Source organism: Erwinia rhapontici, assembly GCF_012271765.1.
Lineage (GTDB): Bacteria > Pseudomonadota > Gammaproteobacteria > Enterobacterales > Enterobacteriaceae > Erwinia > Erwinia rhapontici.
In genome coordinates, this window is sequence record NZ_VRKO01000013.1 from 283,902 (window position 1) to 341,385 (window position 57,484).

At 51.0% G+C, this 57,484-nt stretch carries 51 protein-coding genes, 1 tRNA gene and 1 pseudogene (2 of these 53 only partly in view); 22 read left to right on the forward strand and 31 right to left on the reverse strand.

The features are described 5' to 3' along the window. The 4 genes from FVB43_RS12380 to FVB43_RS12395 all read left to right on the forward strand — a co-directional run. On the forward strand, positions 1 to 39 hold the final stretch of the coding sequence (locus FVB43_RS12380) for a DMT family transporter (RefSeq protein WP_133845735.1). It extends 864 nt beyond the left edge of the window; 39 of the gene's 903 nt are visible here — the last part of the coding sequence; its start codon lies off the left edge, out of view; the stop codon is at positions 37 to 39. A gap of 93 nt (positions 40 to 132) precedes the next feature. Then, entirely contained in the window at positions 133 to 777 is a 645-nt protein-coding gene (gene adk / locus FVB43_RS12385) for an adenylate kinase (RefSeq protein ID WP_133845734.1), read from the forward strand. Positions 778 to 893: 116 nt separating this feature from the next. Further along, on the forward strand, positions 894 to 1,853 hold the full coding sequence (hemH, locus tag FVB43_RS12390) for a ferrochelatase (RefSeq protein WP_133845733.1): 960 nt from the start codon (positions 894 to 896) through the stop codon (positions 1,851 to 1,853). Positions 1,854 to 1,942: 89 nt separating this feature from the next. Continuing rightward, complete coding sequence (locus FVB43_RS12395) at positions 1,943 to 3,247, forward strand: inosine/guanosine kinase (protein WP_133845784.1); 1,305 nt, start codon at positions 1,943 to 1,945, stop codon at positions 3,245 to 3,247. Positions 3,248 to 3,381: 134 nt separating this feature from the next. Here the strand turns inward: FVB43_RS12395 and ybaL are convergent, their stop codons facing one another. After that, positions 3,382 to 5,064, reverse strand: a complete 1,683-nt coding sequence (gene ybaL / locus FVB43_RS12400) for a YbaL family putative K(+) efflux transporter (RefSeq protein WP_167864073.1) — start codon at positions 5,062 to 5,064, stop codon at positions 3,382 to 3,384. A gap of 335 nt (positions 5,065 to 5,399) precedes the next feature. Further along, complete coding sequence (locus tag FVB43_RS12405) at positions 5,400 to 6,599, reverse strand: MFS transporter (RefSeq protein ID WP_159337505.1); 1,200 nt, start codon at positions 6,597 to 6,599, stop codon at positions 5,400 to 5,402. 191 nt (positions 6,600 to 6,790) lie between these two features. On the opposite strand from FVB43_RS12405, the gene ushA reads away from it, so the two are divergent. Next, positions 6,791 to 8,542 (forward strand): bifunctional UDP-sugar hydrolase/5'-nucleotidase UshA, encoded by a 1,752-nt coding sequence (gene ushA / locus FVB43_RS12410; protein WP_422718029.1) that lies wholly within the window; start codon positions 6,791 to 6,793, stop codon positions 8,540 to 8,542. A 66-nt stretch (positions 8,543 to 8,608) separates the two neighbouring features. On the opposite strand, the gene FVB43_RS12415 is transcribed toward ushA, so the two are convergent. Further along, positions 8,609 to 9,058 (reverse strand): multidrug/biocide efflux PACE transporter, encoded by a 450-nt coding sequence (locus FVB43_RS12415; protein WP_133845729.1) that lies wholly within the window; start codon positions 9,056 to 9,058, stop codon positions 8,609 to 8,611. Positions 9,059 to 9,146: 88 nt separating this feature from the next. Here FVB43_RS12415 and FVB43_RS12420 point away from each other — a divergent pair, with 88 nt between their 5' ends. Then, complete coding sequence (locus FVB43_RS12420; RefSeq protein ID WP_159337502.1) at positions 9,147 to 10,013, forward strand: LysR family transcriptional regulator; 867 nt, start codon at positions 9,147 to 9,149, stop codon at positions 10,011 to 10,013. Positions 10,014 to 10,020: 7 nt separating this feature from the next. On the opposite strand, the gene ybaK is transcribed toward FVB43_RS12420, so the two are convergent. From ybaK to copA, 3 genes are all read right to left on the reverse strand, one after another. Further along, entirely contained in the window at positions 10,021 to 10,503 is a 483-nt protein-coding gene (ybaK, locus tag FVB43_RS12425) for a Cys-tRNA(Pro)/Cys-tRNA(Cys) deacylase YbaK (protein WP_167864159.1), read from the reverse strand. 178 nt (positions 10,504 to 10,681) lie between these two features. After that, positions 10,682 to 11,485, reverse strand: coding sequence for a TraB/GumN family protein (locus tag FVB43_RS12430; RefSeq protein WP_133845726.1), 804 nt, complete (start codon positions 11,483 to 11,485; stop codon positions 10,682 to 10,684). Between the two features lie 87 nt (positions 11,486 to 11,572). Beyond that, positions 11,573 to 14,095, reverse strand: coding sequence for a copper-exporting P-type ATPase CopA (copA, locus tag FVB43_RS12435; RefSeq protein ID WP_167864075.1), 2,523 nt, complete (start codon positions 14,093 to 14,095; stop codon positions 11,573 to 11,575). 219 nt (positions 14,096 to 14,314) lie between these two features. Between copA and FVB43_RS12440 the strand changes: the two genes are divergently transcribed. Next, positions 14,315 to 14,950: an OB-fold-containig protein gene (locus FVB43_RS12440; protein WP_167864076.1), complete on the forward strand. Its 636-nt coding sequence runs from the start codon at positions 14,315 to 14,317 to the stop codon at positions 14,948 to 14,950. A gap of 38 nt (positions 14,951 to 14,988) precedes the next feature. Continuing rightward, a complete protein-coding gene (locus tag FVB43_RS12445) occupies positions 14,989 to 16,767 on the forward strand; it encodes a flotillin family protein (RefSeq protein WP_159337500.1) in 1,779 nt (592 codons plus the stop codon). A gap of 34 nt (positions 16,768 to 16,801) precedes the next feature. On the opposite strand, the gene FVB43_RS12450 is transcribed toward FVB43_RS12445, so the two are convergent. After that, complete coding sequence (locus FVB43_RS12450) at positions 16,802 to 17,281, reverse strand: DUF2938 domain-containing protein (RefSeq protein ID WP_238337077.1); 480 nt, start codon at positions 17,279 to 17,281, stop codon at positions 16,802 to 16,804. Between the two features lie 186 nt (positions 17,282 to 17,467). Between FVB43_RS12450 and cueR the strand changes: the two genes are divergently transcribed. Further along, on the forward strand, positions 17,468 to 17,878 hold the full coding sequence (cueR, locus tag FVB43_RS12455; protein ID WP_133845721.1) for a Cu(I)-responsive transcriptional regulator: 411 nt from the start codon (positions 17,468 to 17,470) through the stop codon (positions 17,876 to 17,878). On the opposite strand, the gene FVB43_RS12460 is transcribed toward cueR, so the two are convergent. From FVB43_RS12460 to tesA, 9 genes are all read right to left on the reverse strand, one after another. Beyond that, a complete protein-coding gene (locus FVB43_RS12460) occupies positions 17,875 to 18,327 on the reverse strand; it encodes an NfeD family protein (protein ID WP_133845720.1) in 453 nt (150 codons plus the stop codon). The genes cueR and FVB43_RS12460 overlap by 4 nt on opposite strands. Then, complete coding sequence (locus tag FVB43_RS12465; protein ID WP_133845719.1) at positions 18,324 to 19,241, reverse strand: SPFH domain-containing protein; 918 nt, start codon at positions 19,239 to 19,241, stop codon at positions 18,324 to 18,326. The genes FVB43_RS12460 and FVB43_RS12465 overlap by 4 nt, the downstream gene beginning before the upstream one ends. 177 nt (positions 19,242 to 19,418) lie before the next feature. After that, positions 19,419 to 20,282 carry a hypothetical protein gene (locus FVB43_RS12470; RefSeq protein ID WP_133845718.1) on the reverse strand — a complete coding sequence of 288 codons (864 nt, stop codon included), beginning with the start codon at positions 20,280 to 20,282 and terminating at the stop codon, positions 19,419 to 19,421. A 122-nt stretch (positions 20,283 to 20,404) separates the two neighbouring features. Next, positions 20,405 to 20,650, reverse strand: a complete 246-nt coding sequence (locus FVB43_RS12475; protein ID WP_133845717.1) for a hypothetical protein — start codon at positions 20,648 to 20,650, stop codon at positions 20,405 to 20,407. Continuing rightward, positions 20,647 to 20,916 carry a hypothetical protein gene (locus FVB43_RS12480; protein ID WP_159337498.1) on the reverse strand — a complete coding sequence of 90 codons (270 nt, stop codon included), beginning with the start codon at positions 20,914 to 20,916 and terminating at the stop codon, positions 20,647 to 20,649. Before FVB43_RS12480 ends, FVB43_RS12475 begins: the two co-directional genes overlap by 4 nt. Before the next feature lie 73 nt (positions 20,917 to 20,989). Next, positions 20,990 to 21,664, reverse strand: a complete 675-nt coding sequence (locus FVB43_RS12485; protein ID WP_167864077.1) for a hypothetical protein — start codon at positions 21,662 to 21,664, stop codon at positions 20,990 to 20,992. A gap of 511 nt (positions 21,665 to 22,175) precedes the next feature. Further along, positions 22,176 to 23,033 carry a co-chaperone YbbN gene (locus FVB43_RS12490; RefSeq protein ID WP_167864078.1) on the reverse strand — a complete coding sequence of 286 codons (858 nt, stop codon included), beginning with the start codon at positions 23,031 to 23,033 and terminating at the stop codon, positions 22,176 to 22,178. A gap of 69 nt (positions 23,034 to 23,102) precedes the next feature. Next, a complete protein-coding gene (locus tag FVB43_RS12495) occupies positions 23,103 to 23,873 on the reverse strand; it encodes an SDR family oxidoreductase (protein WP_167864079.1) in 771 nt (256 codons plus the stop codon). Between the two features lie 31 nt (positions 23,874 to 23,904). Continuing rightward, positions 23,905 to 24,528: a multifunctional acyl-CoA thioesterase I/protease I/lysophospholipase L1 gene (gene tesA, locus FVB43_RS12500; protein ID WP_167864080.1), complete on the reverse strand. Its 624-nt coding sequence runs from the start codon at positions 24,526 to 24,528 to the stop codon at positions 23,905 to 23,907. Between tesA and ybbA the strand changes: the two genes are divergently transcribed. Together ybbA and ybbP are read left to right on the forward strand one after the other, a co-directional pair. Then, a complete protein-coding gene (gene ybbA, locus FVB43_RS12505; protein WP_133845711.1) occupies positions 24,499 to 25,185 on the forward strand; it encodes a putative ABC transporter ATP-binding protein YbbA in 687 nt (228 codons plus the stop codon). The genes tesA and ybbA overlap by 30 nt on opposite strands. Beyond that, positions 25,182 to 27,599, forward strand: coding sequence for a putative ABC transporter permease subunit YbbP (gene ybbP, locus FVB43_RS12510; RefSeq protein ID WP_167864081.1), 2,418 nt, complete (start codon positions 25,182 to 25,184; stop codon positions 27,597 to 27,599). Before ybbA ends, ybbP begins: the two co-directional genes overlap by 4 nt. A gap of 41 nt (positions 27,600 to 27,640) precedes the next feature. On the opposite strand, the gene FVB43_RS12515 is transcribed toward ybbP, so the two are convergent. The 5 genes from FVB43_RS12515 to ppiB all read right to left on the reverse strand — a co-directional run bounded on the left by FVB43_RS12515 (position 27,641) and on the right by ppiB (position 31,692). Then, on the reverse strand, positions 27,641 to 28,393 hold the full coding sequence (locus FVB43_RS12515) for a helix-turn-helix transcriptional regulator (protein ID WP_167864082.1): 753 nt from the start codon (positions 28,391 to 28,393) through the stop codon (positions 27,641 to 27,643). Between the two features lie 366 nt (positions 28,394 to 28,759). Next, entirely contained in the window at positions 28,760 to 29,827 is a 1,068-nt protein-coding gene (gene purK, locus FVB43_RS12520; protein ID WP_159337489.1) for a 5-(carboxyamino)imidazole ribonucleotide synthase, read from the reverse strand. Beyond that, entirely contained in the window at positions 29,824 to 30,333 is a 510-nt protein-coding gene (gene purE / locus FVB43_RS12525; protein ID WP_159337488.1) for a 5-(carboxyamino)imidazole ribonucleotide mutase, read from the reverse strand. Before purE ends, purK begins: the two co-directional genes overlap by 4 nt. Positions 30,334 to 30,481: 148 nt before the next feature. After that, on the reverse strand, positions 30,482 to 31,198 hold the full coding sequence (lpxH, locus tag FVB43_RS12530) for a UDP-2,3-diacylglucosamine diphosphatase (RefSeq protein WP_133845706.1): 717 nt from the start codon (positions 31,196 to 31,198) through the stop codon (positions 30,482 to 30,484). 2 nt (positions 31,199 to 31,200) lie between these two features. After that, on the reverse strand, positions 31,201 to 31,692 hold the full coding sequence (ppiB, locus tag FVB43_RS12535) for a peptidylprolyl isomerase B (protein ID WP_133845705.1): 492 nt from the start codon (positions 31,690 to 31,692) through the stop codon (positions 31,201 to 31,203). A gap of 343 nt (positions 31,693 to 32,035) precedes the next feature. Here ppiB and cysS point away from each other — a divergent pair, with 343 nt between their 5' ends. Further along, positions 32,036 to 33,424, forward strand: a complete 1,389-nt coding sequence (gene cysS / locus FVB43_RS12540) for a cysteine--tRNA ligase (RefSeq protein WP_167864083.1) — start codon at positions 32,036 to 32,038, stop codon at positions 33,422 to 33,424. A gap of 85 nt (positions 33,425 to 33,509) precedes the next feature. Here cysS and ybcJ read toward each other — a convergent pair whose 3' ends face one another. Further along, positions 33,510 to 33,722 carry a ribosome-associated protein YbcJ gene (ybcJ, locus tag FVB43_RS12545; protein ID WP_133845703.1) on the reverse strand — a complete coding sequence of 71 codons (213 nt, stop codon included), beginning with the start codon at positions 33,720 to 33,722 and terminating at the stop codon, positions 33,510 to 33,512. After that, the gene (gene folD / locus FVB43_RS12550) at positions 33,722 to 34,588 is read right to left on the reverse strand and encodes a bifunctional methylenetetrahydrofolate dehydrogenase/methenyltetrahydrofolate cyclohydrolase FolD (RefSeq protein ID WP_167864084.1); all 867 of its coding nucleotides are present in this window, start codon (positions 34,586 to 34,588) and stop codon (positions 33,722 to 33,724) included. Before folD ends, ybcJ begins: the two co-directional genes overlap by 1 nt. Before the next feature lie 244 nt (positions 34,589 to 34,832). On the opposite strand from folD, the gene FVB43_RS12555 reads away from it, so the two are divergent. The 7 genes from FVB43_RS12555 (at position 34,833) to FVB43_RS12585 (ending at position 41,590) form a co-directional block, all read left to right on the forward strand. Then, positions 34,833 to 35,150 (forward strand): hypothetical protein, encoded by a 318-nt coding sequence (locus FVB43_RS12555; RefSeq protein ID WP_133845700.1) that lies wholly within the window; start codon positions 34,833 to 34,835, stop codon positions 35,148 to 35,150. Positions 35,151 to 35,384: 234 nt separating this feature from the next. Next, positions 35,385 to 35,461: transfer RNA gene (locus tag FVB43_RS12560), tRNA-Arg, on the forward strand. A 195-nt stretch (positions 35,462 to 35,656) separates the two neighbouring features. Continuing rightward, the gene (locus FVB43_RS12565) at positions 35,657 to 36,862 is read left to right on the forward strand and encodes a tyrosine-type recombinase/integrase (protein ID WP_167864085.1); all 1,206 of its coding nucleotides are present in this window, start codon (positions 35,657 to 35,659) and stop codon (positions 36,860 to 36,862) included. A gap of 269 nt (positions 36,863 to 37,131) precedes the next feature. Beyond that, positions 37,132 to 38,240, forward strand: a protein-coding gene (locus FVB43_RS12570; protein ID WP_422718027.1) for an IS3 family transposase whose coding sequence is annotated in 2 segments (ribosomal slippage) — positions 37,132 to 37,384 and positions 37,384 to 38,240 — 1,110 coding nt in all. Because the reading frame shifts where the segments join, the coding sequence is not laid out codon by codon here. 553 nt (positions 38,241 to 38,793) lie between these two features. Further along, positions 38,794 to 39,405, forward strand: a complete 612-nt coding sequence (locus FVB43_RS12575; RefSeq protein ID WP_167864086.1) for a hypothetical protein — start codon at positions 38,794 to 38,796, stop codon at positions 39,403 to 39,405. Continuing rightward, entirely contained in the window at positions 39,402 to 40,544 is a 1,143-nt protein-coding gene (locus tag FVB43_RS12580) for a helix-turn-helix domain-containing protein (protein ID WP_167864087.1), read from the forward strand. The genes FVB43_RS12575 and FVB43_RS12580 overlap by 4 nt, the downstream gene beginning before the upstream one ends. Positions 40,545 to 40,639: 95 nt before the next feature. Beyond that, entirely contained in the window at positions 40,640 to 41,590 is a 951-nt protein-coding gene (locus FVB43_RS12585; protein WP_167864088.1) for a hypothetical protein, read from the forward strand. A 558-nt stretch (positions 41,591 to 42,148) separates the two neighbouring features. Here FVB43_RS12585 and FVB43_RS12590 read toward each other — a convergent pair. The 6 genes from FVB43_RS12590 to FVB43_RS12615 form a co-directional block, all read right to left on the reverse strand. Further along, positions 42,149 to 45,166 (reverse strand): reverse transcriptase domain-containing protein, encoded by a 3,018-nt coding sequence (locus FVB43_RS12590; protein ID WP_167864089.1) that lies wholly within the window; start codon positions 45,164 to 45,166, stop codon positions 42,149 to 42,151. 179 nt (positions 45,167 to 45,345) lie between these two features. Further along, a complete protein-coding gene (locus tag FVB43_RS12595) occupies positions 45,346 to 46,446 on the reverse strand; it encodes a PDDEXK family nuclease (protein WP_167864090.1) in 1,101 nt (366 codons plus the stop codon). A 10-nt stretch (positions 46,447 to 46,456) separates the two neighbouring features. Then, positions 46,457 to 48,220, reverse strand: a complete 1,764-nt coding sequence (locus FVB43_RS12600; protein ID WP_167864091.1) for a restriction endonuclease subunit S — start codon at positions 48,218 to 48,220, stop codon at positions 46,457 to 46,459. Next, on the reverse strand, positions 48,220 to 49,692 hold the full coding sequence (locus FVB43_RS12605; RefSeq protein WP_167864092.1) for an N-6 DNA methylase: 1,473 nt from the start codon (positions 49,690 to 49,692) through the stop codon (positions 48,220 to 48,222). Before FVB43_RS12605 ends, FVB43_RS12600 begins: the two co-directional genes overlap by 1 nt. A 73-nt stretch (positions 49,693 to 49,765) precedes the next feature. Continuing rightward, positions 49,766 to 52,201: an EcoAI/FtnUII family type I restriction enzme subunit R gene (gene hsdR / locus FVB43_RS12610; protein ID WP_167864093.1), complete on the reverse strand. Its 2,436-nt coding sequence runs from the start codon at positions 52,199 to 52,201 to the stop codon at positions 49,766 to 49,768. A 166-nt stretch (positions 52,202 to 52,367) separates the two neighbouring features. After that, on the reverse strand, positions 52,368 to 52,766 hold the full coding sequence (locus tag FVB43_RS12615; protein ID WP_167864094.1) for a DDE-type integrase/transposase/recombinase: 399 nt from the start codon (positions 52,764 to 52,766) through the stop codon (positions 52,368 to 52,370). Positions 52,767 to 52,974: 208 nt separating this feature from the next. Between FVB43_RS12615 and FVB43_RS12620 the strand changes: the two are divergent. Beyond that, a pseudogene (locus tag FVB43_RS12620) lies at positions 52,975 to 53,103 on the forward strand (IS110 family transposase); the annotation flags it as partial. Between the two features lie 702 nt (positions 53,104 to 53,805). Here the strand turns inward: FVB43_RS12620 and FVB43_RS12625 are convergent. After that, entirely contained in the window at positions 53,806 to 54,375 is a 570-nt protein-coding gene (locus FVB43_RS12625; RefSeq protein WP_167864095.1) for a YagK/YfjJ domain-containing protein, read from the reverse strand. Positions 54,376 to 54,743: 368 nt separating this feature from the next. Beyond that, complete coding sequence (locus FVB43_RS12630) at positions 54,744 to 54,944, reverse strand: helix-turn-helix transcriptional regulator (RefSeq protein ID WP_167864096.1); 201 nt, start codon at positions 54,942 to 54,944, stop codon at positions 54,744 to 54,746. Positions 54,945 to 55,241: 297 nt separating this feature from the next. Here FVB43_RS12630 and FVB43_RS12635 point away from each other — a divergent pair, with 297 nt between their 5' ends. Then, positions 55,242 to 56,234 carry a hypothetical protein gene (locus tag FVB43_RS12635; protein ID WP_167864097.1) on the forward strand — a complete coding sequence of 331 codons (993 nt, stop codon included), beginning with the start codon at positions 55,242 to 55,244 and terminating at the stop codon, positions 56,232 to 56,234. A gap of 617 nt (positions 56,235 to 56,851) precedes the next feature. Beyond that, positions 56,852 to 57,484: the 5' portion of a WYL domain-containing protein gene (locus FVB43_RS12640; RefSeq protein WP_167864098.1), read on the forward strand. 66 nt of this gene lie beyond the right edge of the window; only the first 633 of its 699 coding nucleotides appear in the window; it begins with the start codon at positions 56,852 to 56,854; the stop codon falls past the right edge of the window.

Genomic DNA, 57,484 nt, shown 5'->3' on the forward strand with positions numbered 1-57,484 from the left:
CGACAGGTATCGCTACAACGTTACGCGGATGCAGGATAACCGCGCCCTTCCTTGTGGATAGCGGGCCAAAATGGTATGTTCTTGCCCTCAGATAAAGTGATCAATTAAGCGATTCGCAAGGGGATTTACGCAATGCGTATTATTCTGCTCGGAGCTCCGGGTGCAGGTAAAGGGACTCAGGCTCAGTTCATTATGGAGAAATACGGTATTCCGCAGATCTCTACGGGTGACATGCTACGCGCCGCTGTTAAAGCGGGCTCGGAGTTGGGTCAGAAAGCCAAACAGATTATGGACGACGGTAAACTGGTGACTGACGAACTGGTTATCGCGCTGGTCAAAGAGCGTATTGCTCAGGAAGACTGCCGTAATGGTTTCCTGCTGGATGGCTTCCCACGCACCATTCCTCAGGCTGATGCCATGAAGGAAGCGGGCATTAAAGTTGACAACGTGCTGGAATTCGCCGTCCCTGACGAACTGATCGTTGATCGCATCGTCGGTCGCCGTGTCCATGCGCCGTCTGGTCGTGTCTACCACGTCACCTACAATCCGCCAAAAGTGGAAGGTAAAGACGATGTGACCGGTGAAGAACTGACCATCCGTAAAGATGACCAGGAAGCGACCGTACGTAAACGTCTGGTGGAATACCATGAGATGACGGCTCCGCTGATTGCTTACTACAGCAAAGAAGCGGCCGAAGGTAACACGGCTTACCACAAGATCGACGGCACCCGTAAAGTGGCTGAAGTTAGCGCAGAGCTGGCCAAAATCCTCGGTTAGTGCTTTTTGAGCCAGGGATAACCTGGCTCAATGACAGCAATTGGTTTATCCCCCGCTTTTTTCCGCTAGAATAAGTCTCGTTTTCATCTCCGACGATGCCGTAAAAAGGAATAACAATGAGGCAAGATAAGCCTGGCGTATTACTGGTTAACTTAGGCACACCTGATGCCCCAACGACACCTGCCGTAAAACGTTATCTTAAACAGTTCCTTAGCGATAGACGAGTGGTCGATACCCCGCGCTGGTTGTGGTGGCCGATCCTGAATATTGGCATTCTGCCGCTGCGCTCTCCGCGAGTAGCAAAACTGTATGCTTCCGTCTGGATGGACGAAGGTTCTCCGCTGATGGTTTACAGTCAGCGTCAGAAAGCAGCACTGGCCGCGCGGTTGGATATGCCGGTGGAGCTGGGGATGAGCTATGGCAATCCGAGCCTGAAAAGTGCTATCGATAGCCTGATGCAGCAAGGGGTGAATCGCCTTATTGTCCTTCCGCTCTATCCGCAGTTCTCCTGCTCGACCGTCGCGGCGGTATGGGATGGTATTACCGACGTGTTCGCCGGTTACCGCAGCCTGCCAACCGTGCAGTTTATCCGTGATTATGCGGAACATCCGGCCTATATTGCTGCCTTGAAAGCCTCGGTAGAACGCTCTTTTGCCCAGCACGGCAAGCCTGACCTGCTGGTCACCTCGTTCCACGGTATCCCGCAACGCTTCGCCGATGAAGGTGATGATTATCCCGAGCGTTGCTATGACACCTTTAACGCGCTTACGGCCTCACTGGGGCTGGGCAGCAGCGAAGCGATGCTGACGTTCCAGTCACGTTTTGGACGTGAGCCGTGGCTGATGCCTTATACCGATGAAACCATGAAATCCCTGCCCGCCAAAGGCGTGAAGCATGTGCAGATTATGAGCCCGGGCTTTTCATCTGACTGCCTGGAGACGCTGGAGGAGATTAACGGTGAGAACCGTGAGATCTTCCTCCATGCGGGGGGGACGCGTTTTGAATACATTCCGGCGCTGAATGATGATGAAGCTCATATCACCATGATGCTGGAGCTGGTCAACCAGTACCGCTAAAACAGGGGAGGCCATGTTCTCCTCTGTGATCGTCACAGAGCGCAATTGTGCTATGATTGCGCTCTGAGCCCCTTCTGTAGCCTGCAATGATGAAATTCCCCGGTAAACGTAAATCCAAACATTATTTCCCCGTCAGTGCGCGTGATCCCTTACTACAGCCGGTTCAACCGGAAAACGATGCGGCCAACAGCTGGATTGTCGGTATTGATCAGATTCTCGTCGATATTGAAGCCAAAGTGGATGATGGCTTTGTGGCGCGTTATGGCCTGAGCCTTGGGCATTCGCTGGTGATTGAGGATGATGTGGCCGAGGCGCTGTATGCCGAGCTGGTTGATAATAACCTGATCACCCATCAGTTTGCCGGTGGCACAATTGGCAATACGCTGCACAACTATTCGGTACTGGCGGATGACCGCTCGGTGCTTCTGGGCGTGATGTGTAATAACGTGCAGATTGGCGGTTACGCTTACCGTTATCTGTGTAATACCTCCAGCCGAACCGATTTGAACTATTTGCAGGGTGTGGACGGGGCGATCGGCCGTTGTTTCACGCTGATCGGTGATAACGGTGAGCGTACCTTCGCCATCAGCCCGGGGATGATGAACCAGCTGCGCCCACAAAGCATTCCCGAAGAGGTGATTGCCGGAGCATCTGCGTTGGTGCTGACCTCTTATCTGGTGCGCTGCAAGCCGGGCGAGCCGATGCCGGAAGCGACCATGCAGGCCATCCACTGGGCGAAGAAACATAACGTCCCGGTGGTGCTGACGTTGGGAACCAAGTATGTGATTGCCGATAATCCGCAGTTCTGGCGTGATTTCCTGCGTGATCATGTCTCTGTGGTGGCCATGAATGAAGATGAAGCTTTCGAGCTGACCGGTGAACGCGATCCGTTGCAGGCGGCGAATAGTGCCCTCGACTGGGTGGATCTGGTGCTGTGTACTGCCGGACCAAACGGCCTGTATATGGCGGCCTTTACTGAGGAATCTGGTAAGCGTACCACGCAGCATCCGCTGTTGCCGGGGGCGATCCCGGAGTTTAACCAGTATGAGTTCAGCCGCGCCATGCGCCATCAGGACTGCACCCAGCCGCTGCGTATTTTTTCCCATATCGCACCTTATATGGGCGGGCCGGAAAAGATCATGAATACCAATGGTGCCGGGGATGGCGCACTGGCGGCGCTGCTGCACGATATTACCGCCAACAACTTCCACCGTTCGAATGTGCCGAACTCCAGCAAGCATGGACGGAGTTACCTCACCTACTCCTCGCTGGCACAGGTATGTAAATACGCTAACCGGGTAAGCTATCAGGTGCTGAACCAGCATGCACCGCGCTTAACCCGTGGGTTGCCGGAGCGGGAAGACAGTCTGGAAGAGTCATACTGGGAACGATAGGGCAGGGAAAAACCAAACGGCTGAAAACGCATTTCGTCGGGTGCCAATCATCGGCAGGGGGCGACCGGAAAAAAGGGTCGCACCCGACAATACTCTGTAGGGGCCGATCTTCTACATCGATCGGCCCGTAGTATTTAAATAGGGCATTCCGCCGGGGTTTCTATCGGGCTCAACAGCAGCAAATTCAGCATACTGTTGGCAATTTCCCGCTCGCCCATCACCACACGGTCTGCGCCACGCTCCATAATATAATCCACCTCGTCGTCATAATGCGCACGGGCGATAATCTCAATATTCGGGCGCGTTTCGCGAGCAGCAATGACAATCTCTCCGGCTTCATAACCGTTAGGAATGGTCAGCAACAGCCAGCGTGCACAGTCCAGACGCGCCAGCTCCATAATATCGCCACGCGCGGCATTGCCCAGTACCGCTTTGATCCCTTGCTCACGCAACGCCTCGACGCGTGGACGGCTGTTCTCCACTACCACAATCGGAATACCGGCTTCCATCAGGCGGCTGCCCAGCAGGCTGCCTACGCGACCAAAACCGACAATCACCGCGTGATTGCACAAATCCACCGGGATCTGCTTCTCTTCTTCGATGGCTTCTTCCATCGTCTGTTCTTCAATGGTCTCAGTCTTTTTCAGGTAGCGTTCCAGCAGCACAAACAGAATCGGATTCAGCATAATCGACAGAATTGCCCCTGCCAGCACCAGATTGCGCCCGCTGTCCGGCAGCAGATTCAGGGAGATACCCAGGCCGGCAAGAATAAAGGCGAATTCACCGATCTGCGCCAGGCTGACGGAGATGGTCAGCGCGGTGCGCTTGGAGTGACCGAACAGCATCACCAGGAACAGCGCCACTAATGACTTGCCTAAGACGATAATCGCCAGCGCACCCAGCACCGCCAGTGGCTGCTGGATCAGGATCATTGGGTCAAACAACATGCCAACGGACACGAAGAACAGCACGGCGAAAGCATCACGCAGCGGCAACGTATCGTGCGCGGCCCGGTGGCTCAGCTCCGATTCGTTCAGCACCATACCGGCAAAGAAAGCCCCAAGTGCAAAGGAGACATCAAAGAACTCGACGGCACCGAAGGCAATACCCAGCGCCAGCGCCAGCACGGAAAGAGTGAACAGTTCGCGTGAACCGGTCGCAGCACTGCGCGCAAGGATCCACGGCACCACGCGTTTTCCCACCACCATCATCAGCACCATAAACGCCGCCACCTTGCCGATGGTAATCAGCAGGTCGAACAGCACCATCGTGACGCTGGCTTTACCTTCTTCAAACAGCCCGGCAATCGCAGGCAGCAGCACCAGTGCCAGCACCATCATCAGGTCTTCCACGATCAGCCAGCCGATAGCAATCTGTCCGCGCTGACTGTCAATTAACTGTCGCTCTTCCAACGCACGCAGCAGCACCACGGTACTGGCGGTTGAAAGGCAGAGTCCGAATACCAGACCCGTCATCATTGGCCACCCCAGTGCCCACGACAGCCCCATGCCTAACAGTGTGGCAGCGGCGATTTGTGCAATGGCACCCGGGATGGCGATGGACTTTACAGCCATCAGATCTTTCAGGGAGAAGTGCAGACCCACACCGAACATCAGCAGGATCACACCCAGTTCGGCCAGTTCCGGTGCCAGATTGGTATCAGCAACAAAACCTGGGGTAAAGGGCCCGGCGAGCACGCCAGCTAACAGATAACCGACAAGAGGAGAGATGCGCAGGCGATTAGCCAGCATACCGAAGAGGAAGGCCAGAACTAAGCCTCCTACAATGGTGGTGATAAGCGGGGTGGTGTGGTGCATGCCTGTCTCCTTTTGTGTGCATACTCAAGAGACTTCAAGTTGTAACGACGTTGGCAGTGCCGGCTCACAGGACTGACTATGCTCCAGGAGACCCGCAGGCTTGCCGTTTTTCAGCAACTTAAATTATCCAGAGTGTAAATGTGTCCAGTTGTAAGTTTTCAGTGTATGGCATATTACAGGATGACGCTTGTCATTATTGGTTATAACGGCAAAAAATCTGAATCATTGAGAGAAAGTTCGCACAGAGTGCGATTTTAGACAGTTATCAGTGTGCAGGTCAGACGTTACAAGCCGGTGACCCGGTGCCAATTGCATTGATTCGCACCGGGATGGGACTATTTATGTCGGTTATCAGGCAGGAAAGCCGTCAGAATTCCAAGAAGTGGCAGATAAGCGCAGATTTGATAGACCAGTTCAATGCCCTGATGATCGGCGACCACACCCAATACGGCGGCACCCAGCCCACCCATGCCAAAGGAAAAACCGAAAAATAGCCCGGAAACCATACCGATACGGCCCGGCATCAATTCCTGGGCGTAGACCAGAATGGCGGAAAACGCCGACGCCAGTACAAAGCCAATCACGACTGACAGCGCACCGGTCCACCACAAGTTGGCATAAGGTAACATCAACGTGAAGGGGGCAACGCCAAGAATAGACACCCAAATCACTCTTTTTCGACCGATTTTATCGCCAATCGGGCCGCCAATGACCGTGCCCGCCGCGACGGCAAACAGGAAGATAAACAGATGTAGCTGGGCATTCTGCACGGAAAGCCCGAATTTATGCATCAGATAGAAGGTGTAGTAGCTGCTCAGGCTGGTGAGATAGAAATATTTTGAGAAAACCAGCACCAGCAAAATCGTGATGGCAAAGGCCACCTGACGACGAGGCAGCAGGCTCACTGCCGGGGCAGTCTGACTTTTGGCAACGCGGTTCTGGTTCTGATACCAGCGGCTGATCTGCAACAGTACGACAATCCCCAGCAGGGCGGCCAGCGAGAACCAGGCGACATTACCGCGACCATAAGGGGCGATAATCAATGCAGCCAGCAGCGGCCCAAGAGAACTGCCAAAGTTACCGCCTACCTGAAACAGTGACTGTGCAAGCCCATGGCGTCCACCGGAGGCCATTCTTGCCACGCGCGAAGATTCTGGATGGAACACCGAGGAGCCAGTGCCAACCAGCGCTGCTGCCACCAGGATCATCGGGAAAGTACTGGCCATCGACAGCAGCACCAGCCCACAAAGGGTGAATCCCATACCCACAGGCAACGACCAGGGTTGCGGGTGTTTATCGGTAAAGTGGCCAATCAGTGGCTGTAGCAGCGAGGCTGTCATCTGATAGGTCAGGGTGATCATACCGATCTGCACAAAACTCAGCGAAAAGTCTTCGCGTAACAGAGGATAAATCGCCAGAATCAACGACTGAATCATATCATTAAGCAAATGGGCAACGCTGATCGCGCCAAGTATGCCAAATGAGGTACGCCGGACCGGCGTCTTTGAAGAGGAAAGGGTGTGTTCGCTTGCCATTAAGTTAACCTGTCATTGTCTTGTGTTTTTATAGGGTGCAGAAAGCCCTTAGCTTGCTAATAACATAAGGTACAGTAATTATCTTTTAGCGTTAAGCCTGCGGCATAATCATACCCGTCAAATATTTTGGGTATCAGCCATTCATTTTCTGTTGTCAGAGTTGTTCAACAAGGAGGGTCACAGTGCCATTATTGAAAAGAAGTTTCGCCAGCGTTCTGACGGTGGCGTTATTAAGCACCCCATTGATGGCCCAGGCGTGGGTGAAAGACCGGACTTATAAGTTCACGGTGCTTCACACCAACGATCATCACGGGCGTTTCTGGAATAACGAACAGGGCGAATATGGCCTGGCGGCGCAAAAAACCATGATGGACCAGATCCGTTATGACGTGCAGGCGCACGGCGGTGCTGTCCTGATCCTCTCGGGCGGTGACATTAATACCGGCGTGCCGGAATCTGATTTGCAGGACGCGGAACCCGATTTTCGCGGGATGAATCTGATTGGCTATGACGCAATGGCGATTGGAAACCATGAGTTCGATAATCCGCTCTCCGTGCTGCGTCAGCAGCAGAAATGGGCTAAGTTCCCGCTGCTCTCCGCCAATATTTATCAGAAAAGCACCGGAAAGCGGCTGTTCCAGCCTTACGCCCTGTTTAACCGTATGGGGCTGAAAATTGCCGTTATTGGCCTCACCACCGACGATACGGCGAAAATCGGCAACCCGGAAAACTTTACCGACATCCTGTTCCATAAACCGGCAACCGAAGCAAAAGCGGTGGTCGAACAGCTGCGGGCGAAAGAGAAGCCCGATGTGATTATCGCGGCCACACATATGGGCCATTACGACAACGGTCATCACGGATCGAATGCGCCGGGTGATGTGGAAATGGCGCGTGAACTGCCAGCCGGTTACCTCGATATGATCGTGGGAGGGCACTCGCAGGATCCGGTGTGCATGGCGAAAGAGAATGTGAAGCAGGCTGACTATGTGCCCGGAACACCCTGTACGCCCGATCGCCAGAACGGTACCTGGATTGTCCAGGCTCACGAGTGGGGGAAATACATCGGCCGTGCGGACTTCACCTTCCTGAACGGCAAGCTGACGCTGGATCACTATGAGCTGGTGCCGATTAACCTGAAGCATAAAGTGAAGAATGCTGACGGCAGCACCACCTGGGTCAATTACACCCCCGAGATCGCGAAAAACCCGGCCATGCAAAAACTGCTGACTCCGTTCCAGAAAAAGGGTGAGGCGCAACTGGGCGTGAAAATCGGCAGTGTTAACGGACGGCTGGAGGGCGATCGCAGCAAAGTGCGTTTTGTGCAGACCAGCATGGCGCGTCTGATTCTGGAAGGACAGATCGAACGGACCAAAGCTGACTTTGCCATCATGAGCGGCGGCGGTGTGCGTGACTCGATTGAGGGCGGTGCCATCACTTATAAAGATGTCCTGAAAGTGCAGCCTTTTGGTAATACGCTGGTGTATGTCGATATGAAAGGCAGCGAAGTTGAGAAGTATCTCGCAGTAGTGGCCAATAAACAGGTTGATTCAGGTGCCTATGCACAGTTTGCGCGCGTCAGCCTGACGGCAGACGGCACCGGCGTCAGTAACATCCTCATCAACGGTAAACCGCTGGAAGCGGATAAAACCTATCGCATGGCCACCCTGAGTTTTAATGCCACGGGCGGTGATGGCTATCCGCTGGTGGATAAGCTGCCAGGCTATGTGAATACCGGTTTTGTGGATGCCGAAGTGCTGAAACAGTACATCCAGAGTCACTCTCCGCTCGATGTGGCGAAGTATCAGCCTGCCGGGGAAATTGTCTATCAGAAAGCAGAAGTGAAATCAGAAGAGAAGGCACCGGAGAAAGCAGCAGAAAGCGAGAAACCGGCAGACCCTAAACAGTGGCGTCCGGCGAAACTGGATACGGCGAAGCAATAACGGTGTTACCCATGGGGTCGACGACTTTTTCCGGTCGACCCCAACAACAACCTCTGCGCAGTGCCATTAACCATGTTTGTTCACTGGCTGTGGCTGGCGTGAATTCATGATGCGCTCACGTACTTTGTCATAGACCCAGTTATACGCCATGGTGTAGGGCAGGAAGAACAGGAAGAAGGCGATTTCAATGATCAACGCCTGCCACAGACTGATACCCAACATCCAGGCTGCCAGTGGCAGACCGATCAGAATAAAGCCGCCCTCAAAGCCCAGTGCATGCAGAATACGCAGGCCGATACCGCGAGTCACTTTTTCGCGCGGCCACAGACGATCAAATCCGGCGTTATAAATCATGTTCCATATCATGGCTACCGTCGACAGCATGATGGCCAGCGCACCCATCTGAAACAGGGGTTTGTCCATAATCCACGCGGCTAAAGGTGACACCAGTGCAATCGCCAGCACTTCGAAACCTGCGGCATGGAAAAAACGTTCTTTTAGCGTACGACCAGACATACATCCTCCTTAATTTTCTATGGACGCTATTTTCCACGTTTTATTTGCTAAGATAAAATGACTATCCATCGATAAAAGCGATACATCTTTGCGTTACTCACCGGAATCACTGGAAGCTTTTGTGCAAACCGTGGAAAGCGGGTCCTTCTCGGCGGCGGCGCGTGCGCTGCGCAAAAGCCAGTCAACCATCAGTACGGCGATAGCGAATCTTGAAAACGATCTGGGCTTTACACTGTTCAGCCGTGAGCTACGTAACCCGGTATTGACTGAAAACGGGCAGCGTGCGCTGGCGCAGGTCAAAGAGATCCTCAATGCATCAGCAAAATTGGACGAGCTGGCTATTCGGCTTTCCGGTGAGATCGAACCTTGTCTGCGGCTGGCGATCTCCGATTTCTGGCAGGCTGATTATCATGAGTCACTGCTACAACGCTTTGATCGTCGCTATCCGGATATTGAATTTGAATGCATGATCGCCGAAGATGCCGACGTGATTGACCTGTTACATAGCCAGCGAGCCCACATTGGCGTGGTGCGGGTACAGGATCATTATCCGTCTGATATCTGCGTGAAGCGCCTGCAAGTGGAGGCACAAATGGCGATTTTCCTCCATCAGGATCACCCGCTGGCGCAGCAGGACAAGGTGACTGAAGAGGAGCTGAAAGCGCTGCGTCAGCTTCGGCTAAATACGTGGGTGGAGCGCACGCCTGCACCGACGGGAAAAGTGTGGCTGGCGCAGTCTTATCTGTTACTGCTGGAAATGGCTGAGCAGGGATTCGGCTGGAGTATTCTGCCGCGCTGGCTGACCCAGCAGTTTGGCCACCAGACACTGCGCGAACTGCCGGTGGACGGCTGGCCGCAGAGTATTCAGGTTGATGTGATCTGGTCACGCCGCACGCCACCCGGCCCGGCAGGGCGCTGGATGATCGATCAGTTGCTGGCCCAGCGCTCCGCGTAAAGCCGCGTTAATCGCCGCGTTTAGCGATATCGGCAAAGCTGGCATTGAGCAGCTGCGCCAGATCCTGCGGCTTCAGTTCAATATCCAGCCCGCGCTTGCCGCCGGAGACGAAGATGGTAGCAAACGGCTGCGCAAGGTGGTCAATCACCGTTGGCAGCCGCTTCTTTTGCCCTAATGGACTGATGCCGCCCAGCAGATAACCGGTGCTGCGCTGGGCAAACAGCGGGTCAGCCATCTCGACCTTTTTCGCCCCCAGCGCTTTGGCGACTTTCTTTAAATCGAGCTGCCCGGCCACCGGCGTCACCGCCACGGCCAGCGTTTTATTATCGCCATTCAGCGCGACCAGCAGGGTTTTATACACCTGATCCGCATCGAGATTCAGCTTGCGTACTGCTTCGTCTCCGAAGTGGGTTTCGCTGCTGTCATGCTCATAAGAATGCAGCGTAAAGGCGACGTTTTCTTTTTCCAGCAGTTTTACCGCAGGTGTCATAGTCACTAACCTTCTGTCGTATTTTCCATGAACGAGTGAACAATTGATGAACAAAAATGCTGGCGAAATATTACGCTTTGAGCGACAATCTTGCCCGCGTCAGCGTAACCGCTGAGACGATAACAAAAATCATAAATATGTCCTTATTGACGGGCCGATAGAGATATCGGCCTTTTTTTTATCGCTGAATCAGCAGACCTGGCAGATTTCCCTCGCCGTAAAGGTGCAGGGCACCCACCGCAACCACATAGCGCCCGGGTGGCAGCTGGCGTAAAAACTGGCACCACTGTTGATTACGCTGATGCATTAACAGGTCATTCAGACTGCTGCTGAACGTGCTGGGCAAGGCCAGTTTTCCGATGCTGCCCGGTGGGGCTTCCAGCCACCAGCTCACCATGGTTTGCAGCAGGCGTGCATTGGTTTGCCAGTGCTGTAGCGTATCTTCGAGTAACGGCAGGCCGTTGTCCGGCAGCGATTTCAGCAGTGCCAGCTGGGTTTCCGGCCCTTCCAGCTCAATCACTTTTTTCTGCCGTTCACGCGCCGCCTGGAGCAGTTGATAGTCGATACCGCAGTCGGCGCGTAGCCCAAGACGTTGCGCCTGTTGCGCCTGAAGCATGAGCGCCACCTGCCAGGCGGGCAGCGTATCGACGCGCTCCGGGTCGATGCTTAACTCTTCACAGCGGCGTTGCAGTTGTGGCCACTGCTCTGCAGAGAGGCGTTCAGCCAGCGGCGGACAACTCTCACTTTCACTGAAGGGGGATGCCCCGCCGGTGATATCCGCTTCAACAATCAGAGCATCGGCCTGCTGTAGCCGTTCATACAGCACCGCTGGCAGGGGCATCATATTGCGGGTACCCATATGAATGCTGCCCACCAGATGCAGATGTCGCTGACCCAACGTGATATCGAGGGCCGGGTAGCGGTAACTTACCGACCACAGCCTGCGCCACAACATCTGAAATCTGTGCAAAAGATTTGCCATCGTTTTCTGCCTCATGCTGTCAATCACACTATGCTAGCGTGATAAGTCGCTGACGGACAGGGCAAAACGCAGCACTCATTAGCCGACTTACGATTGCGGCGGGCGGAAGCGGATCAGACGATTAGCATTACTCACCACGGTAATGGATGAAAGCGCCATCGCCGCGCCCGCCACCACGGGACTGAGCAGGGTCCCCGTCAGGGGATACAGCACCCCGGCCGCAATCGGGATGCCACAGGCGTTATAAATAAATGCCCCAAGCAGATTTTGTTTCATATTGCGAAGCGTCGCCTGGGAAATCGCCAGAGCATCGGCCACCGCATTCAGGTCCTGACGCATCAACGTAATCGCCGCTGTCTCGATGGCCACATCGCTGCCGCCACCCATTGCGATCCCCACATCAGCCTGCGCAAGGGCCGGAGCATCATTGATGCCATCACCAATCATCGCCACCTGCTGGCCCTGTTGTTGCAGGGCGCGGATCGCATCGGCTTTGCCTTCCGGCAACACCCCGGCAATCACACGATCGATACCTGCTTCACGCGCAATGGCATTGGCCGTAATGGCGTTATCGCCTGTCAGCATCACCAGCTGATAACCGCGTTTATGCAGTCTTTGTAGCGCACTGACGCTCTCTTTACGCAGAGGATCACGGATGGCAAACAGGGCGACAATTTCCCCTCCGGCTGCGAGCAGTACTGGGGTAGCGCCGCTTGCTGCCTGCTGTTCCACCTGCCCGGTGATCGCCCCGGTCACGATTTGCTGCTGCGCCATCAGCGGTGGATTACCCAGCAGCAGCGGAGTGCCAGCGAGTATGCCGCTGACCCCCAGCCCCGGTATTGTACGAAATTGCTCAATCTCGGGCAGCGTCGCCAGAGCGGCGTACTCAATGATGGCGCGTGCCAGCGGATGGCTCGAACCCTGCTCCAGGGCCGCAGCCTGGCGCAGCACGGTCTGCCGGTCAGCCCCGTTAAACAGTAGGACTTCAACGACACGCGGCGCACCTTCGGTCAGGGTGCCTGTTTTATCAAAGACTAAGGTGCTCAGGGTGCTGGCACGTTGCAGGGCATCGGCATCACGCACCAGGACACCAAACTCGGCGGCACGACCAACGCCAGCAATAATCGACATCGGCGTAGCCAGCCCCAGTGCGCAAGGGCAGGCGATGATCAGTACGGTAGTGGCAATCACCAGGGTGTAGACCATCTGCGGTGCGGGGCCGACCAGATACCAGACAGCAGCGCTGAACAGGGCTATCGCCACCACCAGCGGGACAAACACCGCTGAAATTTTATCCGCCAGTTGGCCGATTTCCGGCTTACTGCTTTGCGCCTGGCGGACTAACTGAATAATACGCGACAGGGTGGTGTTCTTGCCGATGGCGGTGGCACTGAACAGCACGCTGCCGTCCTGCAATACCGTCCCGGCATGCAGCGCATCACCCGATGACTTCTGCTGAGGGATGGCTTCGCCGGTCAGCATGGCTTCATCCATCCAGGCTTCACCGCGCAGGATCGTGCCGTCGACCGGTACCCGATCGCCGGTGGTGACGCGCAGCGTCATCCCCAACTGCACGTCACTCAGCGGCAGGATCTGCTCACCGTTTTCCGTGACAACACGCGCTGTGGGCGGGGTCAGATCCAGCAATTTTTCCAGCGCTTTTGACGAGCGTTGGCGAGCGCGCTGCTCCAGCATATGGCCGAGATTAATCAGACCGATAATCATCGCACTGGCTTCGTAATAAAGATGGCGTGCCGCCATCGGAAACAGATCGGGCCACAGATTCACGGTGATGGAGTAAAGCCAGGCGGCGGCAGTACCCAGTGCGACCAGCGTATCCATGGTGGCGCTAAGGTTCAGCAGGCTGCGCCATGCGCTGCGGTAAAAATGCCCCCCGGCGATGATCATGACCAGCAGGGTCAGTACGCCCACCACCAGCCATCCACTGCGGTTGTCGGCGGTCAGCATCATATTGTCGCCGATCATTCCCCATCCCATCAGCGGGATACCCAGCGCCAGCGCCAGGATCGCCTGCCAGCGAAAACGTTTTACCGCAGACTGCGCGGTTTGCTGCTGTTTTTCCCGACGTTTCACGTCATCTTCAATGATTTCCGCACCGTATCCTGCGCGGCTCACGGCCTCGATGAGTGCGGCGGGGGAAGCCGAACCCAGCACCAGCGCGCTGCGTTCGGCAAGGTTAACCCGCGCCTGGCTGACGCCAGCGACATTTTGCAGCGCACTCTGTACGCGGCTAACGCAGCTGGCGCAGCTCATGCCGTCAATCAACAGCTGGTAGCTGTCGGGATCGGAAGCGGGAGTCGTTGCCGGAAGCTCTGGCAGGGACGCTGTCAGCGCTTCCGGCTGAGGTTCTGATTCTGTCAGCGTATCAGGCTTTGGGTGAGAAGCCCCTTCTGGCAGGCTGGCGTGATAACCCGCCTGTTCGACGGCGGCAATCAGCGCATCGGCGCTGGCATCACCGGTAATGCGGGCTTCCGTCACCGTGACGTCCGCCTGCTCCACGTCGTCACGCTGTTCCAGCGCTTCTTTAACCCGTTTAACACAGTGGCCGCAGGTCAGTCCGTCCAGCGCCAGTAACGTGGTGTGTGTCATGATTTTCTCCTGAGTGAATATGTCACCGAAGCTCAGGTTAAACCTTCCCGCAAGGGTAAGGTCAAGCCAGTGTAACGATATTTATCCCCAGGCCTGAGGGCATAAATAACCGAATTTACATCTGGATCTGCCTTTCCCGAGCACGTAAACTGTTTCAGCTTATTACTCAGGCGCAGCGTCACCTTTAGCCGGGTATTATCAGACAGGGAGGCGTCTGCAATGAATTTTATATTACTACCTGAAAATGCCATTTTTCTTATCACCTTCGCGTTGATCCTGTTATTTGGTCTGGTGGAAATTCTTGCCATGATATTTGGCATGAGTGTTTTCTCACATACTGATACCCTGCTGTCGCCGCATATTCATGCCGGTGAGTCTTTATTTTCTCAGGGGCTGGACTGGTTAAATATTGGCAAAGTCCCTTTATTCATTCTGTTTATTCTCTTGCTGTCCTGCTTTTCTATCAGCGGAATGGTTTTACAGTGGGCACTGCTGTACGCGCTGGGCAAACCTCTTCCTGGCGGGCTGGTGGCGTTACCAGCGGGCGTAATCTCTGTGCTTTTCGTGCGAAAAATAAGCGCCGTCCTTGCGCGTTTTTTACCACAATACGAAAGCAGCGCACTGTCTGAAGAGAGTTTTATTGGCTGTATGGCGACCGTGGTGGGAGGAACGGCCAGCATGGGGCATCCTGCCCAGTGTCGGCTGGTCGATAAGTTTCAGCAAACGCATTATTTACGCGTACAGCCAGACAGCGAGGATGACATTTTCTCCCCTGGCGAGACCATTATTATTACGGCGCGTCTCACCTCATCTTTATTCGAAGGGATGTCTCATCCCTGGTCTGAACATCGGTAACACTGCCTCACACGTCTATTTTTAACTAAGGGATTGTAATGGAAGAAGTGACAAACATTGATAGTTGGTATTTCTGGGGTGAAATTGCATTAGCCGTTTTTGTCGTCCTTATTATTGTGGGGATTATATTCTCCCGGCTGTATAAAAAAGCCTCTGCGGAACAATCCTTTGTCAGAACTGGTCTGGGAGGACTAAAAGTGGTTCTTAGCGGCGGTTCCATTGTTCTGCCGGTATTTCATGAAATTATTCTGATTAACATGAATACGCTAAAACTGGAGGTGAGCCGTTCTAAAGTGGACAGCCTGATCACCAAAGATCGTATGCGTGTTGATGTCGTTGTCGCTTTTTTTGTGCGGGTAAAACCGACGGTGGAAGGTATTTCAACCGCGGCTCAGACGCTGGGGCAACGGACGTTATCCCCTGAGGATCTGCGCATCCTGGTGGAAGATAAATTTGTTGATGCGCTGCGTTCGACCGCGTCACAGATGACGATGCAGGATTTGCAGGATACCCGTGAAAAATTTGTCCAGGGGGTACAAAACACGGTGGCGGAAGATCTGAGCAAAAATGGTCTTGAGCTGGAAAGCGTTTCTCTGACCAATTTTAACCAGACCTCGAAGGAGTTTTTCGATCCGAATAACGCCTTTGACGCCGAGGGGCTGACCAAGCTGACGCAGGAAACGGAGCGCAGACGCCGCGAACGCAACGAAGTTGAGCAGGATGTTGAAGTTGCCGTGCGTGAAAAAAACCGTGATGCCCTGGCGCGCAAGCTGGAAATTGAACAGCAGGAATCTTTCATGTCTTTAGATCAGGAACAGCAGATCAAGACACGTAGCGCTGAACAGTCCTCGAAAATTGCGACTTATGAGGCCGAACGCCGCCGCGAAGCAGAGCAGAGCCGGATCATGTCCGAACGTCAGATCCAGGAAGCGGAAATTGAAAGTAAGCAGGTGCTGAAAACCCGCGAAGTGGAAGCCAGCCGCGACGTTCAGGTCAAAGAGATTGAACAAACCCGTGTCACTGAAATTGCACAGCAGGATAAAGCCATTGCGATTGCGGCAAAATCTGAACAGCAATCTCAGGCCCAGGCGCAGGCTAACCTTGCGCTGTCAGAAGCCGTGAAAGCCGAACAAAACGTGGTGACCACCCGTGAAACCGCGGAGGCCGATCGTGCCAAACAGGTTGCCCTGATCGAGGCCACTCAGGACGCTGAAACCAAAGCGGTACAGTTAACCCTGAGTGCCCGTGCAGAGAAAGAAGCCGCAGAATTGCAGGCGGCGGCCATTATTCAGCTGGCAGAAGCAACGCGCAGAAAAGGCCTGGCGGAAGCGGAAGCCCAGCGTGCGCTGAATGATGCCGTTAATATGCTCTCCAGCGACCAGACCAGCCTGAAATTTAAACTTGCTCTGCTACAGGCGCTGCCAGCGGTTATTGAAAAATCCGTGGAGCCGATGAAAGCCATTGAAGGCATCAAAATCATCCAGGTGGATGGTTTAAATCGCACCTCAGGTGGGGCTTCCTCGGGGACTGCCACGATGGCCGGGGGAAATCTGGCGGAACAGGCGCTGTCTGCTGCACTCTCTTATCGTGCCCATGCGCCCATTCTGGACTCATTGCTGAAGGAAGTGGGTCTGGCAGGAGGATCGCTCAACGATCTGACGGCGGGACTAGTGGCGGCCCAGGCGAGTGACAGCGATCAACCCGCAGCAAACGATGAGGCACCTTCTTCGCCTGCCAGTGCGGAGGTTGCCGTTCCTTTGGCTTCTTCACCTCCCGTCGAATCACTGACATCCGCGAAATTTACCCCCCTTATCTGACCTCAATCCTCCTGGTCACCCACCAGGGGGATTGTTAACTCTGACTCATTAGTAATGCTGTCAGCCAGATGCCAATGCCAAAGGAGGTATGGGCGACCAGGCTGCGCCAGCGTACGGTCCAGGGGGCAGGGGTGTTGGCCGCCGCAAAGCCGAAGCCAAACGCAGGCTGCATCAGGCAATACGGTGCGACTACGCTGACTATCCCCATCAGCAACGCGGGCAGGAATGTTGGCGCCGAAAGCCATTGTGGGCCGACGAGGACAATCAGCAGCACAGAGAACATTATCCCCGTCAAGTAGTGTGCTCCCCAGCCGACGGCCACTTCACCCCTGACCAGAGTGGCTTGCAAAATGGTGCAGTGGCTAAACGTCCCATGACGCATATGCCCCAGCCAGCGCCCGACCAGCCGATAGTCCAGAGAGGGGATTTTGAATAACTGCTTTTGCAGTAATGCCCAGAGATCCATTACCAGTGTTGCGCCGGTTCCCAACAAAACAGCTTGCCCTGCCAGCATTAAACTCTCCTGCATCGTGCCGTCCTCTTCACGTGTTTATTTTGTCGACTGTCTGTGATTGGCATGCAGGATGTCAAAGTAAACGGCAGCAACCTGTACCAAAGTAGAGGGGACGAAGACCTGTTGTTTGACTGAGACAGAAAATTGGATTAGTTATGGATCCTGCTTAAGCCGCCCGGAGGAATAATGAATATCAGCGACGTGGCAAAGAAAACCGGATTAACCAGCAAAGCGATCCGTTTTTATGAAGAGAAAGGGCTGGTGACGCCGCCGCTGCGCACGGAAAATGGCTATCGCAGCTACAGTGCCAAACACCTGGAGGAGCTGACGCTGCTGCGCCAGGCCCGCCAGGTCGGATTTAATCTGGATGAGTGCCGCGAGATGGTCGGCCTGTTTAACGATCCTGAACGCCACAGCGCCGATGTGAAGGCGAGGACGCTCAGCAAAGTGCGGGAGATCGAAGTTCATATCAGTGAACTCCAGCTAATGCGTCAGAAGTTGCTCGATCTCGCCGCCAGTTGCCCGGGCGATGACAGCGCCGAGTGCCCGATCATTAATCACCTGGCCGGATGCTGTCACAGCGCTAAGCAGGGTTAAACCCCACGACGGACAACGCGTAGCGTGATCCCTTCGACCGCTACCACGGTGATCTGGGTTCCGGCGGGCAAATCTTCCTCTGCCTGGACGCGCCAGTTACCATCACCAATACGCACATGCCCGAAGCCATTGACCAGCCCGGCATCCAGCGTCAGCTGGCGGCCAATCATCTGCTGACCCCGCTGATTCAACGTCGAAGGAGGATTTCGGCGGTCGCGGTGCTTAAGCCAGCGATACCACCACAGTGCAGCGAGAATGGTCAGTACGGCAAAACTCAGCCCCTGCCACTCCCATGGCATGGGCACCAGCCATACCAGCAGGCTGACCAGCACGGCAGCAACGCCGCTCCACAGCAGATAACCACTGGCACCCAGCATTTCCGCCGCCAGCAGCAGGCCGCCGAAGGTCAGCCATAGCCACCACGGGTTAGCGAGCAGTTCATCGATCATCGGCGGTTACGCTCCGCTTTGCTTTCGCCCAGCAGTTCGCTGATCCCGGCAATGGATCCCATCAGGCTGCTGGCTTCCAGCGGCATCATCACCACTTTACTGTTGCTGGAGGAGCCGATGTTTTGCAGGGCATCAGTATATTTCTGCGCTACAAAGTAGTTAATCGCCTGAATATCCCCGGCGGCAATGGCTTCAGATACCATTTTTGTTGCCTGGGCTTCGGCTTCTGCACTACGTTCTCGCGCTTCTGCAGCAAGGAATGCAGATTGACGTTCACCTTCCGCTTTGAGGATTTGCGACTGTTTTTCCCCTTCAGCACGCAGGATCGCGGCCTGGCGAACCCCTTCCGCTTCCAGAATATCGGCACGCTTGGTTCGTTCGGCTTTCATCTGGGCGTTCATCGAGGCGATCAGTTCAGCCGGTGGGCGAACATCGCGGATCTCAATACGGGTAATTTTGATGCCCCATGGGTTGGTCGCTTCATCGACAATATGCAGCAGGCGGGTATTGATGTTGTCACGTTGCGACAGCATTTCATCCAGTTCCATCGATCCCAGCACGGTACGCATGTTGGTCATCGTCAGGTTGATGATTGCCAGCTCAAGATTGCTGACCTCATAGGCGGCGCGTGCCGGGTCAACCACCTGAATAAAGCACACGGCATCAATGGTGACGCTGGCGTTATCTTTAGAGATGATCTCCTGCGAGGGGATATCCAGCACTTGTTCCATCATATTGATTTTACGGCCCACGCGATCCATAAACGGGATCACCAGATTCAGGCCGGGCTGGAGTGTGTTGGTATAGCGGCCGAAGCGTTCAACGGTCCACTGAAAACCTTGTGGGACGATTTTGATACCTGACCAGACGAGGATCAGGGCCAGAATGATAATGACGGGAATCACAGCCAACATAAAAATAACCTCCAGATTGTTATTATTCATCACTTTACTGGGCGACCCTTTAGCCCGAACGCCCTTTCGACACTCGAATCCGTCCACCAGAGCACAGCGCTACCGGGTTGCACCTTATCTGATGATATTGTAACACCCATGACAGCGCCATCCCGCTGTTGTTGGTATTGTTAGCGCTTAACTCTTTTGTCTGGCGAACTGGAAAGAGAAATCAGCAATGTAGCTGCCTTCGGCCTGTGCGATCGCTTTTGACAATGCCTGGTAATAGGGCTCAAGCCCAATCGCTTCAATCTCGGCAATTTTGTCGCGAATAGGGGCGCAGAACAGGGCCGGATTGCCTGCGGCCTGGCGCTTATTGTTGACGGGCAACTCGTTGGTCACTGCTTTCATCGCGGTACGCAGTGCCTGGCGATAGCTGCCTGGCACGTTATTCACATTCTCAGATGCCGTCAAAACGTTGAGGGTGGGGAACTCATCTGCCATTACCGCAGACTTAAGCCTGTCAAAGAATTGCTGAAACAGCTGGAATGACCCCAGATCGGTGACTTTGGGTTTGGTTGATTTACCGCTGGTGTTTCCCACCGTCCTGGTGGCTTCCTGATGAGGCGAGGTTATCTTGTGCAGTTGAAGGTCAAAAAGGTAATCCGCGTGCTTTCTGCGCTCCTGCAGATCCGGGAACTTCTCATTGAAGGCTTTGATGAACTCAGGAGCAGGCAGATCGGCCAGCGCATGATTATCCAGCCAGTCGGACCGCGCAAACAGGGCTGGCTTAATAAACCAGGCGGGGACAGGTTCAGAGAAACGTACCGACTGACCTTTGCGGTCAAATTCGACGAACTCTGCGCCTTTATCGAAGGCGAAGCAGCAATGTTTAAAACTGATAATCGTGTCATTAATGATCAGCGCATCTTTGACAAATTTTGCCACCTCGGCACTCATCACAAATGCTGTTTTTTTGTCACTATCACGAAGGACATAGTTCAAATCGGCCACTGACTTCACGCCAGGCTCAAGATCAAACTCAAAGAAAATATGTGACATATTATTAACTTCCTGTTTCCCGGGGGAAGTCATAATATCATATCTTCGAGTGTGAAAGTCAGCGGCCTGTGAGCGAAGAACAGGGCAACGCAATGCAGAGACTTTTTAACAGACTGCCTTCGTTAAAATCCGATTTTAAGGTCAATTCCGGTGCTGTCACGTTTCATCGTGAGCTTTGCATCATCCCGGGCAACAACGCTGACCACCACTGACTTCAGATCATCCATACTCAACGTCATCAGACGGGCATTCAGCAACAGAATCGTCCTTAACATTTCATCCCCGAACTCTGATGAGATGTGATCCATCATCCGGTGATGTTTCTCAACGTTTACCTTGTCTTCAATCGGCTGTGAAAATCGGGTCATTGCGTTACCCCATGGGATAATTTCGTTAATGTAGCCTGACAGGCCCGAACAGAGACCATCTGTCGTTCAAGCAATTCCGCATAATTAATCTGTTCTGCAGCAGACCCTCGCTCCAGTTTTATCGTAAGCGAGAGTGCGTGGCTCGCTGCCTGTGAAAGTTGCAGGCAGGCTGAAAGATGTTCTTTTCGATACTGTTCGCTGTCCGAGAGCGCCTTAAGCAAGATCGAACGCGCTTCTGCAATCAGCGCCAGGTGTTCCGGTATCATTTGAGTCACTCTCCATTGTCGTTTCGAAAGGGGTCAGGTGATGACCTGACCCATTGGAAAAGCCTGTGCACTTTTAGTGGAAGTGCGAATGACCACCGAAACCTTCGGAGCGCGAGTTGTCATGGCCGTAACCGTGACCACCAAAAGCGGCACTGTGCGCATTATCGCCACCGCGATTGCCAGAACCACCGTGTGAAGCATGGCCGCCCTGACCTCCGGCGTTACCTTTGCCGGTAGCGAACGTGATTTTCGAGACGGAGACGGGTTTATTTAAGATGACTGAGGGCATCGACTGGACGGGTGTTTTGACACCGATGTTCACTGCCGGGCTCAGGGTCGCCATTGGCTGGCGGGCCATTGCGCCCAGTAAACGGTCATCATGGCTGACGCGTTCCTTACTCTGGGCAACCGTATTTGCCAAGTCGGCCGCCTTAGCATCGGTTTGCTGCTGTTGTACCTGATTGCGATACGTTGTTCCGTTGACTTCTCTCTGCGCAGCCCGACGGTCGGCACGGATCTTGTCACCTTGCATTGCTAAAGAGTCATTGAAAGATCCATCGGCGTTAAAGCGACCTGTTCCATCATTGCTGTCCGTTTCGTTGTAATGTGCCAGATTGTCTTTTTCTTGCTCCTGCAACTGATGCAGAGTTGATACTGCATCATTAAAGGCGTGGGACTGATCTTCAGCAGACGTATTAAAAGAGGATAGAAGGGCCAGGGCAGTAAGCGCGATCATCGTGCGTTTCATGATTTTTCCAGTAGATATGAAGGGTTAATAACGTTGCGATATCAGAATTCTGATACTGACCACGCAGATTTAACTGTCATTATCCTTTTGACTTTGTTGTGGCTTTTATTCTGTGGTATGTCACCTGATGTGACTTCGCTATGTGAGCAATGTTAGTCTTATTGCTGTCTATGTAAGTTGACTTTAGTCAATATTTTGACGGTATTTTTAATTGCCCATAAGTCTTTATAGTGAGTGTTTGATTTTATTAGTCTTTAGTTAGTCTTGTGGGCGTCAGCGGTGCAGGCCATTCTTCACGGGGAAGGTGAGTCAAGGTCAGTTCATGGCAGGGTAAATAGCGTGACTCAAAAATCAGGCCCAGGTATCCGTTTTAACAGAGATATATTTTCTTTCAGACTGGATTAAGACTAATGATGGTGGGGAGTGCTACAGAGTACGAGCAGAGGGAAGGGGAGCCGGGATGTTATTGATATACGGCAGGCCGATGGGTGTGCCATCGGCCTGCTGTGTTTTAGTAGAGCAGAGAGTAGAGCTGACGACGGTATTTCGCCGCCAGCGCATCGCCGGTACCCAGCGCGGCGAGAATGTCCTGCAAAATTTTACGCGCCTGACCGTTGGCCGCGGCGAGATCTTTCTTCAGATGAGAGAACAGCAGTTCCAGCGCTTCTTCGTTGCGCCCGACCTGGTGGTATTGTAATGCCAGCTGGGTAGCCAGTTCGGCATTGTCCGGATCAGCGTCGATCTGCTGTTGCAGTTGCTGGATTTCGGGTGTGTCCGCAGCCTGCTTCAGCAGCTCGATCTGTGCTACCAGACCCTGGTAGCGCGTATCCTGATCCTGCAAAGGCACCACTTTCAGTACCGCTTCGGCCTCTTCGCTGCGGGTCAGCCCGATCAGCACTTCGGCCAGCAGGAAACCGATGTCGCTGCGCTGGTTGCTCAGTGCCCACGCCTCTTTCAGCAGCGGTAGGGCTTCAATCAGTTTGCCTTCGTCCATCAGCTGCATCGCCTGCTGGGCTTTCAGCTCTTCTTCTTTCGGCAGCACTTTCTCTAAAAGGGCACGCACGGCTTCTTCCGGCTGCGGACCCTGGAAACCGTCGACCGGCTGACCATTCTGGAACAGGTAGACCGTCGGGATGGAACGCAGTCCAAACTGCTGCGCAACGGCCGGTTCCGCGTCACAGTCCAGCCTTGCCAGAACGAACTGACCGGCATACTCCTGCGCCAGACGATCCAGCAGCGGCGTCAGGTGCTGACAATGCTGGCTGCGTTCTGACCAGAAGTAAAACAGCACCGGGATCTGCATCGACTGTTCCAGCGTCTGTTGCAGGTTGGTTTCATTAATTTCGACAATAGCGGCTTGTGGTGACATGAATTCGTCTCTTTTCACGTAAGTTTCTTACTGTATTGGGGCGAGGGGCGATGCTTCAAGGCCCGGCGACTAATTCTGGCGTAAAAACCGATCCATCATCCAGCCTGGCAGCAAACGGCGCAACAGCGTAATGACATGGGTCACCATCGTCACAGGATAGCGCAAACGCGGGTGGCGGCTCTCCAGCGCATGCCGCAGCTTCGGCAGAATCGCCTCCGGCGGCAGCGTAAAGCGGGCGGCGATCCCGGGATTTTTCACCGGTTTATCCTGCTGCGCCTGCCGGACGTTATCGGTAAAGCGGGTATGAATCGGTCCCGGTTCAATCAGGCTGACGCGCACGCCGCTGCTGTGCAGCTCCATCCGCAGGGCATCGGACCAGGCCTCCAGCGCGTATTTACTGGCGGCATAGGCACCACGCCCGGGTGTTGAGATCAGCCCCATCACCGAGCTGGTATTCACAATGCGCCCGTTAGCGGCGATCAACGCAGGCAGCAGCAGGATAGTGAGCTGGTGGGTACCGAACAGATTGGTGGCAAACTGCTGTTCTAGCTGCTGACGCGATACCGACTGCAAAGGACCATAAACGCCGAAGCCCCCATTATTGAACAGGCCTGCCAGGCGACCATCACACAGCGCCAGGATCTCCCCGGCGGCATGCTCGACGCTGGTGGCGTCATCCAGGTCCAGCAAGACACCGCTAAAACCCAGTTCGTTCATGCGTTCCACATCCTGCGGTTTACGGCAGGCCGCGATAACATGGTAGCCACGGCGCAGCAGATCGTTGGCGGCCACCAGGCCAATACCGCTGGAACTGCCCGTAATAACAATACTTTTTTGCATAACTTTACCTGCCACGGCACTCAGAGCCGGGTCACTCATGCTTAACTAGGGGAGCCAGGTTTTTGGCCATCAGGTCGGCAATAAACGGTTGTGCCGCAGGGTTCGGATGAATGCCATCGTCCTGCATCCATTCCGGTTTCAGATAAACCTGTTCCATAAAGAACGGCACCAGTGGAATAGCGTGTTCCTGAGCCAGCCTGGGGTAAATGGCAGCGAAGGATTCGCTATAACGCTTGCCGTAGTTTGGCGGTATACGTATCTGCATCAGAATCGGCTGCGCTTTGGCGGCCAGCGCCAGTTTAATCGCCTGATCCAGGTCCTGCTCCACCTGCTGTGGGGCAAAACCGCGTAATGCATCATTACCACCCAGTTCAATCAGTACCCAGCGCGGCTGATGTTGTTTCAGCAGTGCAGGAAGACGAGCCAGCCCCTGCGTCGCGGTGTCACCGCTTATGCTACCGTTAATAATGGTGGGGGATTTTTTCCATTTATCATTGAGTAACGCAGGCCATGCGGCACTGGCAGACATGCGGTAACCGGCGCTCAGACTGTCGCCGAGTACCAGCAGCGTATCTGCCGCCGTTGCGCGCAGCGTCATAAAAGCCAATAAGAACAGGAAAGGGTAATGCCAGCGGAAAACATTCTTGAAGTTCATCGTCTTAGTAAGTCCGTCGGTCAGGGTGAGCATCAGCTTTCCATCCTTACCGGAGTTGAGCTGGTTGTCAAACCGGCTGAGACCCTCGCCCTGATCGGTGAATCGGGATCGGGTAAGTCGACGCTGCTCGGAATTTTGGCCGGGCTGGACGACGGCAGCGAAGGAGAGGTGATGATGCTCGGCCAGCCGCTGCACAAGATGAACGAGGAGCAGCGGGCTGAATTACGGGCGAAGAATGTCGGCTTTGTTTTCCAGTCGTTCATGCTGGTGCCGACCCTGAATGCTCAGGAAAATGTACAACTTCCGGCACTGCTGCGCGGTGAAAGCGATCGTCAGAGCCGTGAGCAGGCAGCCGCACTGCTGGCGCAACTTGGGCTGGGCGAGCGTCTCAGCCATCTTCCTGCTCAGCTTTCTGGCGGAGAGCAGCAGCGCGTGGCGCTGGCCCGCGCCTTTAACGGCCGCCCGGCGCTGCTGTTTGCCGATGAACCGACCGGTAACCTTGATCGCAAAACGGGTGACCGTATTGCCGATCTGCTTTTTTCGATGAACCGTGATTATGCCACCACGCTGATCCTCGTCACTCATGATGAACAGCTGGCGGCGCGCTGCGATCGTCGGCTGCGGCTGCGTGATGGCAAGCTGTGGGAGGAAGCATGATTTGGCGCTGGTTCTGGCGTGAGTGGAAATCGCCCTCGCTGCTGATTGTCTGGCTGGCGTTAACACTGGCGGTGGCCTGCGTGCTGGCGTTGGGCTCACTCAGTGACCGTATGGAAAAAGGCTTAAGCCAGCAGAGCCGTGACTTTATGGCGGGTGACCGCACGCTGCGCAGCAGCAAAGCCGTACCTGATGAATGGCTGGCGCAGGCGCGTGCTGACGGATTGCAGGTAGGGCGTCAGCTCAGCTTTATGACCATGACGTTTGCCGGAGAGACCCCGCAGCTGGCGTCGGTAAAGGCGGTGGACGATCTCTATCCGATGTTCGGCCAGCTGACGACCGCACCCGTCGGGCTGAAACCCGCAGCGGGTACCGTGCTGGCCGCACCACGCCTGCTGGCATTGCTGGAGCGTAAAGCCGGGGACCAACTCGACGTGGGGGATACCACTCTGCGTATTGGGGGGGAAGTGATCCAGGAGCCGGATGCGGGCTTTAACCCGTTCCAGACCGCACCGCGTCTGCTGATGAACCTGGCCGATGTGGAGAAAACCGGGGCTATCCAGCCCGGCAGCCGCATCACCTGGCGCTATAAATTCTCCGGCACTCCGGCGCAACTGGCGCGTTATGACCGTTATATTGAAGCGCGGCTGACGCCCGACCAGCGCTGGATCAGCGTGGAAAACAGTGAGGATGCGCTGGGGAAATCCATGCAGCGCGCCCAGCAATTCCTGCTGCTGTCAGCACTGCTGACGCTGATGCTGGCGATTGCCGCCGTGGCCGTAGCGATGAGCCATTACTGTCGCAGCCGCTACGATCTGGTGGCGGTACTGAAAACGCTCGGGGCTAACCGCACGGCACTGCGTAAATTGATTATCGGCCAGTGGCTGGCAGTGCTGCTGCTGGCGGCGGTGGTGGGCAGTGCCATTGGGCTGGGTTTTGAAGCACTGCTGCTGCGGATGCTGCGTCCGGTGTTGCCGGGTGAGCTTCCTGCCGCCAGTGCCTGGCCGTGGCTGTGGGCGGTGGGATCGCTGTTTGTCATCTCCCTGCTGGTCGGGTTACGCCCTTATCGCTTACTGCTGGCGACCCAACCGCTGCGCGTCCTGCGCCGCGATGCCGTGGCGAATATCTGGCCGCTGAAGCTGTATCTGCCTGCGATGGCGGTGGTGGTGATTGGCCTGCTGGCTCTGCTGGTGGGGGGCAGCAAACTGTTGTGGGCGTTGGTGGCAGGTATTGTGCTGTTGTCGCTGCTGCTGGGTGCCATTGGCTGGGGCGGCCTGCTGCTGCTGCGCCGTCTGACGTTGCGTAATCTGGCCTTTCGTCTGGCGGTGAACCGACTGCTGCGTCAGCCCTGGACCACGCTCAGCCAGCTGGCGGCGTTTTCGCTGTCGTTTATGCTGCTGGCATTGCTACTGGTGATGCGTGGCGATCTGCTGGATCGCTGGCAGCAGCAACTGCCGGCGGGTAGCCCGAACTACTTCCTGTTAAATATTACCGAGCCGCAGGTGCCGCAGGTGCAGGCCTTCCTGCAACAGCATCAGGTGAAGGCAGAAACCTTCTATCCTGTAGCGCGAGTACGCCTGACCGGGATCAATCAGCAGCCTGCCGATCCGGCGCAGGATGAATCCCTGAACCGCGAGCTGAACCTGACCTGGCTGAAGGATCTGCCGGATCACAACCCGATGACAGCGGGGAGCTGGCCGCCAAAAAATGGGGAGGTGTCCATTGAGCAGGAGCTGGCAAACCGTCTGGGCGTGAAGCTCGGAGATACGCTGACCTTTACCGGTGATACTCAGGAGTTCAGCGCGAAAATCAGCAGTATGCGCAAAGTCGACTGGGAAAGCCTGAAGCCGAATTTCTTCTTTATCTTCCCTCCGGGCGCGCTTGATGGACAGCCGCAAACGTGGCTGACCAGCTTCCGTATGGATAATGACAATGCCACGCTGGCACAGCTTAATCGTCAGTTCCCGACGCTCAGTCTGCTGGACATTGGCAGTATCCTGAAGCAGATAGGGCAGGTGCTGGCGCAGGTCAGCCAGGCGCTGGAGATTATGGTGATCCTGGTGACGGCCTGCGGCGTGCTGCTGTTACTGGCGCAAATCCAGGTGGGCATGCGTCAGCGACGTCAGGAGCTGGTGGTCTACCGTACGCTGGGTGCCAGTAAAAAGCTGCTGCGCGGTACGCTGTGGTGCGAGTTTGCGCTACTTGGTGTGGTGTCCGGTGTTGCAGCGGCTATTGGTGCCGAAGCGGCGCTGTGGGGGCTGCAACGCAAAGTGTTCGATTTCCCGTGGCAGCCTGATTTCGTGCTGTGGCTGGTACTGCCTCTGACCGGCGCGCTGCTGCTCTCATTGTGCGGCGGCTGGTTGGGTGTGCGCTTGCTGAAAGGGAAAGCGCTGTTCAGAGGGTATTACGCAGGATAGTGAAAGGAGGCCGGTGAAAGCCGGCCTGTTTACTGCGGACCTTAGTTATTATCCTCTTTGTCAGGGAATACAGGGCGAATAAGTTTCATCTCTACGCCAAGACGGATGGCATGCTTTGCGTTGTTAACGCCTAATTTTTTCACAGCGTTGGCAATATGATATTTCACTGTTGTCAGTTTCACCCCGGTAATAATCGCTATTTCTTGATAGGACTTCCCTACGCTGACCCAATATATGATCTCATTTTCACGATGAGAAAATATATTTCTGTTATTCATCTTTTCGAAATCACTGTCAATCTGTAGTTTATGATACAGGTATGTTGTTTTCTCATGGGTTAATATCAACAGAAGCTGAAGTTTACTTTTATTTTCCAGGACAATATCTTCGATGTCATTGTCATATTCATTTTCTGAAAAAAGCGAAAGCATAACCAGGTTGTTGTATTGATCGTGGAGAACAAAAGTGTAACCATTGATAATGTCATGATTTCGGGCCATGTCAAAAAAGCTGAGTGACTTGATGCCCTGACTGAGTAGGAAATTTTCATCCCATGAAAAAGGTGTAATGCGGTGTAATGCGGTGATGACAACCGGATCAATGAACTGAAAGTTGTTTTGTTTATAGATGCGGAACCATTCTTGTCGATTAGAAATAATAGAAACATCGGCAGGATTGCTTTTGCTCATGATCGCGTAAACATATTTTATTTTATTGAAGCTCGATAGCTCTTTTTCAATATGACGCTTTATAATGGAATTGATAGTGGTGTTGCTAAAGAAGTTATCACGCATATTCTACTCTCCCTGTACGATTATTCATCCTTAATCTATAGTAAAGACATTACCATGGCCGTTGTTATCTGGCTAATTTTGGCGTGGCAAAGAGTGAATATTTCATTAAATGTGGGGAATAAATAAGAATAAAGGGAACCCTGTAAACGGGTTCCCTGGTGTGGACAAAGTATGCGGCTAAAGACTGAAAAGGGACTAGATGTGTACTATTTTTTATAGCAGGGAGCATAGACCATAAGTGCCGGGAATGTAGCTGTACTTTAGTACAGTCAGGCACTCGCCATTTTCAGAATTTAGCATTCATTAATGGGGCAGGCGGCTGTAGGGGCTGACCTTCTGTTTCGGTCAGCCCGCAAGGCAAAGGGATTAATCCAGCTTCTCAACCGCCCAGGCAATCCCGCTGGCGTACTCTTCCGGCAGCAGCGGCACCAGCGCGTTCAGCGCATGGCTGAGGGCCAGTGGGCTGACGTCAGACAGGTTCAGGTGGCCCACTTTACGCCCGGCACGCACTTCCTTCTCATACCAGTGCAGGTGCACCAGCGGCTGCTCCAGCCATGCCAGATTGACGTCGGTGCCAATCAGGTTGACCATCACCGAGGGTGTGCTGACGACAGGCGTTGGCAGTGGAAGGTCGAGAATAGCCCGCAGATGCAGCTCAAACTGGCTGATCGATGCGCCGTTCTGCGTCCAGTGACCGCTGTTGTGTACGCGTGGTGCCAGCTCGTTGATCAGCAAACCCTCCGGTACCACGAAACACTCCATCGCCATCACGCCGACGTAGTTCAGTTCGTTCATGATGGCGGAGAGCATACGCTCGGCCTGCTGCTGATGCTGCGCATCCACATCCGGCAATACTACGCTGGTGCGCAGAATACCGTCCTGATGCAGGTTGTGCGTCAGCGGATAGAACACCGTGCGGCCATCGTGGCCACGTGCGCCGACCAGCGACATTTCACCAGAGAAGTTAATTCCTTGCTCAACAATACACTCGCCGTAGCAATCAGCAGGCAGTGATGCGGTTTCATCTGCACGCAGGCGCCACTGGCCACGTCCGTCATAGCCGCCGGTGCGGCGCTTAACGATGGCAAGGGAACCGAGTGTGGTGAACACCTGCGCCCACTCATCTGCACTGGAGAGCAACTGCCACGGCGCGGTTGCCAGACCCAGTCGGTCCAGCAGTTGCTTCTGGGTCAGACGGTCGGCAAGCAGCGGGAAGATATCGCGGTTCACAAAGGCGTTATGGCTGGCCAGTTCACGGGTTAATGCCGTTTCAGGCCAGCGCTCGATTTCGGCAGTGATCACGCTCTGCGCAATGGGCAGGGAGTCGGGTTCCGCATCCAGGCCCACCGGATAGACGGCAATGCCCAGCGGCTCACCCGCCTGGCGCAGCATCCGTCCCAGCTGACCGTTACCTAATACACAGACCGGCTTCATGCATCCACCCGTGGGTCCGGGTTATTCAGCACTTCATCGGTCTGGGTCTGGCGCCAGTGATTCAGGCGGCCTGCCAGTTCGGCATCATGCAGCGCGAGGATCTGTGCGGCCAGCAGGGCGGCATTGGCGGCACCGGCTTTGCCAATCGCCAGCGTGCCCACAGGAATGCCGCGTGGCATCTGCACAATAGAATACAGGCTGTCGACACCGCTCAGTGCGGCACTCTGCACGGGCACGCCCAGTACCGGAACCAGCGTTTTTGCTGCCAGCATACCCGGCAAGTGCGCCGCGCCGCCTGCACCTGCGATAATCACCTGATAGCCATTATCCGCTGCCTGTTCGGCAAAACTGAACAGTTTGTCCGGCGTGCGGTGTGCAGACACCACTTCGCAGTGAAACGGAACATCAAGGCTGGTGAGAATTTCCGCGGTAAATTGCATGGTTGCCCAGTCACTTTTGGAACCCATAACAATAGCAATGCGGGCCGGTGCGGCGTTGGATGACATGCGGGTCTGACTCCTGTGATTGTGATACTTCACCTGAATGGCGCTGTAGGCTTACCAGGTGGGAAGGGCACAGAGAATATCACGACTGAGCGGCAAGGAAAACGGTTGCGTGGCGCGAAATAGCGGCGGGTTTCGCCAGGTTTTTGAATCAGAACGGGAAGGAAATCAGGCTTATTTCATCGCTACTGACTTTGATCATCGAGCCTTCTTCATGCCAGGCCCCCAGAACCAGGCGTTCAGCCGCTTTCCCGTTGATCAGCAGAGGATGCACTGCAGGGCGATGAGTATGACCGTGGATCAGCCACTGAACCTGATGGCGGGCCATCACGTTCACAACAGCCTGGGGATTCACATCCATGATCGACTGGGATTTACTGCTGTTAGCTTCGCGGCTTCCGGCGCGCATTTTCAGCGCGATACGCTGGCGCACAAACAGGGGAAGGGCGAGGAACAGCGTCTGTAACCAACGTTGTTGTACTTTGGCACGAAAGCGCAGATAGCCTTCGTCATCAGTACACAGCGTGTCACCGTGCATGATCAGCACCTGTCTGCCATACAGATCCAGCACCTGCTCTTCCGGCAGCAGCGTCATACCGCAGGCTGTTGCAAAGCGCTTGCCCACCAGGAAGTCACGATTGCCGTGAATAAAGTAGCAAGGGATAGCCAACTGGCGCAGAGCCGTCGCGACCTCCGCATGCAGCGGATTCGGGTCGTCATCGCCAATCCAGGCTTCAAACAGGTCACCGAGAATGTACAGCGCATCAGCATGCTGTGCTTCACGGCGTAAAAAATGCAGAAAACCGGCAGTGATTGCCGGTTCTTCAGTACACAGATGGAGATCTGCGATAAACAGCGTGTGCGACATTATTAGCTGACGGTGACTTTCTGGATGATCACGTCGTCTTTTGGTACGTCCTGGTGCATGCCGCTGCGGCCGGTAGATACGGCTTTGATTTTCTCAACAACGTCCATACCTTCAACCACTTCAGCGAAAACGCAGTAACCGAAGCCCTGCAGGCTTTCATCACGGAAGTTCAGGAAGTCGTTGTCAGCCACGTTGATGAAGAACTGGGCAGTAGCAGAGTGTGGCGCCTGGGTACGAGCCATTGCCAGGGTGCCTTTGGTGTTCTTCAGGCCATTGCTGGCTTCGTTGCGGATCTCGTCTTTGGTGTCTTTCTGCTTCATGCCCGGTTCAAAACCACCGCCCTGGATCATAAAACCGTTGATCACACGGTGGAAGATGGTGTTGTCGTAAAAACCTTCGCTGCAATATTCAAGGAAGTTTTTAACGGTAGCCGGTGCTTTATCATCGAAAGTCTTGATGACGATATCGCCATGATTAGTCTGGAAAGTGACCATATTCTCATCCTGTCAGGGTTGGAGTATTTAACATTGGGCGCCGGAAGCTGAGACTCACGTCTGTTCCGTGCGACAGACGGCTCTTATATCACAAAATGTGATGGCTCGTCAGCCTCCCCCTTCATTCTTCACGTTGCAGATGCGTTGGCTGCATCCACTTACCCCGGTCACAAAGTTATCTATGTTCCCGGGGATAAGCGTCCTTGCCGCCTTCCTGCAACATGAATTATTTTGGGGGGCTCACTCTCATTGGCATTAGCGTGGCGCTAACGTGAAGAATACGGCAGAATAAAGCATTAACTCTTCATCGCTAATCCCGCACACGCTAAAACGGAATGTCTCAATGCTAAAGATTTTCAATACCCTGAGTCGTCAAAAAGAGGAATTTAAACCTATCCATGCCGGTAAAATCGGTATGTACGTGTGTGGCATTACCGTTTACGACCTCTGTCATATCGGACACGGCAGAACCTTCGCGGCATTTGATGTGGTCGCTCGTTACCTGCGTTACAGCGGCTATGAGCTTAACTATGTGCGTAACATCACCGATATTGATGACAAAATCATCAAACGTGCGAATGAAAACGGTGAGACCATTGAGCAACTGACCAATCGTATGATTGCCGAGATGCACAAGGATTTCGCCGCGCTGAATATCCTGCCGCCGGACCTGGAACCGCGTGCGACACGCCATATTCCTGAGATCATTGAGCTGGTCAGCAAACTGATCGCGCGTGAACATGCTTATGTGGCCAGCAACGGCGACGTGATGTTCTCCGTCGACAGCGATCCTAACTACGGTTCGTTATCACGCCAGGATCTGGAACAGCTCCAGGCCGGTGCGCGTGTTGAAGTGGCTCTTGACGTTAAACGCAACCCGATGGACTTCGTGCTGTGGAAAATGTCGAAAGCGGACGAACCCGGCTGGGAATCTCCATGGGGAATGGGCCGTCCGGGCTGGCACATTGAGTGCTCGGCGATGAACTGCAAACAGCTGGGTGAGCATTTTGACATCCACGGCGGCGGTTCTGACCTGATGTTCCCGCATCACGAAAACGAAATTGCCCAGTCTACCTGTGCCCACGATGGCCCGTATGTGAATGTCTGGATGCACTCCGGCATGGTGATGATTGATCGCGAGAAGATGTCCAAATCGCTGAACAACTTCTTTACCGTGCGTGATGTGCTGGAGCATTACGATGCGGAAACCGTGCGTTACTTCCTGATGTCCGGCCACTATCGTAGCCAGCTGAACTATGGCGAAGATAACCTGAATCAGGCACGTTCCGCGCTGGAGCGCCTCTATATTGCTATCCGTAACACCGACGCCAGCGCTGAAGTAGCGGGTGGGGAAGAGTTCGAAGCCCGCTTCCGCGCCGCAATGGACGATGACTTCAATACGCCGGAAGCCTACTCGGCGCTGTTTGACCTGGCGCGTGAAGTCAACCGCCTGAAAGACACCGATAAAGCAGCGGCGAACGGCCTGGCTGCGCGCTTGCGTACTTTGGCTGGCGTGCTGGGCCTGCTGGAGCAGGACCCGGAGCAGTTCCTGCAAAGCGGTGTGAATATCAACGATGAAGAAGTGGCGCAGATTGAAGCGCTGATCCAGATGCGTATTGATGCTCGTGCGGCAAAGAACTGGGCGCAGGCCGATGTGGCACGCGACAAGCTCAATGAGATGGGCATCGTGCTGGAAGATGCCGCAGGCGGCACCAGCTGGCGCCGTAAGTAATCTGCCGACGGGCCGCAGGCCCGTTGCGGATGCAGCATAAAAAAAGGCGACCCGCGGGTCGCCTTTTTATTTCACAGCCGGAAAGTCAGGCCGTCACGGTAACGCTTTCACCGTCAAACTCAACCTTCTGACCCGCCACAATTTTGCAGCGCTTACGGGTTTCCTTTACGCCATTCACCGTAACATGACCGCCAGAGATCATGATTTTCGCCATTGCGCCGCTTTCTACCCAGCCTTCCAGTTTCATCAGGTCGCACAGGTCGACATGGGGATGATCGCCCAGAGAGAAGTTTGCCATTATGCTGTTGCTCCATTGTCGTTGTTTTCGCAGGCCTGCAGGGTGTTCTGGATCAGGGTGGCAACCGTCATCGGCCCCACGCCGCCAGGCACTGGCGTAATGTAAGAGGCACGCTCAGACGCCACATCAAACTCCACGTCGCCCACCACTTTGCCGCTTTCCAGACGGTTAATACCGACATCAATCACGATCGCGCCTGGCTTGATCCACTCACCGGGGATAAAGCCAGGTTTACCGACGGCAACCACCAGTAAATCGGCGTGTTCGATATGGTGACGCAGATTTTTGGTGAAGCGGTGGGTCACGGTGGTGGTGCAACCGGCCAGCAGCAGTTCCATACTCATCGGACGGCCAACAATGTTGGAAGCACCGACGACAACGGCATTCAGGCCGAAGGTATCAATGTTATAGCGCTCAAGCAGCGTAACAATACCGCGCGGCGTGCACGGGCGTAGTTTCGGTGCGCGCTGACACAGGCGGCCCACGTTATAAGGGTGGAAGCCATCGACGTCTTTTTCTGGCGCGATGTGCTCCAGGACTTTCACGTTGTCGATGCCCGCAGGCAACGGAAGCTGCACCAGAATGCCGTCGATTTCTGCGTCGTTATTCAGTTTGGTAATCAGGTCGAGCAGTTCCGCTTCGCTGGTGGTGGCGGGAAGGTCGTAAGAACGTGAGAGGAAACCGACCTCTTCGCAGGCACGACGCTTGCTGCCAACATAAATCTGCGAAGCCGGGTTTTCGCCCACCAAAACCACGGCCAGACCAGGCGCACGTTTACCTGCTGCGAGACGTTGCTGAACACGTTCTGCAACCTCTTGTCGCACCTGCTGCGCAATCGTTTTACCGTCAATAATTTTTGCTGCCATCAGAGAGGGGATCCATCTGTTTTGAGTTAAATCGGGGATTGCGCCTATTTTGTCAGAAGCGCGCCCCGCTGTCAGGCAGAGATTCAATCGTTGAGGTGCATTCGTCCAGCGACAGAGGTGTTCCACTAAGCCACAACCACACTTACCGGGTCATTCCCGGTTTATTCCTAAATCTTTCTGGTACTGACTGTGCCAGGATGACGTTGTAACACGGCAAATCATCTAAAAAGAGAAAGAGGGAATAATGAAAAAGACTATTATTGCACTGTCTGCTTTGCTGCTGGCTTCTCCGGTTTTCGCCGCAACGACCACCGATAACACCGTTGCTGAAGCGCATAAAGGTGCCGATACCGCCAAAGAGAAACTGCATAAGTCCCAGAATGAGGGGGCAGAGATGAAGCTGAAGGCGAAACATGCTGCAGAAGGTGAGAGCAATTCAACCAGCAGCAAGATTTCTGAAGGCAGCCAAAAGGCCTGGAACAAAACCAAAGAAGGCACCGAAAAAGGCTGGGATAAAACCAAGCAGGGTGCAGAAGAGCTGAAAAACAAAGCGACCAACTAAGGCGCTCTGTTCAGTTATTCAGAAGATAAGCCCACCGTCAGGTGGGTTTTTTTATGGGCGCCTTATTGCTTCTGCCTCTGTGGCGACAGACAAAACGCATACCGCTTACTCTGATTGCCTGCTCGTTATGAGATAAAGCTTAGATACTGTTCATAACTTCAGCATTAGGGAGCACCAGGCGGTAAAAACGTTGACTCAGCAGGATCCCACCGTATAATTCGACGCAATCACAATGCGCCCTTAGCTCAGTTGGATAGAGCACCGGCCTTCTAAGCCGTAGGTCACAGGTTCGAATCCTGTAGGGCGTACCAAATTCATATCAAGAGACGTCAACTGACGTCTTTTTTTATGCCTAAAATTGAATGGAATAACTGATTTTAAACCTCCTCTACTCTACCTAAGTCTACCGAAATCAACCCACATCAAGTACTATTTGTTGGTATATGTGTTGGTACAACCCCGTTCAATGATTCTTTATACCAACATCCAGCAATGGAGAGCCGCTTATGGCGCTTACAGATGTAAAAGTCCGCAGTGCAAAACCTACCGATAAAGCCTTCAAGCTTACCGATGGGGAAGGAATGCATTTGATGGTGCATCCGAACGGTTCTAAATACTGGCGGTTGCAGTATCGCTTCGACGGTAAGCAGAAGACGCTGGCGCTGGGCGTCTATCCAGAGATTACTCTTTTGGAAGCAAGACAGCGTCGTGATGAAGCCAAACGGAAGGTTGCAAATGGCATCGATCCCAGCGAGCAGAAGAAAGTAGATAAGCAGGTTCGCAAAGTTGCGATTGAGAACAACTTCAAGGCTATAGTTCTTGAGTGGCACGAGTATAAACGCCCGGGCTGGTCAAAAGGCTACGCCGAGGATCTGATGGAAGCATTTGAGAATGATATCTTCCCCGATCTCGGTAAACGTCCTGTCGCTGAGATAAAGCCACTGGAGATGCTTACCACGCTACGTAAGCTGGAAAGGCGTGGTGTACTGGATAAGCTGCGCAAAATCCGACAGGCGTGTAATCAGGTATTCCGCTATGCCATTGTTACCGGCAGGGCAGAGAACAATCCAGCGTCAGAACTTGCCAGCGCGTTAGCAACGCCTAAAGCACAACACTTTCCCCATTTACTCGCTGATGAATTGCCTGAGTTTCTGCAGGCGCTTGCAGCTTACACAGGTAGTCCTATCACCCGTAATGCGACGATGATTCTGATGCTAACGGGAGTGCGTACTATTGAACTGCGCCAGGCTAAGTGGAAAGAATTCGATCTTGATAAAGCTATATGGGAGGTGCCTAAGGAACGTATGAAGATGCGACGTCCGCATATGGTGCCTTTATCAAATCAGGTCGTAGATGCTTTACGCGAGATCCAGGCAGTGACAGGACGATACAACCTTGTATTCCCCGGTCGTAATGACATTACTAAACCAATGAGTGAAGCGAGTATCAATCAGGTGCTGAAACGGGTTGGGTATCATGGAAGAGCGACAGGGCATGGCTTTCGGCACACGATGAGTACCATTTTGCATGAGCAGGGGTTCAATACAGCGTGGATTGAATTGCAGCTGGCACATGTGGACAAGAATACGATTCGAGGGACCTATAACCATGCGCAGTATCTGGAGCAGAGAAGGGAGATGTTGCAGTGGTATGGGGATTATGTGGAGGGCATAGGAAAAATAAATAGTATTGAGCTCCATAAAGCCGTTTAAATGGGAAGTGCCGGTTCGATTCCGACCACGGTTTCAGCCACCGGATCACAACGGCTACCTGATAAGAAGCCATGACAAGGCATCATCATTCCCGTGAGGGGATCACATATGGCTCGTTCCTCCCTGTGAAGAGACAAGGGCTAACAGTGGAAGTCGCTACGCTCCGCCTTTCCTTATGTGTCCAACACGTGACCCTGACCCGAAATCCTGCTCCATTCAGAAACAGAATTCCGGCATGATACATACTCCCCTGAACGGAGGTGGTGCCGATGAAAAAGTCACGATTCACTGAAGAGCAGATTGTTTTTGCCCTGAAGCAGGCTGAACTGGGTACGTCAGTGCCGGACGTCTGTCGCAAGCTGGGCATTTCGGATGCCACTTTCTATACGTGGCGTAAAAAATACGGTGGCATTTCTCCTTCGGAGCTGAAGCATATGCGGCAGCTGGAAGAGGAAAATCTGCGGCTGAAGAGGCTGGTTGCCGATCTGAGCCTCGACAAGGCGATGCTGCAGGACGTGCTGGCAAAAAAGAGCTGACGCTGGCACGCCTGCGCGAATGGGTCAGGGATTTACAGGCCCGGTACGGTGCCAGCGAAAGACAAATCTGTTTTGCGCTGCGGGTCAGCCGCAGCTCGTTCAGGTATCGTTCTGTTGCTGCCGATGACAGTGCGCTGCGCCTGCGCATCCGCGAGATCACCGAAACCCGGGTGCATTACGGTTACCGCCGCGTACACGTGATGCTCAGAAGGGAAGGCTGGCGCGATAACCACAAAAGGATTTACCGGCTTTACAGCGAGCAGGGGCTGTCGCTGCGCCTCAAACGGCCACGGCGCAATAAATCCGCACAGCGCCGGCAGCCCCAGCCGCAGGGTCTGTATCCGAATCACGTATGGGGCATGGATTTTGTCTCGGACGCGCTGTTTGACGGGCGACGGCTGCGCCTGCTGACGGTTATCGACCTGTACACCCGCGAATGCCTGGGGATCTGCGTGGGGCAGAATCTGCGTTCAACAGAAGTGGCAGAAATGCTGAACAGCATAGCGCTCAGAGGTCCTTTACCGCAGTTGCTGAAAACCGATAATGGTTCTGAATTTGCAGGGAAAATGCTGGACAGGTGGGTGTATGAAAGAGGGATAAGGATCGACTTCTCACGCCCGGGAACGCCGACGGACAACGCGACGGTGGAGTCCTTCAACGGCAGGTTAAGGCAGGAATGCCTGAACGAGAGCTGGTTCATGTCTCTGGAGGATGCCCGGTGCAAAATTGAGGCCTGGCGCATACACTATAACCAGAGTCGTCCCCATTCTGCACTGGGCTGGATGACCCCCTGCGAATTTGCCGAAAAATCTGCCGGTTGTCAGAATATGCAGCCAGAATGAAGCCGGTTATTCCTGATTATGGCTGGATCACATACGGGGAGCGGGTCATTATGAAGACATTACTAACATCGGGGTGTGTTAATCAACGGGGAGCAGGTCACACGGCACGTAATGGTCACCTATTGCCTTCGGCACCATTTGGTGGGGTATTTTTGCATCTGGATTTAACACCGTACTTTTCTTTAGCCTGTCTGTGTGGCCCAGCGGCGGGCCCATCTGGAGGCAATAATGGAGAAAAATACAGCAGCATTCAAGCACAACAACCGTAAGATCCACGCTGGTAAATCTCTTGCAACACCGGAAGGTAAAGCCTAACTGAAACGGAAGTAGACCGAAGAGGCGGAGTTGAAAATGGCGGCGGAAGCCAGAAAATTCATCTAATCGAAGATAACTAAAAGGAGCTGCTTATGCTCTATCTATATTTTCGGTCTCGCAAAGGTGCCTACGGCGCATATCCTTATGTACCAATTGTGGCTCAATCGATTTTTCATGGTTGACAAAATCATCATATTTCGTAAATATGGTTGACAAGATTTCACCAGGGCAAGCCGTTATGAGCAACTATCGAACACTACTAATGAACGCTTTTGATGTGAATCATCGTAGTTCTATGACTCGTTCTATATCTCAGGCTTACTTGATGTCTGCCGAGCGTAGCCGCGAATTTGGTGTGTTTTCTCGCGAGGCACAACCTTATCTTCGCTGGTTCTATTGTGAAGCATTACTGGAAAAAACAGCGATCAATCTTGGGTTGGATTTTCACGCCGCACCAAATGCAGCCCGTAACTGCCGCCACTTATCGATTAAGTCGAGCAACTGGACTCTTACCGCTCACCATGTTAACGGACCAGGGCAATTACCGCGTAAGGCTCGCTACCGAGCTACATATGCACAAAGTATGAATTACGATCTTTTTGAAGGATTTGAAGGCAACAATAATGTGCTTCCAAGTGTTGGTGGCCATGTTTATCTATTACATGATGGGATTGGTGCTTCTTTGGAGGCGATAAGTTTGACCATTCCTACACCAGATTTGCGCGCCGTGCTGTATGCTGAATCATTTGAGTTGGTTTCTTCTTTTGAAGTTGAGGAAGAAGCTATTGAAGATGAACTTGATGAAAAAATCTCCCTTAGGGTCGATGAACTGCTAAGAAAACAAAAATGAATGTAAGCCCGCTTATTTCGCAGAATCGTGACAAATTAATTAATCCTGAACGTCTTACCGAGGCAAGGGAGGCTAAAGGGTTAACTATGGCTGACCTTTCTCGTTTGCTTGAGATATCTCGGCAAGCAATTTCTGCGTTTGAGAAAGGGCTGAAAAACCCGTCCTATGAAACATTAAATCAGCTCTCAAGGGTATTGGGTTTCCCTGAGGCTTTCTTTTTAGCTGCCGAATCTTCACCCAGTATCAAAGGTGCTGTCCATTTTCGTAGTCGTGCTTCTGCAAGTAAAAAGGAACGCTTGATGGGCACAACGAAGGGAAGATGGGTTACAGGTATACTAACTAATCTGCTTCAATATGCAATTTTGCCTGAATTGAAACTACCGCCTATTGATATTGATGATTTTGAAATGCTGACGCCAAGCGATCTCGAGGATATCGCAACGCAAACTCGCCGATATTGGGGGTTGGGGGATGGTCCGATTAAAAACCTCACCCAACTCCTTGAAAATAATGGTGTTGTTGTCTCAAATATTCATGCGGGAGATAGGGTGGATGCCTTTTCATTTTGGGCTAATTCCGGGCCAGTCATCGTTGCTGATAAAAATAGTACGGCAGTTCGCTTGAGATTTACTATTGCTCATGAAATGGGGCATCTGATATTGCACCGTTCAGTTCAGGATGATTATCTTGATGATAAAGAGCTTTTTAAGAAGGTGGAGAAACAAGCGGATTACTTTGCTTCTTGCTTCTTGCTTCCTGCTTCCACTTTTGGCAATGAGTTTTTCTCACCAAGTTTGCAGGGATTGATAAAGTTGAAAGAACGTTGGGGTGTTTCGATTGGAGCAATCACTATGCGAGCGGCGAGCTTGCATCTAATAAATGACAATCAGAAAGAGTATGTTTTCAGACAACTGGCTCCTTACCGTAGAAAAGAGCCTTTGGATGAAATTATCAAGCATGAAGAACCTAAGTTAATTAATAGGCTCGCTCATCTTCTTGATGAAAATAATATACTTTCTAAAGGTGACCTTTACGAAATGTCAGGATTGCCTGATGCTGATTTCGTCACTATAACAAAAATTCCGAAGTCTGAGATTTTCTCTGATAAAGAAAATGTGGTCTCTATAAAGCTAAAATAACAATAAGGGTGTTCTTTCATCAGGGAAAGACACTCAGAAATTTATCAAATGCTCTGAGTATTTTATTTAGTCTGATACTACACACGGAGTTTAAGATGGCTATTAGAAGAATTGCATACGCATATTATGATCCAGAGTGGGTGAAAATTTTGCACTCGCTGGCTACTTTAAAAAGAAATACTGTTGAACCTCTGGCTTATTTGTCGCATATGAAAGGATTCCTTTTTTGTCCTTCCTGCTATGAGCATCTTACACGAGTACCAGCAGATCCTGAAAAGGAAATGACATCAAATGAAGTTCCTGCATATTATAAACATCTTAAAGATGATGATGCGCCACAATGTAGTTTACGGTGCGGTCCAATACAATATAAAAAATATGCTACACAAGAAGATGCAAAAAAGGCCGTTGAAGATGAAGAGCTAATAGTTATCAGCGGCTTTCTCCAAGCCCGCCCAGAGAATAATCCAAGGGTCGATTTTGGAGGGGATGAAGCACCTATTGACTCTCATTTTGAGAGGGAGGACGGTAAAGAAGTTTCTCTTCCAATCGCTCGCCATAATGGTGAATCTTTCCGCGTCCCAAGTCAGATAACCAGCATACAATCTTTGTGTGCAAATTTTATTCACAATTATTATCGTGAAATATATCTTTTGGACGAAGAGGGAAGAGCTAAAAAATATAGGTTTTGTGACTCTCTAAAAAATATAAATGAGCTGAGGGAAGAATGCGATGAATCTCGATTTTTATTTGGCACGGTTTTTAGGGTTGAGAGATTTAAAGGGCACTCTAATGTTTGGCTGAAGATTGAGAATAGCACGTCATATCGTGATTTTCGTATAAGAATAACAAACGATACAGCAGAGGGGCGCGGTTTTTTGAATGATAGAAATATTGGTCGCATCACAATGTTCTACAGTAAAGTTAATGAGGCTGGATTAGGTTTTATTACACCTGAGTTAGGTTGGGGTGAGGTTGCGCTACTGCCAGAAAAGTATGATGATTTTTTAAATCGTGTGTATCGCGAAGGAGATACAGATAGTTAAAAAATATCATTATGATTACGTAATGATTAGCATGCTATTAACTGGCGTCGAATGGATACGTTGCCAGTTTATCCGTAAGTATTATTTTTTTCTGGCAATAAATTGCTTCCTCAGCAGAGACGGAAATTTAATAAGTACCACTATACGTTTTTCATCATTATTATTTCTCGCCAAGAGAAAACTCTTCTGAAAGCGTGTCCGCAGTCTCCTGCGTGAACCCGATATAAAATAGCGTTGAAGCCGGGTTTGCCTGGCCCAACAACTTTGTGATGTGCTCCAGCGGTGCGCCGTTTTCAAGCAGGATGCGGTCTTTGCTCTTACGTGGCGTATGGCTCCCACATCCTGGAAACAAGTACGGCGTCCGCACTTCCCGTACTCAGTCAAAACCGCGTTGTGTGAAACTGGCTGGCCCTTCGATCTCAGATCGGACAAGCCAAATAAGTATGATCCGAATCAAGGGCGGCCTTTGGCTCCTTCCCGGCGAACCTGCACGATGAGCGCATATGCCAAGTAGCTATATCCTCAATAACCTCAGCCGATATTTTTGGGTCGTTTTCCTTATCCTTCTGGCAATATTTTTCGAGAATGCTCTATCTCAAAACCATCTGGAACAGGTTTAAAGGGCTTGCCTGGCGAACGGTAACTACTTTGAAATTGTCGCAATGCATTTACGTCAATCTCACCAATTACACAATAATCTGTAATACCGCCTTTGACTCGCAATACATCACGCTTCCAGCTATCTTTGAAGGGGCCTCGGATGCGGCTATCGCCATACTGGCGGTCATTGCATTGGATGATGTAAGCATGGATATCCAGCGCAGCAGACTCGACCAAGGCATTGAAAGTTTCAGTATCCTGATTCCACTCTGGCACAAACAGTGCGTCAACGTTGCCACGCAGCGCTGCGCGATAACTAATATTGGTCAGCTCACTACAAATCAACAAGGAAAAACGAAAATCACCGTGTTGAATGATGGGAGGCGTTGCCCATCTCTTTTCTGGTTCCATTTCCAGCCCTGCTAGCCGTTGTAATTCCTGCTCTTCATGCAGTGCTGGGCGTTGTTTGTCCTGACGGTAAATCATTAGTGAAGGAAAACCCAATCCATCATGAGACAAGGAAGCCCATACCTGATTGTGCACCCTTGCTTTACTGGCATGTAGATATTCAATACCGGTGACAAGTGATATCCCGCGACCTTGTAACTTGCGGGCAATCCTAATAAACCAGTGCGCAGGGAGTGAGAGCTCCGGCAGAATTAAGTAACGACTGTTATGTGGTTGGGCTATCACACCGTCAAGCAAGCGACATAATCTAGTGTAACGGTTGGCATCCTGATCGGCTGAACGCATAACCGCCGCAGTCCAGCTTGCCATGGACGTTTTCCAGCTAGAGACGGCAACCCCATATTTTCCAGCAGATTGGCCGTCAGGAATTTGCAGTACGCCTTGTTTATCGACACAAGGTATTTTATTACCGAGGACAAAACCACGAACAGCGAGAACAACGGCTCGCATTTCTTGCCGAGCTGAGGCTGTATAAGCCTCATTGTTTAGGATAAATAGCTCCGGCAGGCTGAAAGGCCGTGTAGCAAATAATAGTCCATGTGGCAGGATTTTAAATTTGCACCATTTCGCTACTACCTGATTACCAAAAACGACATTATCAGGCAATAATTCTGATGCTTTTGCACAGTGGGCTACTGTTTTCGGAGCGGGTATGCCCCGTTGAGCAATCATCTCTTTTGGTAGACCGATAAAGCGGAATGGCATGTGTGCTAAGTCGAAAGAGAATAATCTTGCCTGCTGTTCTTGGTAGCCCTTTAATGAAAAATCACGACCCAAATATTCTATGTCTAGCCCACACAGGGTGTGCCAATTTTTCAAATGGTCATTCCAGATTTGCTTACCTACTTTGGAAATACGCGGAGGAAATGCTGCAACGATAGCTTCTAGCACACTGCTAAAAAGTTGGGCCCTCCATTTGCCAATAATCTCTTCTTCAGAAGGGAGGTTATCATCAGGACATGCCTTGATCGCAAGGCGGCATTTTTCTCGTACTTCATTGCAAATATTCTCGAGCGCGAAGATTAGTCTGCGCAACTCGACAAAGTCCTCACAGGCCGTGGCCAGTCGGATCACTCGGGGTAGGTAGACTGATAAATCAAAGAATTGTGGCAGAACCACAACATGATCAATAAATGCCCGGAAAAAAGCCTGTCGATGGCCTTTCCATGTGCCCGGTTGTAGGTCACGCTCATAGGCTTCAAAGTCGCGTAGTTTGATTGCAAAACCAGCTCTACGCATAGTCAGTGCATCTGCTTTACGCAAATTGTCAGCGACTTCGCCATTACTTTGAGTTGCAGCAAGCAAATCAGTACCAACATTGTTGGATGAATGCGGTAACCGAGGCATGGCTCGCCACTCGCTGGCTCGTTCATAAATCTGATGAGCAATAGCTTCCACTAAGGTTTTTCCGGGGTCACCCGCCAGGATAAACACTTTATTCTTCGCATTTGCAAAACGAATCTGGCTGTCATGCAGATAGTTTGGTTGAAAACTGATCTGTTTGTTTTCCTCGCCCTTCACCCAGTCCAGTTTGCCGGAAGAACGGTCGAACAACCATTGCCATAGCTCTGCCATGGAACGAAAATTCGCACCATTTTCCATGACCAGAATGATGTCATCTACATACCGTCCGTAATAGATAGGTGCGACTTGCTGCTCAATAACGCGATCCAGCTCAATCAGAGCTACGTTGGCAACAACAGCTGAAGCAGGGAGACCTACTGGTAGCCCTTTCTTCAACGGGGTCTCAATTGCCCATGCTTTTAACGCATTAATGAATAATCGATTAAGCTTGCTTTGTTCAGCAGTGAGTTCCAACTCCAAAATATCTTTGACGAAGGTTGGATCAAGCATAAACCCGGGATTCAGTTCGTGATAGAAAGAACTAACATCAGCAGTGAGTGCCACGATTTTTTTGCTTTCACTTAGCGCGCTCCGCATGGCGTTAATGCCATTGTCACGCCAATCACGAAAAGGTCTGAGATAAGGTTGAAAAGAACCAATTGAAAGTGCATTGATGTCTTTTCCATCTAGAGTACGGCGCAGGCGGTTACCGTAAGCACAGGTAGATAATTTGGCATCAAAAAGATGCCCGACTTTTAACATCCAAAGAGTCGAAAGAACATGAAAATCCAGGCTGCATTGAGCCATTACTCGAAACTCGGCTTTGATTTTTTTTTGTTCGTTTTTCTCAGCCATTGAGTTGCAAGCATATGCCCACTTTTCAGCAGGTGAGGAAAATATGAGACCGTTAGCTTGCGGTTCTCGCTGCTGTTCCCAGCAAGACATGTCTACAGATTTGGTGGCCAGAAACCAGTTGCCAGTGAACTCATTCTCTTCCACCCATGATTCGTCGTCACCTTGTATTTTTCCCTGCAGAACCGTCAGATTCGTATGTAGGGACTCTTCGTAAGCCGCAATTGCTTCCAGCGAAACATGGGATGAATAGTACAAATCGACTTTCGCTTTGCGGTAGGCAAGGCCAAGCTCTTCAAGGCTAATAATCATGCCAATTCCTCTTTAAAAAATAACTACATTCTCAGCTTCTGAATGACCGTTGGCCAGTCGGAAGCAGTCACTTTAATTAACGAGAATGCAACTGTTCCAATAAAACGAATCATCCACTTTTAGATGCCTTCAGAAATAATGATTTCTTGTATATTTGGAAAGCGAAACTCCTTTGAAAATTACAATTCGGCGTTCCAGTTTTCGAAGTATCGCTTAAGTTTTTCAATAGTGTGTCGCCATTTTGGAGTTGTAGGTTTGCAGACCGTATTTTGATTACCGAAGAATCCGACCTCGTTCACGGCCTCTTGTTCACTGCGGGTTTCCAGCCACTTAACGGGCACAAAATACTCGGACTTATCGGGGTCATTTGCATTCCGGTGATAGAGATCGCTGTACTTAAGCACATCCATCGCCAGATTTTCACCGTCGTCAGTGTTAATGGTGAAGCTGCTGGCAGGCTCAACGGCGCTTTGTACAATACCGACGCCGACGTAACCTGTTGCCGGTATTTTCACCCAGACGCGATTGCCAGGCTGAAGCTGTTTTAACGTCTGACTGTACCAGCTCCCTCCACCCGCGCTGATAAACCCGTAGCGGCGCGCCTCTTCCCAGACACGGCTGTTGGAATCGCCAAACGAGACATAAAACTCACCATTCCAGGATTCCTTCGCATTGGCACTTGTGGCAGTGGCCTGTGCGGCATTGGTTTGCGTTTCGCTCGGATCGATAAGCCAGGCGCGACTTAAGAATTGCTCGTCACCGTGCTGGAATACTTTAAAGAACAGAACGTTAATTGAGATGCCGTTCTTACTCAGATAGTCGACGATGCGTTCGGTGGAAGGATCCAGCTCCGCTGCAACAATAATAATTTGATGTGACTTGTTGATGGAATCGTCTTCCAGCTCGGCGTTGAAGCGTTGTCTAAATGCGTCGCCCAAATTTCCACCACCGGAGAATCTATCGTAAATCTGCGACAGACGCTCGGCACTTAAATCATCCACCCAGGAGGCGTAATCCAGCGCCTGAGCAACCACTTCACGTGGCGTGCGGTCGCGTTTCAGTTCAATCAGGATCAGCGACGCATCTGGCGCAATTGCCAGTAGGTCGATACGCCCTTTATCGAGCGTATTCTCCTGATGGCCGATGATCATCCACTGATCGGAGAGGATGGTAGAGTCGTTTAAAATCATCTTCTCCAGTAGTTGCTCGCTGTCGAGTTTGCTGATGGTAAGCGGCTGTGGATTCTCCCCCACTCGCCAGATAGCATGATGAACTGGCATCGTCTGTTCCTTAGTTTAATGCTGCATCTGTAAACGCATCCGCCAGGTGGAGCTGGGTTTGCTGGGCGGATTGGAGGCGGGATTTTAATTGGTCGCAAAGCAACAACAACTCTGTTGATAATTTGACAATTAAATTCTGCTCCTTCAATGGAGGTAAAGGAACTACCCAAGCCGATAAACTTTGCATACTTATATTTGCTTGATTAGCAGTTCCGGTTGACTGTTTATAGATTACATCAAGCAATGAATTAGATTTCATCAATATATTTACAAATTCAGCATTAGCCATAATTACATTGACCTTACAGATACGCTGGTTAAGATAAAGTGTCCGACTCAAACCATCTGGGATTATTGCTGAGTATAAATAATCTCTCTTACCTTTTGTGCCTGTCATTGTTAGTACAATGTCTTTTGAAATAAGCTTATAATCCGATGTATCATTAGCAACGGAGTCCGAAATAAAAACAGGGTTTTCATCCATTCTTATTTGATCAGGCCTAATGTTTCCCATCCTTAAAACCTGATATTTACTATCCTTTATGAAGGATGAACTTTTATATGCAAATCCGCCAATCAAAGACGCAATATTATTCAATCTTACATATTCCCAGCTATCAGGCAAACTAAATGGATGTTCTTCAAATTCCACGGGCGGCAACGGTTTTTGTTTTTTAATTTTCCCTTCTTTCACCAGTTGCGTTTTTTCCTGCTCAATACGTTTAAGCAGTTCAGATGCCGGTTCGTCGTTAGGATCCTGCGGTACCAGTTTACCCATCACAGCCAGTTGCAGAATGGTTTGCTTAAGCGCGTCGATACTCGCTTCAGTGGTAAACAGCGTGTCGAAGTGCTGGCTAATTCGCGCCCAGTTTTCGACGCGTTCTTCAGCATTTTGGCTGTCTGTCAGCGTTGTCAGCAGAGTTACTACTAGTTGCTGATGCGCATCCAGACTGGTCAGGGATTGCTGTTCCAGTTGATCGCATAGGGACATAAGATCATTAACTTTATCTACAATACGGAGTTGTTCTTCTAATGGAGGAATAGCAACTACCCCAGAAAAAAACTGTTTATCATTAATCGCTGGGTAAGCAACTCCAGTTTGACAACTTTCAACATAGTTAATAAATACAGGTGATCGAAGGTAGTGATAGATGAATGTTGCAGAAATGCCTTCCCATGGGTGAACTATTGCAAATGCTGTGCTGGCTATTGGCTCCGGCTGGAAATCTTCATTAATAACTGCAATATTTAGCAAATAAGGACGAACTGTAGAATATACAACCGTATTTCTACGAACAATTTTTCTCGCCCGAGAAGGTGCATCTTGAGCTTGTATTATTGTTGGCTCTGCAACAATGCCTAATTCTTTGTTAATGGATCCAACATCAATATATGTAAAATCATTTTCGGGAGTTTTTTGCCCCCAATCATGGCCAACATGATCCATTCTCACCCACTCCCACCCCACCGGCAACTCAAACGGCTTCTCATCCTCGCTAATTTCCGGCAGCGGTTTCTGCTTTTTAATCTTCCCCTGCTTAACCAGCATCGCTTCCTCGGTAGCAATACGCTTTAACAGCTCTGACGCCGATTCATCATTCGGATCCTGCGGCACCAGTTTGCCGCGCACCGCCAGTTCCAGAATCAGCTCACGCAGTTTCTTAATGCCATAAAGATCAATTTTGCCATTGCTACCGCGCCCCGCCGTGGAGCGGGTTTGCAGCGCGGAAGACCAGATATCGATATGGTCGGTGATCAGCTTCTTAACAGTCATCAGTTCGCCCCCTTGTTACCCGCCAGAGCCGCACCAAGGATATCGCGCAGCTGTTTACGCAGCTCGCTGATTTCCGCCTGCTGCTTCTGGTACTGCGCCAGCAGCTCATCCGGATCGTGGCTGATGGTTTCCCCTTGGTACGGGTTCTTGATATCAAGGTTGAAGTTGCGGGCGATGATGTCGTCGATACTGACTTTCCACGCCTGATTATTATCTTCGCGGCTGGCAAAACCGTCGGCTTCGTTACCCCACCAGTCGATTTCCGTCTGGAACTCTTCAAACTTCATCGGTTTGGTTTTGCTGTAGTTCTTCACGCCGTCCGGGTACGGATGCTCGTAGAACCACACCTCTTTGGTCGGCTGGCCTTTGGTGAAGAACAGAATATTGGTTTTGATACCGGTGTACGGGTTAAACACGCCGTTCGGTAAACGCACGATGGTGTGCAGATTGCACTCTTCGGTGAGCAGCTTTTTAATTTTGGTTTTTACACCTTCACCAAACAGCGTACCGTCCGGCAATACCACCGCCGCGCGGCCTTTGTCTGCCAGCACTTCGATAATGAGTTGCAGGAACAGGTCGGCGGTTTCACGGGTCTGCATTTCCGCCGGGAAGTTTTTCTCGATCCCATCTTCTTCGGTGCCGCCAAAAGGTGGGTTGGTAACAATCACATCAACCTGCTCATCCCAGGAAGAGAGCGGTTTATTCAGCGTGTTGTCATGGCGGATTTGTACTGGTACTTCAATGCCGTGCAGCAGCATGTTAGTGGTGCACAGCAGATGCGGAAGCTGTTTTTTCTCCACGCCGTGGATCTGCTTTTGCAATATCTGGTGGTCAGCGGTGGTTTTAACGTAATGCTCTTTCACATGGTCGAACGAACATGCCAGGAAACCGCCTGTGCCGCAAGCCGGGTCCATTATCGACTCGCCCAGTTTCGGGTCGATGCGATTGACCATAAAGCGCGTCACTGCACGCGGGGTATAGAACTCACCTGCATTACCGGCACTTTGCAGGTCGCGCAGGATCTGTTCGTAAATATCGCCAAACAGATGACGTTCATAGCTGCTGCTGAAGTCGATTTCGTTGAGCTTGTTGATCACCTGACGCAGTAACGTGCCGTTTTTCATATAGTTGTAGGCATCGCTAAACGCCTGTTTGACCACAAAACCACGCGGGTTCTTATCGATCGGAGCCGTGAGGTTTTTCAGTGTCGGGAACAGGTCATCATTTACGAAATCCAGTAGTGCATCACCGGTGATGCCTTCACTGTTCGCCGCCCAGGTACGCCATAAATAGCGCTGCGGGATCGGGAGCTGATAGTCATCCTGCTCCAGTTCCAGCTCTTCTTCCTGGGTATCAAAAATCTTCAGGAACAGCAGCCAAGAAAGCTGCCCGAGACGCTGTGCATCGCCGTCCACACCGGCGTCTTTACGCATAATGTCCTGCAGAGATTTAATGACTGAACTAATCGACATGTTTTCTTACCACTCTTAAAAAAGGATGCCACCGGGGCCGTAAGCGCCTGGTGGCAGAATAGGGGGTGGGTTATCAGGCTGAACGTGGTGGTGACTGGTAAATTTCGCTTTCCAGTTCGTTCACGGCATCTTCGTAGGCCTCTTTGCTACCAAAACTGCTTTTAATAATTTCGAGCGGGCGACCGAGCGAATCGAACGGTTTTAGCTTCAACACTTGGATGTCTTCGATTTCCTGCACGCCTTCGTCGGCGTATTTATCCAGAAGCGTGTTTAATACGTTCTGCGCAGGCTCAGAATATTTAGTGAAGTAGTTACGCTTGCGAACGTTGTCTACACGCTCTTTGCGTGTCAGTGGCGGCTGGCCGTAAACCACATGGCACAATAGATCGAACGGGTCGAGATCTTTGCCCACTTCTTCTGCCAGTACATCCCAAAGCACACCGAGCTGCTCAAGTTCATCAATGATGATCTGTTTGCGGTCCGCAGAGTGCCACTTACGGATGAAGTCATCAAGCGATGCGTAGACTTTATCTTTAAGCAGCGTTTTGCGTGTGTAATCCTGGAAAGATTCAGTGACCAGCTTGCCGTCGGCATCGTAATACTGCACACGTTTTGCCAGGACTTTTACGCTGACACCGTTGACGTGAAACTTACGGGCTTTGTTTTCATCGTCTTCTTCAAAAGCTCCATTCCCTTTGCCTGATGTTGGGTCGTAGGTTGCAGGTGTCTCTGCGACCCCATTAACCAAATCAGATGGCTCTTGCTCTGAGGTTTCATCTTCAAGTTGTTCATCGAAATTAGAATCAGGATCGGTAATCTCTTGCGGCGTGGTGCGGATTACTTTTTCTGGCAAACCGTCGAAACGCGGGTCGGCAAACAGTTCGGTGGCTTTTTTAAAGTCGAGAATGGTGAACCACAGCTTGCCGTATTTTTCGTTGATACGCGTGCCGCGCCCGATGATTTGCTTAAATTTTGTCATCGACTGAATGTTCTGGTCCAGTACCACCAGTTTGCAGGTCTGCGCATCCACACCAGTACTCATCAATTCTGAGGTGGTCGTTATTACCGGATAGGCTTTCTTCGGATTGATGAAGTTATCCAATTGCCCCTTGCCGATGTCATCGTCGCCAGTGATTTTCATCACGTATTTTTCGTTCTTTTTCACCTGCTCGGGGTTGAGGTTGACCAATGCCCGGCGCATGCGTTCTGCGTGATCGATGTCGTTACAGAAGACGATGGTTTTATCCATCGGGTTGGTGCGCTTGAGATAATCAGTGATAGTTTGTGCCACCAGCCAGGTCCGCTCATCAATGACCATCGTGCGGTCAAAATCTTTCTGGTTATAAATACGGTCCTCAATCAGTTCACCGTGTTTATCAACCTGTCCTTTGGTTGGGCGCCAACCCTGCAAGTCGACATCAATATCTACCCGCACAACTTTGTACGGTGCGAGGAAACCATCTTCTATGCCTTCTTTGAGCGAATAGGTGTAAACCGGCTCGCCAAAGTAGTCGGTGCTGGAGACTTCTTCGGTTTCTTTCGGCGTGGCGGTCAGGCCAATTTGCGTGGCGCTACTGAAGTATTCGAGGATTTCACGCCAGGCGCTGTCTTCTGATGCGCTGCCGCGATGGCATTCGTCGATAACAATCAGGTCGAAGAAATCAGGGGCAACCTGTTTAAACGCTTTTTGATGTTCTTCCGGACCGGTAATGGCCTGGTAGAGTGCCAGTTGAATTTCATAGGCCGGATCAATCATCCTGCCAGTCACTTTTGCCATCGCGCTGCCAAAGGGCACGAAGTCGTTAGTTTTGGTTTGATCAACAAGGATATTGCGGTCAGCAAGAAACAGGATGCGTTGCTTATTTTTTGCTTTCCATAGACGCCAGATAATCTGGAACGCGGTATAGGTTTTCCCGGTTCCTGTCGCCATGACTAATAACAGGCGCTTTTGTCCAGCAGAAACAGCTTCTACCGTTTTGTTAATCGCCTGAAGCTGGTAGTAACGGGGGGATTTTCCGGTGCTGTCGTCGTAATAGTCCTGGCTGATGACAGGCAATTGCTCGGCGGTGAAACCTTTCCAGACACAGTATTTACTCCACAACTGCTCTGGCGTTGGAAAATCGTTGAGTGTGATTTCTGATTCAAGCTGTGCGGGATTCGTTTTGTCGTGAAAGATAAAACCATCACCATTAGAAGCAAAGACAAAAGGCACGTCGAGAAGACGAGCGTAATCCAGACCCTGTTGCATACCCTTGCCGATCTCATGCTTATTAGCTTTAGCCTCTATGACTGCAAGCGGCAGTCCAGGCTTGTGGTAAAGCACAATGTCCGCTGATTTCACTGTCAGACGTGCAGCCAGCTTGCCGCGCACCACCACTTTACCATCGCGGAGTTTCACTTCCTGGCGGATCTGCGACATCACATCCCAGCCCGCGCCTTTAACCTCTGGCAGGATGAATTTGGTGATGATGTCCGTTTCAGTCAAATGAGTTTTGTTTACGCCAGCCATAGCAGAACACTCCAAAATATTGGGTTAGTTCTGATTTTACACATATTAGTGCGATACGTAATGACCTGAAACGATGTTTTGGGCAGCAATGGGTAAAATCATTATTCGCTAGAAAAAATCTGCGATTCTCAGCTCATGTGCGAATGCGTCACATACGGGGCATGGGTCATAACACTACTATTTTGATTGGTTTACCGCTGCTGACCCATACCATTTTCAGTACATGCTGTGCAAACCTACTATCTGCGGCGGTGAATAAAGCCCAGTCCACACCCTTGCTCGCGTACACGTCCAGAACAACCGCCAGATAAGACCAACCCTGCGCCGTTTTGATAAAGGTAATATCACCGCCCCACACCTTGTCCGGTTTTGCCACGCTGAACTGACGGGCGAGTTCATTTTTCGTTATGAGTGAGGCTTTATCCCGCACACGATAACGATGCCTGCCGGACTGATGGCTGATAAGCCCGGCTTCCCCCATCAGCCGGGCCGCTTTATAGCAGCTGACCTCTTCGCCTTCCTGTTTCAGGATGGATAGACAGCGTACGGGTCTTGGCTGAGCCACAGCTCATCTGATAAAGCTCAGTGGCTCACCTCTGTTGTCAGTGAAGTTATTACCCCTGAACATGTCCGGATCTATTAAGTCACTACAGATGAAGACTCTCCGGCGTTTCCTGCGCAATGCCCGCTTCCCCTCAAGACGAGATCCCGGGCTTTGTCAGCCCGGAAACGACCTGCTGAAGATCCCCCTCACTGCTGGCATCGGTGACCTCCTGGTTGCTGCCGGAAAGCCTAAAAATTTCGCATTAACAGCCTGCATCAGAAAGCTACTGACCATTCTGAATGCAATGCTTAAAAAGAACGAAGAATGGGATCCTTCGTTTCATCGCCATGCTTCGTAATAATTAACTCAAGACAGTTGCTATGCTCAAAATACCAACGGTAGTGATATTGACAAATTGCGTTCTCAGCTCGATTAAATCGCCACTACAGTGTTGAATGTCTTAAAGACAGTGAAAGGCTGGAGTAATCACTGAAGCTAAGCTACCGTAAAACGGTGGATCAATATTAGACCGTTAGTGGTGATGAAAAATGGATCTCTTTTAAACCGTCATTGACATTATGCACTAATGGCATAGATCCAGTTTTTACATTGTAAGCATACTTTTCCCATTCCAATAGAGATGGCACCAGCGGCAATGCCAGTTTTGCTTTACCGTTTTGCAGTGCGGCAGACTGGGTTCCGGTGGCCGTAAAGGGCCAAACTCTATATTCCCACCTGCAGCTAACTTGTTTGCAGCCTTGCTATAGGGCAGGTTGCAAGAAGCTTGTCCGTCTCCAGTCGCAGTGGTGTATTAACAAGAATTTTTACACCGGTAAGTTCACCAATAACAACATTGATTTATAGTCTGCAGAATTCGCAGAGTGGGGGATTGTAGTCTTCTCGTACCGCTGTTTCCGGTTCGACCCATTCGCCATGTTGCGTAACGGCAAAAGCCGTAAAGGCAGGTTTATACATAATTAACTTCGGAATCAATGAAAATGCCAGCGAGAGCTGCTGGCATTAATATCGGATAGGGCTGTTTATTTAACACGCACTACATCTATTTTCTTGGTCTTCCTCTTCCATTTGGCTCAGAGACTTCACTCAGGCCATAACAATAATAACCTTCTTTCTGTTCTTCTTTCGCCAGATAGCTTAATGTGTAAAATAATTCATTAAAACGATGGTCATTTTGATAATTGAATTTACCCTGACCATTAACCGGGTAATTGTTAGCCGACGGGGCACAGATATGGACATATCCTTGCCCCAAGGTCATGTATAACCAGAGCTGTAATACATCTTGTGCTATCGGGTAATACTTCTGATGCAAATGGCCATTCAGATAAAACATAGCATGATAATGGATCCCATGTAGCTCAGTTCTCTCCATCACCCAGCTGTAACCAACAATATCACTGGTATCGATAAGCCGCTCGGATAACATATACATATCCCGAAAAGACCAGTCATTTATTCTTTGCTCAAATAAAGAAGTTCCCTTTATGTAAAAGAAATCCATTCTGAACGTAAGAAGTCTGGCGTATTTGTTTCTCAATGATTCTGCATGTGAATGCAGATGAGATAACAATACAGGGTTTACTGGGTATTTACCATTGACGCTTGACATAATGAATCCTCTTTTAGCTTTTCTCTCATGTCATTGTGCAATTATGTTAAGCAATACATATTCCTGAATTCGGTTAGGCTATATATTCATAGCTGGAGGCTGGTTTAATGTACTAATGTCTGTTGCAAGTGTAATCAGTAACTATCATCAATTTAGTTGAATTGTTAATACAGGTCAGTTAGCTTTAATAGGATTGGTTGCATTATGGGGGTTAATATTATTAATGGGATTTACGTGGTTGGGGTAGCTAAAAGAAGTGACATGCTTAACAGGGTTTATAACACTAATAATACTAATTAACCCAAATTGGAATTGTTAGTTGATTCAATGAGGGTTTTATTGTTAATGTGTTTTCAGTGGTGTTTGTGTTACTCACCACGGGATTCGTTAATTCTCTCTTTAAACCAAATGATTACTTCGCTTTCTAGCCAGCGAGAACTACGCCCCATTTTAATTGGTTTCGGGAACTTTCCTTCCTGAATCAATTTATAAAACCATTTATCAGTCATACCTGAATAAGATGTAATGAAAGTCATATCAATCAATTGGTCTTCAAGTAGATTGCTCATGAGTATGATCCTGTATCAAACAATGGTAGGAGCGATGAGTTCAGTCTATGGAGATCAACCAACCTCATTGCAGTTCATCTCATTGGTCTAGAATGTAAAAAAATACTCACCAAGTTCTTTTGGATGTATACCCGAGCAAAGATGTGATACATTACAAGTAGTTTTTTTGCATAAGAACATGTGCCAATGGCATTCGTGTCAAGGATGAGGTTCAAGTAGTGAAAGCCCGTCATAGTGGGTATTAGATTGTAACTTGTTCTTTTTTTTAATAGTAACTTGTATTTTTTTGGGTGGGCTATGTTTAAAGATGACCTGAAAATGATTAAATTGGCTAAGAGCGATCTATCGATGCCATCCAATTCTTTAATATTGCATGATAAACTATTAAAAGGGTTTGACTTTATTTCTTCTAAGTATTCTTTGTCGAGTCTTTTGGATAAGGGTACTTATCTAACAGCAGATGAAATTTTTTCTAGAATTGTTAATTCGAGTGAGCCTTACAAGACTTTAGATATCTTAAGGTTTGAGGTTTCGAAGGAATTGAAAAAGAAGGAGGTTTTTTACCAAAAGGTGATGGCAGCACACAAGAAAAGATTGAAGATAAATCCAGAGTTAGCAGTTATTAAGGTTTCTTTTTCTTTGAAGGGACATTGTCCGCAACAACCTCATGACTTTTGTGAGAGATTACAAAATCACTTGAAGGATTTTTTTAATAAGATGCGTGGACGAGTTTTACTTAACAGAATCGGAGGTTATTTTTGGGTAATGTTGAGGGATGTAAGAAGAGGATTACCTTACTTTCACGTTTGCTTTTATGTTAATAATAAATTTTTTAATGCAAAGTTAGGAGTGGAAATTGAAGATTTATGGATGAAATGTACAAAACAACAAGGTGAAATGAAACACTTTACGTTTAACAAACATTACGGAAATTATGGCATGGCCTCTTCAGTTCATCGTGGGGCAGGGTATGAATTTTTTATGAAGAGCAAGGATGTTCCAAACATAAGGAAAATTATTTTTGAAAATGACTATTCTGAAAGTTTTGTTTCTGATTTCATGAAAATATCTATAAATGTTGAGATAAAAGAGTTTGAAAGGTATGTGTTTGCTCTTTCGTTAGAGATGTTTTCTTTTGTGGAAGGTATGAGGGATTTTTACACTCGGCTGGGTAAATGCTCCGAAAATTTCAAATCTCCACGTTTAGACTCGAAAAAATATGATTCAAATGATAAAAAAGGGGAAGTAAAAGGAAAGATTGTCCGTGCGTATGGTTTATCAATTTTCTAAATAACTCTGAAGCGCTTAACTGATATTTATACCTTAAAGATTGGTTAGCTTTAAATCTATGTAGCGTTTCAATTATATAAATTAATCTGCTGGCGGATTTTTTAATTTATCCTCCATATCCCTCCATGTAGTTCAAAAGCAATCTAAAAAATAATTACTCCTGACTTACATACATAAACTTATTAAGATAAAAATAATTACTATAATCAATGCGGGTTCTTATTTTAGATATATTTAATGGTTGAGATGTGGAAATAAATAAAACACAAACCTATATAACCATTATGAGGCGTAGAACATAGTTTTAATCTGTAGCTTATCATCAAGCTGATGCTCACTCATTGAATGTAAATCCTTATTTTATAACTGCTTATTATGACATTCTGCAAGGGCGTTGAGAGATAGCATAATATTCTGTTTTTTTATTATCGGCCACTTTGTGGCCGTTTTCTTTCTGCCTTACAACGACCGTGTATTTATGCGGCCATAACCGTGCATTTGTGTCTGGTAGTGTGTATTTGAAAAGATCATCTGCTAAGTCAATGGCTTTAGGGCAGCCTGACTTCAGGTGGCGGGCATTTGTTAGTAGGAATTCAACTCGGGGAAATCACTTATTAATGTCTGCGGAAGATAGAAAATACGATCGTATGGCCGCACGACTGGCGATTATCATCAGTCGGTTGTTTATGGGGGAGCAGCTGTCAGTGCATGCGCTGTCGCAGGAGTTTATGGTGTCGGAACGAACGCTCAGGCGAGATTTCAGGGAGCGGCTGAGCTGCCTGTCACTGGATTACCGTCAAGGGGCCTGGTCGTTATCGGGCCTGAATGAGGGGGTGCGCACTGACCGGGATATCCTGCACTTTGCCCGTGTCACCAGTACGGACCAGCTATTTCCTGTCATGGACAGAAAGCTCATTTCGGTGCTCACGGATAACAGCATTGAGTCCCCATTTATCGTCTGGCAGGTGCCCCCGGAGCGCAAGCCCACTCATGCAGGCAGCTTCTGGCGCATCACGCAGGCCATTGTGGACAGAGCGCTATTAGATGTTACCACTGCCGGGCAACTGTACCGGTGGTTTGCCCCTTACCGGCTGGTTTTCTTTGACAGCACTTGGTATCTGGTGGGTGAACATGACCAGCAGATTCAGGTGTACGTGCTGAGCGATATTTCGGGCGTGTCACCTACCCACCAAAAATTTCTGCGCAGGCGGTTCGTCGATGAGCTGCTCGCAAATGCGGACTTCATTAAC

Excerpts from the sequence above, each read along its gene's own strand:
- adk (WP_133845734.1), top strand. The coding sequence starts at position 133 with ATGCGTATTATTCTGCTCGGAGCTCCGGGTGCAGGTAAAGGGACTCAG.
- folD (WP_167864084.1), bottom strand. The coding sequence starts at position 34,588 with ATGGCAGCAAAAATTATTGACGGTAAAACGATTGCGCAGCAGGTGCGA.
- FVB43_RS12485 (WP_167864077.1), bottom strand. The coding sequence starts at position 21,664 with ATGAAACGCACGATGATCGCGCTTACTGCCCTGGCCCTTCTATCCTCT.
- FVB43_RS12475 (WP_133845717.1), bottom strand. The coding sequence starts at position 20,650 with ATGACCCGATTTTCACAGCCGATTGAAGACAAGGTAAACGTTGAGAAA.
- FVB43_RS12595 (WP_167864090.1), bottom strand. The coding sequence starts at position 46,446 with ATGCCAGTTCATCATGCTATCTGGCGAGTGGGGGAGAATCCACAGCCG.
- hsdR (WP_167864093.1), bottom strand. The coding sequence starts at position 52,201 with ATGGCTGGCGTAAACAAAACTCATTTGACTGAAACGGACATCATCACC.
- FVB43_RS12440 (WP_167864076.1), top strand. The coding sequence starts at position 14,315 with ATGAATTTTATATTACTACCTGAAAATGCCATTTTTCTTATCACCTTC.
- ppiB (WP_133845705.1), bottom strand. The coding sequence starts at position 31,692 with ATGGTCACTTTCCAGACTAATCATGGCGATATCGTCATCAAGACTTTC.
- ybaK (WP_167864159.1), bottom strand. The coding sequence starts at position 10,503 with ATGACACCTGCGGTAAAACTGCTGGAAAAAGAAAACGTCGCCTTTACG.
- FVB43_RS12405 (WP_159337505.1), bottom strand. The coding sequence starts at position 6,599 with ATGGCAAGCGAACACACCCTTTCCTCTTCAAAGACGCCGGTCCGGCGT.
- FVB43_RS12490 (WP_167864078.1), bottom strand. The coding sequence starts at position 23,033 with ATGTCACCACAAGCCGCTATTGTCGAAATTAATGAAACCAACCTGCAA.
- lpxH (WP_133845706.1), bottom strand. The coding sequence starts at position 31,198 with ATGTCGCACACGCTGTTTATCGCAGATCTCCATCTGTGTACTGAAGAA.
- hemH (WP_133845733.1), top strand. The coding sequence starts at position 894 with ATGAGGCAAGATAAGCCTGGCGTATTACTGGTTAACTTAGGCACACCT.
- ybcJ (WP_133845703.1), bottom strand. The coding sequence starts at position 33,722 with ATGGCAAACTTCTCTCTGGGCGATCATCCCCATGTCGACCTGTGCGAC.
- FVB43_RS12395 (WP_133845784.1), top strand. The coding sequence starts at position 1,943 with ATGAAATTCCCCGGTAAACGTAAATCCAAACATTATTTCCCCGTCAGT.
- FVB43_RS12445 (WP_159337500.1), top strand. The coding sequence starts at position 14,989 with ATGGAAGAAGTGACAAACATTGATAGTTGGTATTTCTGGGGTGAAATT.
- FVB43_RS12450 (WP_238337077.1), bottom strand. The coding sequence starts at position 17,281 with ATGCTGGCAGGGCAAGCTGTTTTGTTGGGAACCGGCGCAACACTGGTA.
- FVB43_RS12515 (WP_167864082.1), bottom strand. The coding sequence starts at position 28,393 with ATGCGTGATAACTTCTTTAGCAACACCACTATCAATTCCATTATAAAG.
- FVB43_RS12590 (WP_167864089.1), bottom strand. The coding sequence starts at position 45,166 with ATGATTATTAGCCTTGAAGAGCTTGGCCTTGCCTACCGCAAAGCGAAA.
- FVB43_RS12630 (WP_167864096.1), bottom strand. The coding sequence starts at position 54,944 with ATGAGCAATCTACTTGAAGACCAATTGATTGATATGACTTTCATTACA.
- purK (WP_159337489.1), bottom strand. The coding sequence starts at position 29,827 with ATGAAGCCGGTCTGTGTATTAGGTAACGGTCAGCTGGGACGGATGCTG.
- copA (WP_167864075.1), bottom strand. The coding sequence starts at position 14,095 with ATGACACACACCACGTTACTGGCGCTGGACGGACTGACCTGCGGCCAC.
- FVB43_RS12480 (WP_159337498.1), bottom strand. The coding sequence starts at position 20,916 with ATGATACCGGAACACCTGGCGCTGATTGCAGAAGCGCGTTCGATCTTG.
- ybbA (WP_133845711.1), top strand. The coding sequence starts at position 24,499 with ATGCCAGCGGAAAACATTCTTGAAGTTCATCGTCTTAGTAAGTCCGTC.
- FVB43_RS12625 (WP_167864095.1), bottom strand. The coding sequence starts at position 54,375 with ATGTCAAGCGTCAATGGTAAATACCCAGTAAACCCTGTATTGTTATCT.
- tesA (WP_167864080.1), bottom strand. The coding sequence starts at position 24,528 with ATGAACTTCAAGAATGTTTTCCGCTGGCATTACCCTTTCCTGTTCTTA.
- cueR (WP_133845721.1), top strand. The coding sequence starts at position 17,468 with ATGAATATCAGCGACGTGGCAAAGAAAACCGGATTAACCAGCAAAGCG.
- FVB43_RS12575 (WP_167864086.1), top strand. The coding sequence starts at position 38,794 with ATGAGCAACTATCGAACACTACTAATGAACGCTTTTGATGTGAATCAT.
- cysS (WP_167864083.1), top strand. The coding sequence starts at position 32,036 with ATGCTAAAGATTTTCAATACCCTGAGTCGTCAAAAAGAGGAATTTAAA.
- FVB43_RS12605 (WP_167864092.1), bottom strand. The coding sequence starts at position 49,692 with ATGTCGATTAGTTCAGTCATTAAATCTCTGCAGGACATTATGCGTAAA.
- FVB43_RS12470 (WP_133845718.1), bottom strand. The coding sequence starts at position 20,282 with ATGTCACATATTTTCTTTGAGTTTGATCTTGAGCCTGGCGTGAAGTCA.
- FVB43_RS12430 (WP_133845726.1), bottom strand. The coding sequence starts at position 11,485 with ATGGCAAATCTTTTGCACAGATTTCAGATGTTGTGGCGCAGGCTGTGG.
- FVB43_RS12465 (WP_133845719.1), bottom strand. The coding sequence starts at position 19,241 with ATGTTGGCTGTGATTCCCGTCATTATCATTCTGGCCCTGATCCTCGTC.
- FVB43_RS12580 (WP_167864087.1), top strand. The coding sequence starts at position 39,402 with ATGAATGTAAGCCCGCTTATTTCGCAGAATCGTGACAAATTAATTAAT.
- ybbP (WP_167864081.1), top strand. The coding sequence starts at position 25,182 with ATGATTTGGCGCTGGTTCTGGCGTGAGTGGAAATCGCCCTCGCTGCTG.
- FVB43_RS12495 (WP_167864079.1), bottom strand. The coding sequence starts at position 23,873 with ATGCAAAAAAGTATTGTTATTACGGGCAGTTCCAGCGGTATTGGCCTG.
- FVB43_RS12555 (WP_133845700.1), top strand. The coding sequence starts at position 34,833 with ATGAAAAAGACTATTATTGCACTGTCTGCTTTGCTGCTGGCTTCTCCG.
- FVB43_RS12415 (WP_133845729.1), bottom strand. The coding sequence starts at position 9,058 with ATGTCTGGTCGTACGCTAAAAGAACGTTTTTTCCATGCCGCAGGTTTC.
- FVB43_RS12600 (WP_167864091.1), bottom strand. The coding sequence starts at position 48,220 with ATGACTGTTAAGAAGCTGATCACCGACCATATCGATATCTGGTCTTCC.
- FVB43_RS12635 (WP_167864097.1), top strand. The coding sequence starts at position 55,242 with ATGTTTAAAGATGACCTGAAAATGATTAAATTGGCTAAGAGCGATCTA.
- FVB43_RS12585 (WP_167864088.1), top strand. The coding sequence starts at position 40,640 with ATGGCTATTAGAAGAATTGCATACGCATATTATGATCCAGAGTGGGTG.
- FVB43_RS12565 (WP_167864085.1), top strand. The coding sequence starts at position 35,657 with ATGGCGCTTACAGATGTAAAAGTCCGCAGTGCAAAACCTACCGATAAA.
- purE (WP_159337488.1), bottom strand. The coding sequence starts at position 30,333 with ATGTCATCCAACGCCGCACCGGCCCGCATTGCTATTGTTATGGGTTCC.
- FVB43_RS12460 (WP_133845720.1), bottom strand. The coding sequence starts at position 18,327 with ATGATCGATGAACTGCTCGCTAACCCGTGGTGGCTATGGCTGACCTTC.
- ybaL (WP_167864073.1), bottom strand. The coding sequence starts at position 5,064 with ATGCACCACACCACCCCGCTTATCACCACCATTGTAGGAGGCTTAGTT.